The organism is Streptomyces albiflavescens, from assembly GCF_014645835.1.
GTDB classification, from domain to species: Bacteria; Actinomycetota; Actinomycetes; order Streptomycetales; family Streptomycetaceae; genus Streptomyces; species Streptomyces albiflavescens.
The window spans coordinates 1-57,671 of sequence record NZ_BMMM01000035.1 but is presented as its reverse complement, the minus strand read 5'-3'; the positions used below and the strand labels follow the sequence as shown (position 1 = coordinate 57,671).

At 68.8% G+C, this 57,671-nt stretch carries 44 protein-coding genes and 3 pseudogenes (1 of these 47 running past the window's edge); 27 read left to right on the top strand and 20 right to left on the bottom strand.

Annotated features, from left to right (window positions below; all coding sequences use genetic code 11):
• Nucleotides 1-2,299, bottom strand: the 5' portion of a protein-coding gene (locus IEY95_RS47905) for a SpoIIE family protein phosphatase (RefSeq protein WP_189192647.1). Its footprint begins 611 nt before the window's first position; the window shows 2,299 of its 2,910 coding nt (coding positions 1-2,299); the start codon lies at nt 2,297-2,299; the stop codon falls past the left edge of the window.
• A 790-nt stretch (nt 2,300-3,089) separates the two neighbouring features.
• Nucleotides 3,090-3,581, bottom strand: a complete 492-nt coding sequence (locus IEY95_RS47900) for a MarR family winged helix-turn-helix transcriptional regulator (protein ID WP_189192638.1) — start codon at nt 3,579-3,581, stop codon at nt 3,090-3,092.
• A 378-nt stretch (nt 3,582-3,959) separates the two neighbouring features.
• On the opposite strand from IEY95_RS47900, the gene IEY95_RS47895 reads away from it, so the two are divergent.
• Together IEY95_RS47895 and IEY95_RS47890 are read left to right on the top strand one after the other, a co-directional pair.
• On the top strand, nt 3,960-5,411 hold the full coding sequence (locus tag IEY95_RS47895; RefSeq protein ID WP_229703859.1) for a purple acid phosphatase family protein: 1,452 nt from the start codon (nt 3,960-3,962) through the stop codon (nt 5,409-5,411).
• Between the two features lie 312 nt (nt 5,412-5,723).
• Nucleotides 5,724-7,343 (top strand): phosphodiester glycosidase family protein, encoded by a 1,620-nt coding sequence (locus IEY95_RS47890; protein ID WP_189192636.1) that lies wholly within the window; start codon nt 5,724-5,726, stop codon nt 7,341-7,343.
• A gap of 269 nt (nt 7,344-7,612) precedes the next feature.
• Here the strand turns inward: IEY95_RS47890 and IEY95_RS47885 are convergent, their stop codons facing one another.
• The gene (locus IEY95_RS47885; protein ID WP_229703858.1) at nt 7,613-8,203 is read right to left on the bottom strand and encodes a hypothetical protein; all 591 of its coding nucleotides are present in this window, start codon (nt 8,201-8,203) and stop codon (nt 7,613-7,615) included.
• 273 nt (nt 8,204-8,476) lie between these two features.
• Here IEY95_RS47885 and IEY95_RS47880 point away from each other — a divergent pair, with 273 nt between their 5' ends.
• Complete coding sequence (locus IEY95_RS47880) at nt 8,477-8,641, top strand: hypothetical protein (protein ID WP_189192635.1); 165 nt, start codon at nt 8,477-8,479, stop codon at nt 8,639-8,641.
• Nucleotides 8,642-8,951: 310 nt separating this feature from the next.
• Here IEY95_RS47880 and IEY95_RS47875 read toward each other — a convergent pair whose 3' ends face one another.
• From IEY95_RS47875 to IEY95_RS47850, 6 genes are read right to left on the bottom strand one after another with little or no spacing between them, the layout of a single operon-like run.
• Nucleotides 8,952-10,382, bottom strand: coding sequence for an extracellular solute-binding protein (locus tag IEY95_RS47875; RefSeq protein ID WP_189192634.1), 1,431 nt, complete (start codon nt 10,380-10,382; stop codon nt 8,952-8,954).
• A gap of 13 nt (nt 10,383-10,395) precedes the next feature.
• Entirely contained in the window at nt 10,396-12,285 is a 1,890-nt protein-coding gene (locus IEY95_RS47870; protein ID WP_189192633.1) for a glycoside hydrolase family 125 protein, read from the bottom strand.
• Nucleotides 12,282-13,100: a carbon-nitrogen hydrolase family protein gene (locus tag IEY95_RS47865; protein WP_189192632.1), complete on the bottom strand. Its 819-nt coding sequence runs from the start codon at nt 13,098-13,100 to the stop codon at nt 12,282-12,284. The genes IEY95_RS47870 and IEY95_RS47865 overlap by 4 nt, the downstream gene beginning before the upstream one ends.
• Nucleotides 13,097-13,930 carry a carbohydrate ABC transporter permease gene (locus IEY95_RS47860; protein WP_189192631.1) on the bottom strand — a complete coding sequence of 278 codons (834 nt, stop codon included), beginning with the start codon at nt 13,928-13,930 and terminating at the stop codon, nt 13,097-13,099. Before IEY95_RS47860 ends, IEY95_RS47865 begins: the two co-directional genes overlap by 4 nt.
• On the bottom strand, nt 13,927-15,006 hold the full coding sequence (locus IEY95_RS47855) for a carbohydrate ABC transporter permease (protein ID WP_189192630.1): 1,080 nt from the start codon (nt 15,004-15,006) through the stop codon (nt 13,927-13,929). Before IEY95_RS47855 ends, IEY95_RS47860 begins: the two co-directional genes overlap by 4 nt.
• Nucleotides 15,007-15,013: 7 nt before the next feature.
• Nucleotides 15,014-16,315, bottom strand: coding sequence for an ABC transporter substrate-binding protein (locus IEY95_RS47850; protein ID WP_189192629.1), 1,302 nt, complete (start codon nt 16,313-16,315; stop codon nt 15,014-15,016).
• Between the two features lie 917 nt (nt 16,316-17,232).
• On the opposite strand from IEY95_RS47850, the gene IEY95_RS47845 reads away from it, so the two are divergent.
• The 6 genes from IEY95_RS47845 to IEY95_RS47820 all read left to right on the top strand — a co-directional run bounded on the left by IEY95_RS47845 (nt 17,233) and on the right by IEY95_RS47820 (nt 24,206).
• The gene (locus IEY95_RS47845; RefSeq protein WP_189192628.1) at nt 17,233-17,994 is read left to right on the top strand and encodes a DeoR/GlpR family DNA-binding transcription regulator; all 762 of its coding nucleotides are present in this window, start codon (nt 17,233-17,235) and stop codon (nt 17,992-17,994) included.
• A gap of 84 nt (nt 17,995-18,078) precedes the next feature.
• Nucleotides 18,079-19,434, top strand: a complete 1,356-nt coding sequence (locus IEY95_RS47840; RefSeq protein WP_189192627.1) for an ABC transporter substrate-binding protein — start codon at nt 18,079-18,081, stop codon at nt 19,432-19,434.
• 79 nt (nt 19,435-19,513) lie between these two features.
• The gene (locus tag IEY95_RS47835; RefSeq protein ID WP_189192626.1) at nt 19,514-20,473 is read left to right on the top strand and encodes a carbohydrate ABC transporter permease; all 960 of its coding nucleotides are present in this window, start codon (nt 19,514-19,516) and stop codon (nt 20,471-20,473) included.
• Nucleotides 20,470-21,357, top strand: a complete 888-nt coding sequence (locus IEY95_RS47830; protein WP_189192625.1) for a carbohydrate ABC transporter permease — start codon at nt 20,470-20,472, stop codon at nt 21,355-21,357. Before IEY95_RS47835 ends, IEY95_RS47830 begins: the two co-directional genes overlap by 4 nt.
• Nucleotides 21,354-22,343: a zinc-dependent alcohol dehydrogenase family protein gene (locus IEY95_RS47825; protein ID WP_189192624.1), complete on the top strand. Its 990-nt coding sequence runs from the start codon at nt 21,354-21,356 to the stop codon at nt 22,341-22,343. The genes IEY95_RS47830 and IEY95_RS47825 overlap by 4 nt, the downstream gene beginning before the upstream one ends.
• Nucleotides 22,344-22,967: 624 nt before the next feature.
• Nucleotides 22,968-24,206, top strand: coding sequence for a PP2C family protein-serine/threonine phosphatase (locus tag IEY95_RS47820; RefSeq protein ID WP_189192623.1), 1,239 nt, complete (start codon nt 22,968-22,970; stop codon nt 24,204-24,206).
• A gap of 438 nt (nt 24,207-24,644) precedes the next feature.
• Here IEY95_RS47820 and IEY95_RS47815 read toward each other — a convergent pair whose 3' ends face one another.
• Nucleotides 24,645-24,803: a hypothetical protein gene (locus tag IEY95_RS47815; protein ID WP_189192622.1), complete on the bottom strand. Its 159-nt coding sequence runs from the start codon at nt 24,801-24,803 to the stop codon at nt 24,645-24,647.
• 4 nt (nt 24,804-24,807) lie between these two features.
• On the opposite strand from IEY95_RS47815, the gene IEY95_RS47810 reads away from it, so the two are divergent.
• Entirely contained in the window at nt 24,808-25,128 is a 321-nt protein-coding gene (locus IEY95_RS47810; protein ID WP_189192621.1) for a hypothetical protein, read from the top strand.
• Between the two features lie 213 nt (nt 25,129-25,341).
• On the top strand, nt 25,342-25,506 hold the full coding sequence (locus tag IEY95_RS50985) for a hypothetical protein (RefSeq protein WP_189192620.1): 165 nt from the start codon (nt 25,342-25,344) through the stop codon (nt 25,504-25,506).
• A gap of 185 nt (nt 25,507-25,691) precedes the next feature.
• Here the strand turns inward: IEY95_RS50985 and IEY95_RS47800 are convergent, their stop codons facing one another.
• The gene (locus IEY95_RS47800) at nt 25,692-26,165 is read right to left on the bottom strand and encodes a MarR family winged helix-turn-helix transcriptional regulator (protein WP_268240561.1); all 474 of its coding nucleotides are present in this window, start codon (nt 26,163-26,165) and stop codon (nt 25,692-25,694) included.
• A 168-nt stretch (nt 26,166-26,333) separates the two neighbouring features.
• Between IEY95_RS47800 and IEY95_RS47795 the strand changes: the two are divergent.
• Nucleotides 26,334-27,131: pseudogene (locus tag IEY95_RS47795) on the top strand (carbon-nitrogen family hydrolase).
• A gap of 228 nt (nt 27,132-27,359) precedes the next feature.
• On the opposite strand, the gene IEY95_RS47790 reads toward IEY95_RS47795, so the two are convergent.
• Entirely contained in the window at nt 27,360-28,646 is a 1,287-nt protein-coding gene (locus tag IEY95_RS47790; RefSeq protein ID WP_189192619.1) for an ATP-binding protein, read from the bottom strand.
• 679 nt (nt 28,647-29,325) lie between these two features.
• On the opposite strand from IEY95_RS47790, the gene IEY95_RS47785 reads away from it, so the two are divergent.
• Both IEY95_RS47785 and IEY95_RS47780 read left to right on the top strand, forming a co-directional pair.
• The gene (locus IEY95_RS47785) at nt 29,326-31,299 is read left to right on the top strand and encodes a sensor histidine kinase (RefSeq protein WP_229703856.1); all 1,974 of its coding nucleotides are present in this window, start codon (nt 29,326-29,328) and stop codon (nt 31,297-31,299) included.
• A complete protein-coding gene (locus tag IEY95_RS47780; protein WP_189192617.1) occupies nt 31,296-31,715 on the top strand; it encodes a roadblock/LC7 domain-containing protein in 420 nt (139 codons plus the stop codon). Before IEY95_RS47785 ends, IEY95_RS47780 begins: the two co-directional genes overlap by 4 nt.
• Nucleotides 31,716-31,846: 131 nt before the next feature.
• On the opposite strand, the gene IEY95_RS47775 is transcribed toward IEY95_RS47780, so the two are convergent.
• Nucleotides 31,847-33,538 (bottom strand): acetolactate synthase large subunit, encoded by a 1,692-nt coding sequence (locus IEY95_RS47775; RefSeq protein WP_229703855.1) that lies wholly within the window; start codon nt 33,536-33,538, stop codon nt 31,847-31,849.
• A gap of 175 nt (nt 33,539-33,713) precedes the next feature.
• Here IEY95_RS47775 and IEY95_RS47770 point away from each other — a divergent pair, with 175 nt between their 5' ends.
• Both IEY95_RS47770 and IEY95_RS51165 read left to right on the top strand, forming a co-directional pair.
• On the top strand, nt 33,714-34,451 hold the full coding sequence (locus IEY95_RS47770) for a flavodoxin family protein (protein WP_189192616.1): 738 nt from the start codon (nt 33,714-33,716) through the stop codon (nt 34,449-34,451).
• Nucleotides 34,420-34,715: pseudogene (locus tag IEY95_RS51165) on the top strand (IS630 family transposase); the annotation flags it as partial. The gene IEY95_RS47770 and the pseudogene IEY95_RS51165, both read left to right, overlap by 32 nt.
• On the opposite strand, the gene IEY95_RS47765 reads toward IEY95_RS51165, so the two are convergent.
• The 5 genes from IEY95_RS47765 to IEY95_RS47745 all read right to left on the bottom strand — a co-directional run bounded on the left by IEY95_RS47765 (nt 34,709) and on the right by IEY95_RS47745 (nt 38,927).
• Complete coding sequence (locus IEY95_RS47765; RefSeq protein ID WP_189192615.1) at nt 34,709-35,209, bottom strand: hypothetical protein; 501 nt, start codon at nt 35,207-35,209, stop codon at nt 34,709-34,711. The pseudogene IEY95_RS51165 and the gene IEY95_RS47765 sit on opposite strands and share 7 nt — an antisense overlap.
• 225 nt (nt 35,210-35,434) lie before the next feature.
• Nucleotides 35,435-36,391: an MvdC/MvdD family ATP grasp protein gene (locus IEY95_RS47760; protein ID WP_189192614.1), complete on the bottom strand. Its 957-nt coding sequence runs from the start codon at nt 36,389-36,391 to the stop codon at nt 35,435-35,437.
• A gap of 14 nt (nt 36,392-36,405) precedes the next feature.
• The gene (gene tgmA, locus IEY95_RS47755; protein ID WP_189192613.1) at nt 36,406-36,597 is read right to left on the bottom strand and encodes a putative ATP-grasp-modified RiPP; all 192 of its coding nucleotides are present in this window, start codon (nt 36,595-36,597) and stop codon (nt 36,406-36,408) included.
• 338 nt (nt 36,598-36,935) lie between these two features.
• A complete protein-coding gene (locus IEY95_RS47750) occupies nt 36,936-37,274 on the bottom strand; it encodes a hypothetical protein (RefSeq protein ID WP_189192612.1) in 339 nt (112 codons plus the stop codon).
• A 339-nt stretch (nt 37,275-37,613) separates the two neighbouring features.
• Entirely contained in the window at nt 37,614-38,927 is a 1,314-nt protein-coding gene (locus IEY95_RS47745; RefSeq protein WP_189192611.1) for a vanadium-dependent haloperoxidase, read from the bottom strand.
• Between the two features lie 772 nt (nt 38,928-39,699).
• Here IEY95_RS47745 and IEY95_RS47740 point away from each other — a divergent pair.
• Entirely contained in the window at nt 39,700-40,917 is a 1,218-nt protein-coding gene (locus tag IEY95_RS47740) for a PP2C family protein-serine/threonine phosphatase (protein WP_373294695.1), read from the top strand.
• Between the two features lie 639 nt (nt 40,918-41,556).
• On the opposite strand, the gene IEY95_RS47735 is transcribed toward IEY95_RS47740, so the two are convergent.
• The gene (locus IEY95_RS47735) at nt 41,557-42,510 is read right to left on the bottom strand and encodes a thioredoxin family protein (RefSeq protein WP_189192609.1); all 954 of its coding nucleotides are present in this window, start codon (nt 42,508-42,510) and stop codon (nt 41,557-41,559) included.
• The gene (locus IEY95_RS47730) at nt 42,511-43,707 is read right to left on the bottom strand and encodes an epoxide hydrolase family protein (RefSeq protein ID WP_189192608.1); all 1,197 of its coding nucleotides are present in this window, start codon (nt 43,705-43,707) and stop codon (nt 42,511-42,513) included.
• A gap of 438 nt (nt 43,708-44,145) precedes the next feature.
• Between IEY95_RS47730 and IEY95_RS47725 the strand changes: the two genes are divergently transcribed.
• From IEY95_RS47725 to IEY95_RS47680, 10 genes and pseudogenes are all read left to right on the top strand, one after another.
• Entirely contained in the window at nt 44,146-46,980 is a 2,835-nt protein-coding gene (locus IEY95_RS47725) for an ATP-binding protein (RefSeq protein ID WP_189192607.1), read from the top strand.
• 363 nt (nt 46,981-47,343) lie between these two features.
• Nucleotides 47,344-47,568 carry a hypothetical protein gene (locus IEY95_RS47720; protein WP_229703853.1) on the top strand — a complete coding sequence of 75 codons (225 nt, stop codon included), beginning with the start codon at nt 47,344-47,346 and terminating at the stop codon, nt 47,566-47,568.
• 536 nt (nt 47,569-48,104) lie between these two features.
• Nucleotides 48,105-49,589, top strand: coding sequence for a sialidase family protein (locus IEY95_RS47715; protein WP_189192606.1), 1,485 nt, complete (start codon nt 48,105-48,107; stop codon nt 49,587-49,589).
• Between the two features lie 350 nt (nt 49,590-49,939).
• The gene (locus tag IEY95_RS47710) at nt 49,940-50,413 is read left to right on the top strand and encodes a hypothetical protein (protein ID WP_189192605.1); all 474 of its coding nucleotides are present in this window, start codon (nt 49,940-49,942) and stop codon (nt 50,411-50,413) included.
• Nucleotides 50,414-51,034: 621 nt separating this feature from the next.
• Nucleotides 51,035-51,976, top strand: coding sequence for an ABC transporter ATP-binding protein (locus IEY95_RS47705; RefSeq protein ID WP_189192604.1), 942 nt, complete (start codon nt 51,035-51,037; stop codon nt 51,974-51,976).
• Entirely contained in the window at nt 51,973-53,328 is a 1,356-nt protein-coding gene (locus IEY95_RS47700; protein ID WP_189192603.1) for an ABC-2 transporter permease family protein, read from the top strand. Before IEY95_RS47705 ends, IEY95_RS47700 begins: the two co-directional genes overlap by 4 nt.
• Before the next feature lie 4 nt (nt 53,329-53,332).
• Nucleotides 53,333-56,086 (top strand): bifunctional YncE/alkaline phosphatase family protein, encoded by a 2,754-nt coding sequence (locus IEY95_RS47695; protein ID WP_189192602.1) that lies wholly within the window; start codon nt 53,333-53,335, stop codon nt 56,084-56,086.
• A gap of 203 nt (nt 56,087-56,289) precedes the next feature.
• Nucleotides 56,290-56,805 carry a DNA-directed RNA polymerase subunit beta family protein gene (locus tag IEY95_RS47690; RefSeq protein WP_189192601.1) on the top strand — a complete coding sequence of 172 codons (516 nt, stop codon included), beginning with the start codon at nt 56,290-56,292 and terminating at the stop codon, nt 56,803-56,805.
• A 167-nt stretch (nt 56,806-56,972) separates the two neighbouring features.
• Nucleotides 56,973-57,074: pseudogene (locus IEY95_RS47685) on the top strand (winged helix-turn-helix transcriptional regulator); the annotation flags it as partial.
• A gap of 73 nt (nt 57,075-57,147) precedes the next feature.
• Nucleotides 57,148-57,609 carry a hypothetical protein gene (locus IEY95_RS47680; RefSeq protein ID WP_189192600.1) on the top strand — a complete coding sequence of 154 codons (462 nt, stop codon included), beginning with the start codon at nt 57,148-57,150 and terminating at the stop codon, nt 57,607-57,609.
• Nucleotides 57,610-57,671: the final 62 nt, after the last annotated feature.

The following is a 57,671-nucleotide window of genomic DNA, read 5'->3' as shown; positions in this document are numbered from 1 at the left end:
AGAGGGCGAGCAGGCTGTCGGCGGGCAGTAGGGTCTCGCGGGTTTCGAAGGGCGGTGCGGCCACTCCCAGTGGCGGGTCCGGGGTCATGGGCAGGAAGGTGACGGTGCCGTCGGGGTGGGCCACCGCCGGGGGCGGCTGACCGGCGCTGGCGTACGACAGAAGCCGGGTCACCGGGTCGTAGATGCCGTACAGGCACGTCACGAACGCATCGGTGCCCTGCTCGCCGACGATGTCGTTGAGATGGCCGAGGATTTCGTCGGGCGGCAGCTCCAGCTCCGAGAGGGTCCGGACGGCCGTGCGGAGCCTGCCCATGGTGGCGGCCTCGGCCATGCCGTGGCCCATGACGTCGCCGATCACGAGCGCCACCCGGGCCGCGGAGAGCGGGATCACGTCGTACCAGTCACCGCCGACGTCGGCTCCCTGCTTGGCCGACTGGTAGCGCGCCGCCGCCGTCACCTCGGGCAGCTTGGGCAGTGCCTGCGGCAGCAGGCTGCGCTGGAGAGTGCGAGCCCGGGTCGTCGCCTCGTCATAGAGCCCGGCCCGCTCCAAAGCCTGCGCGATCAGTCCGCTGAGCGCGGTCAGCAGCGTTCGTTCGTCATCGTCCAGCACCCGCGGTCGGCCGAAGCAGAGCACCGCCGCGCCGATCCCGCGCCCCGATACCGCCAGCGGCAGAAAGGCCCACGCCTGCTTGCCGCCCTCCCGGATCAGGATCTCGTTCCCCGGGTAACACTTCAGGAACTCCTCCGGGGAGGAGATGCAGAGGGGGGTGCGGGTGAGCAGGGCGTCCCCCACCGGGTTCGTGGTGTCCCGCACTGTCCACTGCCCGTCCAGCAGCCGGGTGAAGTGCTCCGAGTATCCCCGAGAGCCGACCACGGTCAGCCGGTCGCCGACCACGCCGAGCATGATGAGTCCGGTGGCTCCGAGGGGTGCCATCACGCCGTCGGCCACCGCCGTCATCACATCCTGGGCCGTGACAGCCTCGGCCAGCTCCCGCGTAATCCGCTGCACCAGGGCCGCCCGCTCCGCCGCCGCCCGCTCCGCCGCCGCCCGCTCCGCCTCCCGCAGATGCCGCTCGGTGGTGTCGGTGATGTAGAGCGTGAGGCCTTCCGGCACCGGCACCAGCCGCAGGTGGTACCAGGACGTCCCGTCCAGCCCCGGTACGTCGAATCCGGCCGGCTGGCCCTCGGCCACCGTGGCCCGGCACCGTTGCTCCAGCCCCGGTACGGCACGTACCGCAGGAATGTTCCAGAGCAGGGCTCCGGCCACATCTCCTGCGGCGCCGAGGAGCCGCTCGGCGGCCTGATTGAGAAATCCGATGCGCCAGTCCGTGTCCAGGGAGACGAAGCCGTCACTCATGTGTCGCAGGGCCCACCCCACCGACTCGGCGGCGGCATGCGTTTCGCTGCTGTCCCGGAGGGTGCCGATCACCTTCACCGGCGTCCCCTCTTCGTCCGTGATCGTGCGGGCACGGGCCTCGATCCAGAGGTATGTGCCGTCCTGGCGCCGGATCCGGTACTCGTTCTGGAAGCCGCCGCGCATCTGGATGCCCGTGTCGAAGCCGGCTACCGCCCCAGGCAGGTCGTCCGGGTGGATCAGCTCTGCCCACGCCTCGATACCGCCGCTCATCACCTCCGGATCGATGCCGGCCAGCACCTCCTCGACGGGCAGGTCGGAGGTCAGCTCACCGGTGCACAGGTCCCAGGTGTACGTGATGGAGGGCACCCGTTCCGCGTCCCACGGGGCGGCGGCCTCCCGCGGTCCTGGCCCGTTCTCCAGGGCGCGCAGCAGGGTGGGGGACGGATTGAGGATTGCGGACGACCTGAGCCTCCCGGACATCCATGCCGCCACCTCGTTCAGAAACGCGCGCTCCACCGCGCCGGGCTCGGCGCCCGGGGTGAAGAGGACGGAGAGCGCGCCGCGCCGCCAGCTACCGCTCGGAATGGGGACGGCCAGGTGACCGATGCCGGCGGGGAGTCGGGAAGGCCACAGGGCCGCGGGGTCCCGGCCCGGCACCGGGTCAGGCGGGGCCAGGTCGGGCTGCCAGGTGATGGTGTCGTTGCGGGCGGCCCTGCTGGGCGGCGCCGTGCCCCGTACCGGGATGATCAGCCAGGGCCGGGTCATCGACTCCGGCAGGCCGCTGTCGGCGACCAGGTACAGGATGCCGCTCATGCCACCGCCCGGGAGATGCACCATGCCGCCCAGGCCGTGCACCTCGGCTACCGCCTGCTGAAGCGCGGTCAGCAGCACCTCGACATCGCGCTGGTCCTCGTCCACGGCGTCGAGCAGCTGCAGCCGCATGCGGTGTCGCTCCAAGGGCCGCACGGTCTGTATGGTCCGCAGGCCCTGCGGTTGGTGCAGCGGATGGGGGACGTGGGGCATGGACGGGCCGGTGTTGCCTGCTTCGCCGTCTCTGGTATTCACCACTGAGGACTGTCGCCTCCGCTCACCGCTTGGGTACCCGCTGGGCCGCATGTGATCGGATGTGGACCTGTAGCGATCTACATCCAGCAGTCCATCCTAATCGGAATAACTTAGGCGATTTCATCCATCTTGGGGACCTTTCACATCCAATCAACCGTATGTAGCGTTGACTCACCCTTCGTTACCACTGAGGCCTTTCCGTCGACTCAGTACGGCCGCGTTACCGGTAGTTCGTTGAACCTGGCAGTGGAGATCAAGGCCGTGCCCCGTAGTGACCGCGTTGATCAGGGCTTGGAGCGGCACGCACGTGGCACGGCGCCTGAAACGGCGAAGGACCAGCCTGGGAGGGAAACCCTCCTGAGCCGGCCCTTTCTTCTGTGCCCCGGCAGGATTCCAACCTGCGACACCCGCTCCAGGAGCTCCATCCGCGGTGCCGCCCGGCCCTGCTCGGCGGGCTCTGGAGAGCCTTCTCGACTCCGAGGTTCCAGCGGAGGAGGAGGGCCTTGCTGTGATGCAAGGTGAGGGCGTCGAACTACGACGACAACTCGCGGCTGGCGGTCGGCCACACCACCACGGGAAGCGCGCGGGCCCTGCTGCTGACCGCGCTCTGTCTATTTCCACCGGAGGCCCCGGCTTTTGCGTGGGGTTGTTCTGACTTGACGCTGGGTCAGTGCATGTGGTGCTCAGAGGAAAGCAAGCGCCGCGCCACGGACTCGTTGAGTCGGTCGACGCAGGCCGCGAGGCCTTCGAGGTCTTCGCGGGACCAGTCCGACAGAGCCGCCGCCAACAGCCGTGAGCGGTGCGCGGCGGCTTGGGCGAGATGTCGGCGTCCTGCTTCGCTCAACTGCACCCTGCGTATCCGCCGATCCACGGGGTCCTGGACGCGAACCACGAGGTCGTCCGCGGCAAGCCGGTCCACTACGCGTACGGCGCGGGCGCGATCGGTCAGCAGCAGGGCGGCAACGTCGGACAGGGTCGGTGGGGGTGGCGAGCTGGCTTCGATGAACCGCAGCACGCGGTAGCCGGTCGCGGTGACCCCTGCTGGCAGTCCGTCCAGGAAGCGCTCCCGAACCAAGGGACCGTACAACCCGAACCGCCCGTGCCGCAGCTCCTGCAGCGCGGCATCTAGTCCGCGCACCGTATCCGCTCGCTCGTCCACCCCGCCAGCCTGCAGTCCGGCGCCGCGCGCCGCAATCCGTCCAAGGCCGCGGATAGTTGTCCGGGTTCTGCCTCCGGTCGTTTCCCGGTAGCGCCGATTGTCGCGATGTTCATGGCTTGCCGGTGTCGGACGGCGACAGGTGGGTGGGACGTTGCCTGCATGACGACGACATCAACAGGAAGTGGAAGAGGCGCCGGCATGGCGGCAGGTGAGTCCGGTGCGGGGATCGCGACCACCGGACCGGGGACGGATCAAGGCGTGAGCCGACGGAGGCTGCTCAGCGCGGCAGGTGCCGCAGCCGCCGGGGTAGGGGCTTTGGCGGCGGCGCAACCGGCTGCCGCCTCACCGGTGTTGTGGGTCCGCCCCGAGGGATCCGGTATGCCGCCGGTGAGCGGCCTCCACCTGCAGTTCGGTGCGGATGCCTCCCGTGAGGTCGTGGTGTCCTGGCAGACGCCGGTGCCGGTGCAGCGGCCACGCGTCCTGCTCGGCACGCCGGCCGGCGGCCTGGGCAACCACATCGCGGCTCAGACCTCGTACTACAAGGACGCGAAGTCCGGGCAAACGATCTACGCACACCACGCCAGGCTGAGTCGGCTGCGACCCGGCACCGAGTACGTGTACGCCGCCGTACACGACGGGGCGACGCCCGAACCGGGGTCGTTCCGGACAGGACCGAGCGGCAGGGCTCCGTTCACGTTCACCAGCTTCGGCGACCAGGGCACGCCGACGGTGGGCAAGCTGGACGGTCCCCTGCCGCCGAAGATCACCGCGAAGCTCACCTATCTCAACGACAATCTCGGCTCGCCCTACGCGGGCGATGTGACCACCGCTGTGGAAGGCGTCGCGCCGCTGTTCCACCTCATCAACGGCGACCTGTGCTACGCCAACCTGGCCGTCGACCGCATCCGTACATGGTCGGACTGGTTCGGCATGACGAGCCGGTCCGCCCGGTTCCGGCCGTGGATGCCGGCGGCCGGCAACCACGAGAACGAGCTGGGCAACGGGCCGATCGGATTCGCCGCCTATCAGACGTACTTCGCGCTGCCCGGCAACGACGGCGATCCGGAGACGAGCGGGCTGTGGTACTCGTTCACCGTCGGGTCCGTGCGGGTGGTCAGCCTGGCCAACGACGACGTTGCCTATCAGGACGGCGGCAATTCCTACATCCGGGGCTACTCCGGAGGCGCCCAGCGGCGGTGGCTGGAGGCGGAACTCGCACGCACCCGGGCGGACAGGGGCATCGATTGGATCGTCGTCGTCATGCACCAGGTCGTCATCTCCACGGCTGACCACCCGGGCAATGGCGCCGACCTCGGCATCCGTCAGGAATGGCTGCCGTTGTTCGATCAGTACGGTGTTGATGTGGTCGTCTGCGGTCACGAACACCACTACGAGCGATCACATCCGATCCGCGGCCACCAGTCCAACGACACGATGACACCTGATCCGGCGGCAACCCGCACCGACCTCGTCGACACCACCGCAGGAACCGTCCACATGGTCATCGGCGGAGGCGGCACCTCTATCCCGTCCATGGACGTGCTGTTCGACACCCCCCAGTGCAACGTCATCACCGGCGTCGGCCCTGTTGGAGCGGGCGGCAGGAAGACTCCCGTCTATGTGTCGGAACCGGCACCGTGGTCGGCGGTCCGCGACCGCGTCAACCCCTACGGCTTCGTCGCCTTCTCCGTCGACCCGGGCACCCGTGCCGGCGGACCCACGACGATGTCGGTGACCTATTACGCCGTCACCGGCCCGTATGGCCAGACCGAGCCCGTCGACACCTTCACGCTGCGCCGCACCCGCAACGACGGCCCAAACCCGCGCTGATCCAGCCCCTCACTCCCCCGTGGTCGTTGGCTTGCCCTCCGCCCCCGCGAGTCCGTGCTGCCATGTGCCACGCCCGCTGGGCGTCCCGCAGGAGCCTGGGGGCGTCAACAGCGCGACCCCGTTCGTGATCAAAGGCTTCGACACCCCTCCCTGCTCAGGGCCGAGGCCGCTGCCTGTTGTTTCCTGCCCCCTTTCCTGATCTTCACGTGCCGGAGCCACGGGAGTCGTAGCGGTTGTTTGGGATGGATCGCGCACACGGCCGCACGTCGTTGCCCCCACCGGCCATCATCGCGCCCCAGCTGTGAGGAAGCCATGGACCACAATGCCCTGGGCAAACCCGCCCGAGGTGTCGCCCGCGTGCGCGCGGGCCTCGGCCTCGCTGCCGTACTCGCCGTCGCCGTTCCCTCCCTGATGCCGACCACGGCGGAGGCCGACCCCGCGATCCCCGCGGCGACCACACAGTGGTCGACCGAGACCCTCGCACCCGGCGTAGAGGTGCGTACCGGAACCTTCCGGCACCCCGACGTCACGCACACCTGGACGGTCGCCGTTCAGTCACCGGGCGTCAGCCGGCTGACCGGTGCCGCGACCTGGTCCGAGGTCAACACCCGGAGCTGGGCCGATACCACGGCAGGGAAGCTGCGCGGAGCGGGTTTCGATCCGCGTGTAGAGAGCGTCCGGTGGCCCGGCTACTCCGACACCCCGCACGGGGTGATGGGGCTTCGGGTACGGGTCGGCTCCTTCTCCACCCAGGCCGCGGCCCAGTCCGCGGCGGCGGCGATCACCTCTGCAGGGTTCCACACCTCCGTCGCCTGGACCGGCTACGACATCCAGCAGCCTGCCGACCGGGAAAACGTGCATGTCGCGGTGATCGACCCCCGCGTCTTCAACGGCACCGTCGAGGGTACCCACGACGGCAATGTCGCACAGCGGAAGACCACCTCGTCGGTCGCCGCACGGCTCAACTCGCTGGTTGCCGTCAACGGTGGCTTCTTCGTGACCTCGGACGCCGACGGCGTCCAGGGCACCATGTCCGGTCTGGGCGCCTACAACGGCCAGTTGGGGTCGATGGCGGCCGGCTCGCGCGCTGCGCTGATCCTCGCTGACGGTGGCCGTCACATCCGTGTGGCTGATCTGACCACCACCGTCACCGCCCGGGCCGGAAACTCCTCGTACCAGATCCAGGGCATCAACCGGGTGCCGGGACTGGTGCGCGACTGCGGCCGTTCCGGCGCCTCACCCAGTGACCTGCCCTGGCAGGACGTCACCTGCCGACTGACCGACGACCTGGTCCAGTTCACCCCTGAGTTCGGTGCCGACTTGCCCACCGGGCCCGGTGTCCAGGCGGTGCTCAACGCGTCCGGCCGGGTGGTCTCGGTCGGTGCGCGCGGCGGGCGGGTACCAGCGGACGGGCGCATCCTGCAAGGCATCGGCGGTGCTGCCGACTGGCTGACCGCGAACGCCGAGCCCGGCAGTCGCATCCGTGTCGACGAGGTCATCCGTGACACCAGCGGCCGGCGCGTCGAACTCGACGGTGACGACTCCATCGTGAGTGCCGCCCCCACCCTCGTAAAGGACGGCCACATCGACATCGACGCGACCGCCGAGGGCGTGGTCGACCCACGAGACCTGTCCTTCGGATACGCCTGGGCCAGCGCCCGTCAGCCGCGCACCATGGCGGGTGTCGACGGGAAGGGCCGGCTGATCCTGGCCACGGTCGACGGGCGCCGGACCGGTGGCAGCGAGGGCTTCACCCTCTACGAGGCGGCCGAGTTCATGCGCTCGCTCGGTGCCGTGCAAGCGTTGAACCTCGATGGCGGCGGCTCCACCGCGATGGCCGTGCACGGCGCCCTCATCAACAACCCCTCGGACGCGACCGGTGAACGCGCGGTCGGGGACACAGTGCAGGTGCTTCCGCCGCACGCCAACTGACAAGGGCCACCACCTGTCTCCGTACCGCGCTCCGTTATCGCCGGGGCGCGGTACGGCTGTCCCGCGCTCCTGCACCTTCCGGGAGCAGCGGCAGGCTGCCGCGCTGGACCGACTGGTGGGACGAGGCAGACGTCGCACCCATGTTCTCCGATCCGATGGTGCGGCAGACAGTCATTGAGGAACAGCCCACCCTGCCACTGTCCTACTACGACCAGCACATCCCGGTGCCCGACGCCTGGGACGACCACCCATGTTCCTACCAGGAGGGCTCAGCCTGCCGCAGGGCCGATGAGTGATGTCCCGGTGTGCCCATCTCGTGGCGGTGTGAGGGCGAGTACCCCGGTGCCGCGTGTACGGGTTTCTGCGGTGAGGTCGCGCGGGCTGATGCTGAGTGCAGCGGCGATCTCAGGGGCCATGCCGTAGGTGGCCAGGCTCCACTCCTCTTCGTCTTCGTCGCTTTCAGTCGCCGCGTCCCAAGTGGGCGACAGCCCCAGTTGCTCACGTCGGGCCCGCTCAAACGGAAGTGGTTCACCCAAGGTCAGGTAATGATCCTCCCCCTCTCCGGTCTCGCAATAACGCCGCACAACGCTGCCCCGCTCAGCGATGAGCCAGGCCGAGCCGTCGCCCTGCGCACCGTAGTAGTAAGCCTGCGCCTGCCCGTAGCGCGCGCTGAGCTCTACGCACATACGCAGAACTTCGTCGCTGCGCCCGCCGTCGCACGGGTTGCACCAGCGACCGATGACCAGGGTCCACCCATCGAGTTCGGGGCTCACGTACACCCGGGGGCGCCCCTGAGGCTCCTTGCTGAATCCCCGATGGCTGTCCGCGTCGATCACCTCTTCGGCGACCTCGAATGTCACAAGGCTGGGCTGAGTCAGCCCCAGGGACGCAATGACCCCTGCCTGGTCCCCCGTCGGTACCGCCAACCAATGAAGCCAGCACGTCGTCAGGGGTCTGGGCCGGTCTGCCGCTGAGGTGTACACGAGCCCACGATGCCATGCCGAGGCTCGGTGACTGAGCTGAGGTCAAAGCCGCCGCCCGCCGGCAGGTCGCCGCCGCTTCGGAGCCTCCGACGTGATGCACAAGCCCGTGTTCAGCACTACGGTCTGCGCGGGAACACCCTTGGGGGCTCCGTGCACATCAGACAGGCGGCGTTCGCCGTCGTCTCCCTCTGCGCGCTCGCCATCGCCGGCTGCGGTTCGGGCGCGAGCGACAACTCCGGTGGGGCAACTGCCCTACCGCAAGCGGGTGTGTGCAGCCTGCCGCACACGCTCGTGGGTGAGGACTACGCTCACTGAGGTCGCCAAGGTCGCTTCGTAGAGGGCGCCGAGCAGGTCAACAAGAACGCTCCGCCCAGCCGACTCAGGTTCGACCGAGTGTGCACAGTTCGTGCCCCGCTTGTGACGGTGGCAAGTGTCGGTCTTCACAAGGGTGTTGACCTGGAAACCTTCCTCCGTCACCCGTGACGCTCCAGACGCACGGCGCGCTGGAGAGAGTGACCCCAGGCGGGGTCGCGGCGCCCGCACCTCTATGGGGGAGGTCTGCGGGCGCCGACATTCAGTGGCGGACGTCGGCGCCCGGGTCGCGTCAGGGCTGCGGTCTGCGCCCTCAGGCGACGGGCAGTCCCGTGATGGCGCTGATCATGTCTGCGGTGCGGGCGGCGGCGGCCTGGGGTTCCCGGCGCTCGAGAAGGACCGATTCCAGCAGTGCGTGCAGTTGCGCGGAGACGCGCGCGTACGGTGGTGTGGAGGGGCGCACGACGGCCTGCTGCAGCATGGTGCCCGTGGTTCGCACGAACGGTGACCGCTGGGCGGCCTCTTGGAGTGCGGTGCGGCGTGGCGCCAACTGCCAGGTGTCCTTGGACATGCGGGTCAGCGCCTCGGTGGAGGTGACGGTGCGCAGCAGGCGCATGCTCTGCTTGGGGGAGGCAGCCTGCCGGAAGATGCCGTAGACCATGCCGCCGGCGAGGGTGGCGGCGTGGCCGCGGGGGCCGGCGGGCATGGCGATGAATCCGAACTGGTCGAGCAGATGCTCGGTGGTGAGCGAGGCTGCGGCTGCCAGGGCCGGGGCGTCGTAGCTGCCTCCTATGGCCATGCTGGCCTGGCCTCGGGCGAGTTGGCGTATGGGCACATGGCGTTGGTAGCGCACCGACTCGGCGGGGACGACGCCGGCGTGGAGGAGTTCTCGAAGGAACGTCAGGCACTCCGTGGCCGCGGCTGTGTCGAGGGTGACGGCGTCGCGGCCGAGAACTCCTGCGCCGTTGGAGGCGAGCAGTGAGAGCAGGCAGTATGTGGCCGTTTCGCCGGCGAGGGAGCCACCGGGCAGTGTCAGTGGTATGGCAGTGCCGCGCTGGGCCAGGGCACGGCCGAGTGTGGCCAGTTCGTCCCAGGTCCGCGGTGGTTGGTGTCCGACGGCGGCGAGGTCGGAGCGCCGGTACCAGATGCCGGCGACGTCTGCTTCCGCCTGGACCGCTACGGGGCGGCCGTCGAATTTGTTGGCGGAGCGGAACGGCTCGACGAAGTCTTGTTCGTACTCGTCGTGGACCCAGCCGGCGTCGAGTTCCTCCAGCGGGGTGAGGAAGTCGGAGGCCGCGAACTCGTGCACCCATACGGAGTCCATGATCGCCAGGTCGGGGGCCCGGCCCTCGGCGACCGCGCGTACGAGCACTTGGCGCAGGTCCGACAGCCCCACCTGGACGACGTCGAGGGAGAGCTCCGGCGGCGCCGCTGCGCGCACGGTGGCTTCCCAGGAGCCCTCCGGGACAATGACCTTAAGGGTGCTTGCGGGGGTGTTGGGGGGTATCCAGCCGGGGTTGACGAAGGAACCGTGGCGACGTTGGCGCAGCACGATCCCTTCGTCGGCCATCTCCGTCAGGGCGCGGTTCACCGGGGTGCGGCTGATGTGGTGGATGGCGCAGAGTTCCTGCTCCGTGGGCAGCCGGTCACCGGGGCCGTACCGGCCGTCGATGATCTCCTGGATCAGCAGATTCTTCAGCTGAATGTAGACCGGCAGCGGCTGCTTGGGGTCGATCACCGTCACCCGTTCCTCGTTTTCATATGCGCCACCCGTTGTGCCCGCCACCGGTTATACCAAAGTGGAGGATTCCGAATACAGCAGCGGGCCAGGCGAACCAGTGGCGGGCCAGCCATTGTCCGCTGTCGGCGTGGTAGGTCTCCGGTAGCAGGCCGTCGGCGCCCGCGACCTGGCCGATGCGTTGCAGCACCGCCCTGGCGCGGGCGGTGTCCGTCATGGTCCGTGCGACGGCGAGTTCTTGTGCGTCGCCCAGTGTCCACGTCCCCGGAGTGTGTGCCGATCCCAGTCCCCCGTAGTGTCCGGCGACGTGGCCGGCGTTGTGCGGGGAGAACGCGAACCGCATGGTGGCGGTCCATTGCTTGTCGTCGGGCGCACAGAAACCCCAGGCGGGGGCCAGAGCCGTGGGAAGGTCGTTGGCGTCGTGGTAGAGCCGATGGCGGCCGCTGCCGTCGGTCTCGTAGGCCCACTGTGGACCGAACGGCCCCTCGCAAGTGAAGGCCCGGGTGATGGCGCCTGGCAGGTCCTGCGCGGTCTGCGCCAGCCGCAGCGTGTCGAGCCCCAACTCGGCAGAGAAGGGGGCCAGTTGCGAGGCCGTGTGCCAGTACAGGATCTGCGTGGACAGGGTGAAGGGCAGTTCGCTGGGGTCATCGGCGGGGTTCTCCGCTCCCGCCAGCAGACCGTCGTGGCCGTCTCGGGGCAGGCCCTGCCAGACCTCGGCGATCAGCTCGCCCCACTGTTGGGCCGCATCAGTGCCGCCGTTGCCCGGCCCGGTGGGCCACTGGCCCGTGACGCGCCGGTAGTCGGCGAGTTCGAGGAGGGGGTAGAGCTGTTGATCGGCCTGGACCGCCAGGTCCTTGGGCCGGCCGTCGGGCAGGTGGCTGCGCATCCAGGGTGCGCCCGGCGTGCGTCCCCTACCCCACAGCCACCGCAGATGGGCGGCCACCACATCCGTGACGCCGTGGTCGTCGGGCGCCGCGCACAGCAGGAGCAGCGCCTGGTAGTAGGCGTCGCGGGTCCAGCTCAGGGGGAGCAGCCTGTGGTCGGTGAGGATGGTGCGCTCCCCCTCGCCGACGTCGAGTGCGGTGCAGCCCAGTACATAGCGCACGGCTCCGGCCGCGATGTGCTCGAGGGTCCCGGGGGCATCGGTCTGGTTGATGCGAGGTGCGGCGGCGGTGGTGCGGAGATGATCGCCCGGCCACGGGGGCGGTGCCAGCGACACCGTGACTGTGATCTCGAGAGGTTTGCCGTCACCCGCGGTGATCGCCCACTGCGCGGCACCGTCGGCGTCGGGCATCCAGCGGCCGGCCGTCGCGTGCACCGCCACGCGGGCCGAGGTGGCCAGCACCGGTGCGCTGACGGTGAGTTCGCCGGGCGACACCTCCACGTCGCTGTCTACGGCGAGGGGCGCGGGCGGATTGACTTCCGTGATCTCTGCCAGCGCGCTGCGGTCCAGTCGGCCGCCGAACCGCAGCACCGCACGCACATCGGGGGTGGCCTCGATCACGTACCGCTGGACGAGTGCCGCTTGGTGGGGCAGGGCCCATGCCGTCGCCGAGCAGCTCCATCCGCGTCCGGTACGGCGCCAGACGGGCCGGCCTTCGCTGTCCAGGTCTGCGCGGCGCTCGGGCACCTGCTCGTCGGGCAGGTCCAGATGCAAGAACGCGAACCGCTCCTCGGTGAGCTGCTCCCGGTAGCGGCGCGCGGCCGCCGGGTCGCCGCGCTGTTCCTCGTCGAAGGGCGGCGCGGCCAACATCTCGACGAAGCCGTGAACCGGGTGCGGGGCGCCGAGGGACAGCCATGATCCGTCGCCGCCGAAGGAGCCGACGACAAGACCGTTGCCGAGGTCGAGGGGTTTGGGCAGGCCGGCGCTGAGCGCGCCCGCCGCCGTGGTCCGGGTCTGCGCGTTCATTTGTCACCCGCCGTCACGACACCGAGCCGGTTCACGGCGTCGGGACGGTACAGATCGGCCTGCCGCATGCCCAGCGCCGGCTCCTGGTCGCGTTCCCGGGTGATCAGGTCGAGGTCGAGCCGGGCGCGCAGCGCGGTCTCCTCCGCACCCGCCGAGGCCAGTACCTTCCCCGCGGGGTCGACGATCAGGGAGTGGCCGGTGAAGCCGTTGCCGGTGAGGTTGCAGGCGACGGCGAACATCTGGTTGTCCTGGGCGCGGGCCCTGGTACGCAGGGTGAGCAGGTATTCGTAGCCGATGGGCACGGCCGAGGGTATGACGAGCGTCTGGGTGCCGGCCAGGGCCAGGGTGGTGGCCAGTTCGGGGAAGGCGTGCTCGAAGCAGATGAGCGGCCCGATCCGGGCGGCCGGCGTGTCCACGGTGAGCAGGGCTTCTCCGGCGCTGAACCGGGTGAGCTCGGCGGGATAGAGGTGGGTCTTGCGGAACGGGTACACCGACCCATCGGGCAGGACGACGGCGGCGGTGTCGTAGAGGGCGTCGCCGTCGCGTTCGAGGATGCCCAGGACGATGGTTGTGCCGAGTTGTGCGGCCTCCTTCGCGACAGCGGACACGGTGGGCCCGTCGAGGGGTTCGGCGAGGTCCGCGCCGCGTTCGTCGAACATGTCCAGGTCGTAACCGGTGGTGACCAGTTCGGGTGTCACGACCAGGTCGCTGCCTGGGCCGTGTGCCCGCACGGCGGCGAGGAGGCGTTCCACGTTGCCCGCTACATTGCCCGGTTCGGCCGCCAGCTGCAGGGCGACGACATCCAGCACACTCATCCTTTGACTCCTCCGGCGAACAGCCCGCGTACGTAGAACCTGTTGAGGGCGATGAACAGCAGCAGCGGCGGCAGGACGACCATGATCGAGCCGGCCGACACCAGGTTCTCCTGCGCCAGATGCGGCGACTGGAGATTCGCCAGACCGACCGTGAGGGGCTGATGGTCACGGTCGAGCAGCGTGAGGCCGAGCAGGAGGTCGTTCCACACGAAGACGAAATCGATGATCGCGAACGACACGAGTCCCGGCAGGGCCAACGGCAGCACCACATATCTGAGTTGACCCAGGTGGGAGGCTCCGTCGAGCCGGGCCGCCTCGAGGAGTTCCTCCGGCACGTCCGCGAAGAACGCGGACATCATGAAGACCGCCCAGCCTGCTCCGAAGGCGGTGTGGACCAGGATGATGCCGAGGTACTGCGCGTTGCCCTGTGCCAGTCCCAGCAGGCGCAGCCACGGCAGCAGCGGGATCAGGATGATCTGGACCGGCACGATCATGGTCGTCAGCAGCAGGAAGTACGTCAGCCGCTTGAAGCGGAACTCCAGCCGGGCGAAGGCGTACGAGGCGAGCGCGCCGAGCAGGAGCGACACCGCCACCGATCCGAGCGTGATGACGAAGCTGGGCACGACGTAGGACGCCAGTCCCTGACTCCACGCATCCCGGTAGTTGGCGAACGTCAGCTGCGACAGGCCGCCGTGCCACCAGCCGTTGCGGGTCTGGCCGATCGGCAGCACCGAGATCGCGAGCGCGGTGACCATCGGCACCATCCACACCAGGCTGGCGGCCGTCAGCGAGCCGTAGAGCGCGGTGACGGTGAGCCGGTTCCTCCTCACCGTGACTCCTTCCTGGGGAGCATGGACTTCAGATAGGGGAAGCCGAGCAGGATCAGCACGGCGGACATCAGCACGGCGACGGCGGCGGCCTGTCCTGCCTGCGGCGAGGTGAGGAAGGCGAACGCCTCCTGCCAGGGCAGCAGCCCGAGGACCGTGGAGTCCGTGCCGGGGCCGCCCGAGGTCATCACGTAGACGATGTCGAACGTCCGCAGCGCGAAGATCACGCTGACCACGAAGACGATCCGCATGGGCTGCCGCAGGTGCGGCACGATGACATGGCGTACCACCTGCAGCGGCCCGCAGCCGTCGACGCGCGCGGAGTCGACGAGTTCCTGGGGCAACGAGGCCAGCCCCGCGCTGAAGGTGATGACGCCGTAACCGGCGAACGCCCAGGCCGCTGCGATGATCACGAAGACGTTGACCAGGCGGAGGTCGTAGAAGCCCAGATTCAGCGTGCCGGGGTCGGCGAGCCATTGGCCGGTCGTCTTCAGGTGCAGCGGGCCGACATCGAGCGTCCCCTGCATGTGCAGGGCCTTGAGGACCGCGTTGAGCACCCCGATGTGCGCGTCCGGGTTGTAGACGAAGGACCAGATGACGCCTGCCGCTGCCAGGGAGATCGTCATGGGCAGCACGAACACCGTGCGGAACACGACGGACCAGCGCCGCGCGTGCCAGATGGCCACCGCCATCACCAGGGAGATCCCCACCACCAGCAGCGGGAAGAGGACGAGCCACAGCAGCGAGTTGGCGCCGGCGTGCCAGAAGTCCGGATCGCTCAGCGTGCGGCGGTAGTTGGCCAGACCTGCGAACTGCCAGGTGGAGCGGTCGAACAGGTTCCACGGCCGCAGCAGGCCCCAGGTGAAGAAGCTGCTCAGCACGCTCTGCACAACCGGCCAGAGATAGAACAGGGCGAAGACGGCCATCAGCGGGGTCACAAACGCGTAGCCCGTGCGGCCGCCCCTCTTTCCCGCCCTGCGGGTGCCGCCCGGGGCAGTGGGTGTGCGGCCGCCGCCGCGGCGGTCACCGAAGGATCCGGGACCGCTCGCGAGCGGGGGCTTGTTGAGGGAAGTGGTCATCGCCGTCTCACTGGTGGGAGCGGGTGTCGATCTGCTTCATCTTCGAGATGAAGGCGTCCACGTCGCTGTCACGGACGAACTGCGAGAGCGCCTGCTCGTACTTGACCTGGATCTCCCCGCCGATCCAGTCGTCGAGGTCGTAACCCGCCCGCTGGGAGGGGTTCTTGGGCCACAGGGCGGCCGCGTTGCGGTCATTGACGTTGGGATACGCACTGGCCGGGACCTTGGCGTTCGGGGCGACGTACCCACCGATCTTCGCCCAGATCTCCTGGGCCTGAGGCGATGCGAGGTACTCCAGCAGCGCACGGGTGGCCGCCGGGTGCTTGGACGCCTTCGCGCCCATGAACAGGTCACCGCTCACGAACTGCGGCGCAGGGGCGCTGCCGTACGCAGGCATCTCGAAGAAGGACAGGTCCTTGCCCGGCACCAGGTTCGTGCCGCACTCCTGAGGGTCGACCAGGTTGATGAAGGCGCCCTGGTTCTCGAAGAGGAACTTGCCCGCGACCCGCCCGCAGGTGGCGTCCGTGAAACTGCTTGACAACGATGTCGAAGGGAAATACGAGCGGATCATGTTCGCGAAGACCCGGAAGGACTTGACGATCCGCGGATCGTCCCAGCCGATCTTGCCGCGGGCCAGATCGTTGAACGCGGTCGCCCCCGCCACCCGCAGAAGAATCGAATCGGTCCACTGGGTGAGCGGCCACTGGTCCTTGCCGCCCACCGCGAACGGTGTGACCCCCTTGGCCTTGGCCGCATTCAGCACCGAGGTGAACTGCGCCCACGTGTGCGGTACCGACAGGCCGAGCTTGGCCATCTGCTTGGGGTTGTACCAGATCAGGGCGTTGACGTTGCCCTTGAACAGGACGGCGTCAGTGTGTCCGTCCAAGCCCTGAGCCATGTCCCGCACCGACGGGGTGTACTCGCCGCCGGAGACCCACTTGTCCCAGGACGAGTCGAGATTCATCAGCAGCCCCTGCTGGGAGAACGTCCTGACAAGTCCGGGCAGCGCCACCGACACGTCCGGCGGCGAGCCCTGGGCGAACTGCTGGGTCAGCAGCGCCTGACCCTGCTCGAACGGAACTGTCTCGATCTGCACCTTGACCGACGGGTGCTTGGCCTCGAATCCCTTGATGACCTGCTTGAAGGCATCACCTTCACTGCCGGTCCAGTTGCTCAGCACCCGCAGCTTGCCCTCGATCTTGCCGCCGCTGCTCGGCGCACTGCCGCCCGATCCGGCGCATGCCGCCACTGTGCTCAGGAGCAGCGCCGTCGCCACCCCCGTCGTGACTCGCGCGTGCCTGCGGGTCATGAGTCTCACGATCTTGCCTCCGAGTCTTGGTGATCAGCGGGTGCCACCGTGCATCCATTTGTCATTGCTCAATGACTAATGTGTGCGGAGATTTTGAGGTCACGTCTTCACACCTGTCAAGACCCAAATTCCAGCTAAGGGGATACGCGCAGAAATGCCCTAATTGCGCCACTTCTCTGGCGGGGCGGCCGCTGATGACCAACGGCCGCGAGCACCGGCCCCCAAGGCCGCCCGGGCCGCCGAAGCGCGACGAACTGCAGGCCCGGCACCCCCAGCGCAGCCTCAGCACACCCCCAGCGCACCGGCAGCAACGACGGCGACCATCGGCTCCATGGGCGGTGGGCCCACCTGATCTCGGTTGCCGCCATGAGGCCGACGGCGGGTGCGGCCGGCCGCCCTCAACAAGCGCGGGGCGACAGCTTCCACGCGGACTGACGCAGCACCGGCCCGATCCGGCACGCCGAAACCTGCTGAGCGCCCGACCGCGGCGTCACCGGCCCGGACGACGGCACAGAGTTCCGAGCGGCGTCATGGCGGCCCAGAGCCTCGGCAGGCATTCACCTCATGCTCCGGACTGCGACCGAAAATCGAGAAAGCAATTCCGCAGGTAGTTGGACTTTCAGCGCGGGACCCCGGCCGACTGTCCGAATCCCGTCGGGAAAACGGGCAGCGAACGGGCACACGTCGGTCGCCGAGCGGGCAACAATCTTCCGCGCTGCGGAGCCCTCCACGGCATCATCCAGGGCCTGCGCACTCCAGAAAACGGGCACATTCGGTCGTGAACTGCTCTACGACGAACCTGGTCAGTATGGGCAATCCCCTTGTAGAAATTTGGCCATCGAAGTCCGAACGGGCCGGGCTCCGGGAAACAGCCGGCGCGGGCGCAACGCGCAGAGCCGTGAAATGGAGGTGTCGCCGTGGACGCCGATGAACGAAGACGCGGAATTCTGGAAACGGCACGCCGTTCCGGATCCGTGGACGTCGGAACTCTCGCTGCCGACCTCGGGGTCTCCAAGGAAACCGTGAGGCGCGATCTGAACCTATTGGAGAGGCACGGGCTGGTCCGGCGTATTCACGGCGGTGCCCATCCCGTGGAGAGCGCGGGCTTCGAGACCACGCTCGCCTTCCGTACCACCGTGCACGTCCCCGAGAAATCCCGGATCGCGGTCGCTGCGGCCGAACTGCTCGGGGATGCCGAGACCGTCTTCATCGACGAGGGCTACACCCCGCAGCTCATCGCCGCCGCACTCCCCCGCGACCGGCCACTGACCGTGGTCACCTCCTCGCTGGCCACCGCCGGGGACCTGGCTTCCGCCGAGAACATCACCGTGCTGCTGCTCGGCGGCCGGGTGCGCGGCGGGACCCTGGCCACGGTCGACCACTGGGCGACCCGCATGCTGTCCGGCTTCGTCATCGACCTGGCATACGTCGGCGCGAACGGCATCTCCCGTGAGCACGGACTCACCACCCCCGATCCCGCGGTCAGCGAGGTCAAGGCACAGGTCCTCAAGGCCGCCAGGCGCCGGGTCTTCTCCGGGGTCCATACGAAGTTCGGTGCCGCGAGCTTCTGCCGCTTCGCAGACGTCACGGAGTTCGAGGCGATCGTCACCGACGCCGGGCTGCCCGCCTCCGAAGCACACCGCTACTCGCTGCTGGGTCCCGAGGTCATCCGGGTCTGAGCCGCGGTTCATTTCCCTGTCCCACCCCCGCAGGTCCGGGGGCTTGGTTCCCCACGCCCTCGAAACTTCCCCCTGGAGTCACTCATGCGCACACGAAGAATGATCCATGTCCTCACCACGGCCACGGCCGCGGGCTCGCTGCTGGTCGCCTGTAGCGGGGCCGGCGGCTCATCAAGTTCTGGTGGCGGCGGCAAGTCCGTCAATGTGCTGATGGTCGGCAATCCGCAGATGGAGGACATCGCGAAGCTGACGAAGAGCACGTTCACGAAGGACACGGGCATCAAGGTGAACTTCACGATCCTTCCCGAGAACGAGCTGCGCGACAAGGTCACCCAGGACATCGCCACCCAGGCCGGCCAGTACGACGTCGCCACCATCGGCGCCTACGAGGTACCGATCTGGACCAAGAACGGCTGGCTGCACGAACTGGGCTCCTACGCCGACAAGGACACGAGCTTCGACAAGGCTGATCTGCTCAAGCCGATGGTGCAGTCGCTGTCCGGCTCCGACGGCAAGCTCTATGCCCTTCCGTTCTACGGCGAGTCGTCCTTCCTCATGTACAACAAGGACGTCATGAAGGCGAAGGGCATCACGGTGCCCGAGCACCCGACCTGGCAGCAGATCGCCGACATCGCGGCCAAGGTCGACGGCGCCGAGCCCGGTATGCGGGGCATCTGCCTGCGCGGTCTGGCCGGCTGGGGCGAACTCGGGGCGCCGCTGACGTCCGTGGTCAACACCTTCGGCGGCACCTGGTTCACCAAGGACTGGAAGGCCCAGGTCAACAGCCCGGCGTTCAAGAAGGCGACGAACTTCTACGTCGACCTGGTCAGGAAGCACGGGGAGGCGGGAGCGGCGCAGGCCGGCTTCACCGAGTGCCTGAACGCCATGAGCCAGAAGAAGGTCGCGATGTGGTACGACGCGACCAGCGCGGCCGGGTCGCTGGAGGACTCCAGCTCCAGCAAGATCGCCGGGCATGTGGGCTACGCCTACGCACCCACTGTCGAGACCAAGAGCAGTGGCTGGCTGTGGAGTTGGGCGTGGGCCATGCCCAAGACCACCAAGAACGCCGACGCCGCCTCGAAGTTCATGCTGTGGGCCTCCAGCAAGAAGTACGAGAAGCTGGTCGGTGAGAAGCTCGGCTGGGCGCGCGTCCCGGCCGGCAAGCGGGCCAGCACGTACGGGATCCCGCAGTACCAGAAGGCCGCTGGGGCGTTCGGTGACCTCACGCTGAAGTCCATCGAGGGAGCCGACCCGGCCAACCCGGGCGTCCAGCCCAGGCCGACCGTGGGCATCCAGTACGTGGCCATCCCCGAGTTCCAGGACCTGGGAACCAAGGTCACCCAGGAGATCTCCGCCACCATCGCCGGCAAGACCAGCGTGGACAAGGCCCTGAACGACGGCCAGAAGCTCGCCGAGGACGTCGCGAAGAACTACCAGTGACCGTCACCGCCCGGCCGGCCCCCGCGCCGGCCGGGCGCCGCTTCCCCACCCCCCGCCGGCACCGGCAGAGGAACCATCCATGACCACGCTCACCGCTCCCCCCGAGACAGCACCACCGCCCAGCCGACCGCGCACGTCCAACCGCGTCAGCAGATGGAAGCGCCGCATCCCGCTGCTGCCGGCGCTCGTCTTCACCATCGCCGTCACTCAACTGCCCTTCGTGGCCACGCTCGTGATCTCCACCTTCCAGTGGAACATCCTCAAGCCGGGCGACCGGCACTTCGTCGGCCTGTCCAACTTCGAGTTCGTCTTCACCGACGAGCGGCTGCGCAACGCGGTCCTCAACACCGTCGTCCTCACCGCATCCGTGGTCCTCATCAGCGTGGTCCTCGGCCTCGGTCTGGCGATGCTGCTCGACCGCCGGTTCGTCGGCCGCGGCCTGGCGCGGACCATGCTCATCGCACCGTTCCTCGTTATGCCGGTCGCGGCGGCGCTGCTGTGGAAGCACGCCATCTACAACCCCGACTACGGCCTGCTCAACGGCACCCTCAACGCCGTATACCGGCTCTTCGGCGCCTCCAACGGCCCCACAATCGACTGGGTTTCCTCTTACCCCATGCCCGCCGTCGTGGCCTCACTGGTCTGGCAGTGGACCCCGTTCATGATGCTGATCCTCCTGGCCGGTCTGCAGGCACAGCCCGGTGACGTCCTGGAGGCGGCGAAGGTCGACGGGGCGTCGGCCATGGCGACCTTCCGCCACATCACCCTGCCGCACCTGCGCCAGTACATCGAGCTGGGCGTCCTGCTCGGCACGATCTACGTCGTGCAGACCTTCGACGCCGTCTACACCATCACCCAGGGCGGCCCCGGCTCCCAGACGACCAACCTGCCCTACGAGATCTACCTGACCATGTTCCGCAAGTACGAGTACGGCCAGGCGGCCGCCGCCGGAGTGGTCGTCGTGCTCGGCTCGATCGTGATCGCGACCTTCGCGCTGCGCACCATCGCGTCGCTGTTCCGCGAGGAGGTATCCCGATGACCGCTCACGCTGCGGTCGCCGCGCCCGGCACGAGGCTCAAGAAGCTCCTGCGCCGCCACGACGACCACGCAGGTACGCCCCGACTGTCACCCGGGTGGACCTTCGTCGCCTGGCTCGCCACCCTGGCGTTCTTCGCGCCGGTGGCCTGGATGGTACTCACCTCCTTCCACCAGGAGGCGGACGCGGCGACCAACCCGCCCAGCCTGCTGGCGCCGCTCACCTACGACCAGTACAAACTGCTGTTCAGCCGGGACATCACCCCGTTCCTGCTCAACTCGGCCATGGCCAGCGTCATTTCGACGCTGCTGGTGCTCGCCCTCGCTGTGCCGACGGCCTACGCGCTGTCCATCAAGCCGGTCCGGAAGTGGACCGACGTGATGTTCTTCTTCCTGTCCACCAAGTTCCTGCCGGCCATCGCGGCCCTGCTGCCGGTGTATCTGATCGTCAAGGACGCCGGGATGCTGGACAACGTGTGGACCCTGATCGTCCTCTACACCGCCATGAACCTGCCGATCGCGGTGTGGATGATGCGCTCGTTCCTCGCCGAGGTGCCCAAGGAGATCCTGGAGGCAGCCGAGGTCGACGGCGCCGGACTGCCCACCGTGCTGCTGCGCATCGTCGCGCCGGTCGCCATGCCCGGTCTCGCGGCCACCTCGCTGATCTGCTTCATCTTCAGCTGGAACGAGTTCATGTTCGCCGTCAACCTCACCGCGACCCAGGCGTCGACCGCCCCGGTCTTCCTCGTCGGCTTCATCACCAGCGAGGGCCTCTTCCTCGCCCGGCTCTGCGCCGCCGCCACGTTGGTCTCCCTGCCGGTTCTCATCGCCGGTTTCGCCGCCCAGGACAAACTGGTCCGCGGCCTGTCCCTAGGAGCAGTCAAGTGAAAGCCGCTGTCATCGAAGCCCCCGGAAAGGTCACCGTCACCACGGTGCCCGACCCCACGCCCGGGCCGCGCGAGGTCGTGGTCGACGTGGCGGCCTGCGGGCTGTGCGGGACCGATCTGCACATCCTCCAGGGCGAGTTCGCACCGACCCTGCCGATCGTCCCGGGCCACGAGTTCGCCGGCGAGGTCGTGGGCCTCGGCAGCGAGGTCACCGAACTCGCCATCGGCGACCGGGTCGCCGTGGACCCCTCGCTCTACTGCAACGAGTGCCGCTACTGCCGGGTGGGACGCAACAACCTCTGCGACCGGTGGCAGGCGATCGGCGTGACTGTGGCGGGTGGCGCCGCCGAATACGCCGTGGCGCCCGTCGCCAACTGCGTACGCCTGCCGGACCACGTGGACGTCCAGGACGCGGCCCTGATCGAACCGCTGTCCTGCGCCGTACGCGGCTACGACGTACTCAGCAGCAGGATCGGCTCCCACGTGCTGATCTACGGGAGCGGCACGATGGGTCTGATGATGCTGGAACTGGCCAAGCGCACCGGCGCCGCCTCGGTGGACGTCGTCGACATCAACCCGGAACGGCTGGCGACGGCTGAGGAACTGGGCTGCTCCCAGGCGGCGCTCTCGGCCGACGAGTTGGGGCGGCCGACCGGTTGGGACGTGGTCGTCGACGCGACCGGCAACGCCGCCGCCATCCAGGACGGCCTGGACCGGGTCGCCAAGGCCGGGACCTTTCTGCAGTTCGGGGTATCCGACTACGCGACGACAGCCACCATCTCGCCGTACCGCATCTACAACCACGAAATCACCATCACCGGCTCCATGGCAGTGCTGCACAGCTACGAGCGCGCGGCGGAAGTGTTCGCCACCGGGGTGCTCGATCCGCAGGTGTTCATCAGCCACCGACTGCCGCTGACGGAGTACCCGCAAGCACTCGACCAGTTCGCAGCCGGCCAAGGACGCAAGATCGTCGTACTGCCCTGACATTCAAAGGCCTAGCGGCGGGCCGGGCGTCCACGGTCCATCTCATTCTGGCCCCGGCCGGCCGTCGTCGCAGGACACGCAACGGTCAGAGGTGTTCGCACGGCAACCGTCGCCAGGTCCACCACCTGCTCCTCGTCCGCGAGCAGGGTCAGTACCGCAGGCAGGTCGGCACCTGCCTCTGGCTTCGCAGGGATCCTGCGGCCCTGACCATCACCGATCGCCGGACCTTGCCGAGCTCCCAGCGGACCGACTACCGCGAGTAACCAGTGTCGGCTGGGTTCCTCCGTGCGCACTCCGGCCTACGGGGCGGCGCGGCCGGCCGCTCCATCGGGGGGCGCGGTCGCGGTCGCGCACAGCAAGGCGCAGGACGCGGCCCTGCTGCGGTCCTCCCGTCTGCTGCTGGTTCGCCGGGGAGAGGGGCGGCGACCGCCCCGGCGCCTGCCCCGCCCGCACCTGCTGCTCGTCCGGGAGGTCGCCAAGCAGGCGTGCTTGACCTGCGCAGATACAGGCGAAGCGGTGACCCTGCACCGGCTTCTGGATGCCGTGGGGCGAGCACGGACGCTGGATCGCTCGTAGAGTGGAAGTGCAGGCGGTCGCGCTCGCAAGCTCTACGGAGAGCGCGTAGTGACAACGGACATCGACTTCACGGCGTTCTTCGACGCCACTCCAAGCCCGTACCTGGTGCTGGACACGGACCTGGTGGTTCGCTACGTCAATCCGGCATACCTGCTGACCACCGGGCGGACCAGGGACGAGCTGATCGAGAAGTACTTCTTCGACGTCCTGCCGGAGAACCCAGGCACCCCCGAAGGCACACAACGGAACCTGAAGGCGTCACTGCTCCAGGTCCTGGACACCGGGCAACCGGACACCCTGGTGCTGCAGCGGTACGACATCCCCGCGCCCAACCAGCCGGGCAGGTTCGAGGAGCGATGGTGGTCCGAGGTCCACACCCCGATTCTCGGGCCTGACGGCAGGGTGAAGTGGATCGTTCAACGGGCCGAGGACGTTACCGCCTTTGTCCACTCAGGCCAGGCTCGCGAGCTCACCGGTGAGTTCAGCGAGCGGGAGAAGGGCATGGCAGCCGAGCTGTACGTGCGGGCCCGCGAGGTGCACCAGCTGAACCAGGAACTGCGCGAGGCCCATGCCCGTGAACAGCAGGTCGCCGTCACCCTGCAGGAAGCCATGCTCTACATCCCCGACCTCGACCGGCACAACGACAACATCGCTGTGCGCTACCTGCCTGCCACCACGTCGCTGAACGTATGCGGCGACTGGTACGACGTCGTCGACCTGCCACCCGACCGATACGCCGCGGCGGTCGGAGATGTCGTCGGCCACGGCCTGCACGCCGCGGCCGTCATGGGCATGCTCCGCAGCGCCCTGAGCGCAGTCATCCGCGCCACTCCCAGTCCTGCCCAGGCTCTGGAGGTCCTCGGTCTGTACGCCCGCTCCCTTGAAGGCGCGACGGCCGCAACCGCGGTCAAGGTACTCATCGACACCCGCAGCATGCTGATCATCTACAGCAACGCCGGGCACCCACCACCCGTCCTGCTCCACTCCGACGGGACCTGCGAAATGCTGGACCAGGCGACTGATCCGCCGCTCGGCGCCCGCCCGCACCATGTCCCCCGCCCCCAGGCCGGCCTGTCCTACGCCCCGGGGGACACCCTCGTGCTGTACACCGACGGCCTCATCGAGCGCCGCGACGAGGACATCGACGCCAGCCTGGCACGTCTGACCACAGCCCTGGCCGAGGACAGCACCCTCGCCCCTGGCCAGCTGGCCGACGCGCTGCTGACCCGCCTCGGCGTCGCTGGTGGCGCCCCTGACGACATCGCCCTCATCGTCATCCGCCTATAACTCCGAGCGGCCTCTCGACCGGCGGTGTCAGGGCGCGGCGCCATGGTCTCGGTACAGGCAGTAACAGCCCGCCAGGAGGGCGAAGTTCATGGTCATGGCGCCCACCGACGAAGGCGCACCAGCACACGCAATGACCGTTCCGGTGCTCGCCGAGCCGTGCTCCCTGCGCTGCGCATGGGCACAGCCTCATGGTCCGGGCGTGCTGCAGTTCACACGGCACGCGGCCTCAACAGCGGAACAAGCAGGGGTAGTTCACCGTTCATCCATACGTGGCTGCGGAGGGGACAGTGTCCCCGGGCCTCGCCCATAGCCCATGGGGACGATCGTCCGGCTGAAGCCCCATGGAGCCTTCCGCCGCGAGGCGACCGCCCTCCGCACGCCACCGCACACGGCCCCGGCTGGTCTCCCCCCGTCCAGCCGGGGCCTTCGTGTGTGCCGTTACCGGGCGAGGGTGACCGTGATCGGGACGTCCGGGCAGCGGCTGAGGTTCTCCCAGAGCGCTGCTTGTTCGGTCGGGTCGATGGCGAGCTGGTACCTCGTCTTGTCGGCGACCCAGTCGGTGACGTACTGGCAGCGGTAGCCCTTGGACAGGGGCAACCAGGTGCCGGAGTCCTGGTCGGCCTTGGACCGGTTGGAAGCGGGCGGGTTCGCGGATTCCCGGACCGGTCTGCTGACGAACCCCCGCCTCGAGGCGCTGAAGGAGCTCCTTGCGGCCGAGGCGCAGCGCAACGGTGTCACCCTCGACGCCGCGCTCCGCGAGGCCTGGCGGCCCGACGCCCTCGTACAGCACGGCGACCGAGTGATGCTGACGGAGGCCAAGCGGTACCGCGGAGCGGACGGGAGCCAGCCGCACGAGCCGGCCGGCACCCAGCCCTCCGACGGCGGCGGATGCCGGGCGAGGAGGCCGCACAAACGGCGGTGACGGCGAGCTCGGGGAAGAAGATCTCGGAGGCGGTGTCAGTCGTCGTCCGACCGGCCTGCCGCGACCCCGCCCGCCGACGGTGCGGGCGAGCACGGCAGTTCGGCACGAGGCGACGGTTGCGACGGTCCGTGGGCGGCCGTCGGCGCGCATCGTGCCCGGACGGGCCGGGGGTCAGCGCGGCGGCGGCAACGCCGGACCAGCGGGTGCAGCAGAGTGCCCGCCGGTGAAGTACGGATCCTGCAGCGGCCGCATCACCCGCTGAAGGTCGTGGAGAATCCGCTCGGCCTCGCCACGCACCTGCGCAGGAATGTCACCGCGCTCCGCAACGAGGCGCTGATAGATCGGGACATCCTGGAACACGGACACGCGCCCTTCTGATCGGCCGCCTCACACCCGACGCGGAGGCAGCGTCCTAGTCTACGGCCCGGTTGTAGCACTGCGGCGCCCAGGTGATGGCTCGACAATTCAGCGGCGGTCGAGACCCTTTCCGCCTGCTGGGTGAATTCTGGGCGCGACGCCCTGAAGGTCCCCCGTTCCGCACCCCGGTGAGGACGGGGAAAGGCTCAGTTTTTCGGGGCCGCGGCCTTGTTCGGGTCGATGGCCCCCTCGTCCGGGTCAGTTAACTTGTTCGGGTCGGTGTTTGTCAGCGACTGGCCCAACGAGCCGAGCAGAGCCTCCAGTTGCCGCTGCTCCGCGGGTGGGAGCCCGGCGAGCATGTCCCACTCGCCCGCGGCACGGGCGTCGGCCACCCTTCGTGCCAGATCCTGGCCGGCCGCCGTGAGGCGCAGGCGAACGATCCGTCGGTCCCGCTCGTCGCGTTCGCGTTCGATCAGGCCGGACTCCGCGAGACGGTCCGCCTGCATCGTGAGGCCGCCCTGGCTGAGCGGTACGGCGGCCGCGATCTCGCCCACTGTCTGCCGATAGGGCGGCCCGGCCCGGCGCAGCGCGGCGAGTAAGTGGTGCGACTCGGTCCGACCGCGTGCCGGTCGGCAGGCGCGCGGGGGCCCGAACTTCCGGGTGGCGCTGTCGGCTGGTATCCGTCGGAGAACCGTGCGGTACAGCAGTGCGCGGTGCCGTCAGACCGCGGCCCCGAGGGGCGCCGGGCGCTTTCCTCCCACGGGACGCGAGATGCACATGTTGTTTCCTACGCTGATAAAGAACGGGTTCCCTTGGACCGTGCCGAAACGGTCTCGGAGGTGACAGCCATGCGTGCCTCGCTGATACAGCTGTCCGTGGACTCGTCGGACTCCGCCGACGAGCGCCGTCACAGGGCAGCTTCGCTGGTCCGCGGCAGCACGGGCGACGATCTGGTGGTCCTGCCGGAGCTGTGGACGGCCGGTGCCTGGTCGTACGACCGCTGGGGGCGCGATGCCGAAGGGGTCGATGGCCCCACTGCCGAGGTCATGTCCGCCGCTGCCCGGGAGGCCGGGGCGTGGCTCCATGCCGGATCGATCGTCGAGCGGGACGGGGACGGGACGTTGTACAACACCGCTCTCCTTTTCGACCGGGCCGGCGAGCTGCACGGCAGCTATCGCAAGATCCACCGATATGGCTTCGACACCGGCGAGGCGACCATGATGGGCGGCGGCGCCGACATCGTGACCGTGCCCACCGACTTCGGTGTGATCGGCCTCGCCATCTGCTACGACCTCCGTTTTCCCGAACTCTTCCGGGGCCTGCTCGATGCGGGCGCGGAGCTGATCGTGGTGCCCGCCGCATGGCCCGCGGCCCGTCTCAGCCATTAGCAGCTCCTCACTCGCACAAGGGCCCTGGAGGAGCAGGTCTTCCTCCTGGCCTGTTGCGCGGCAGGTGCCCATGGCGGTGTGCAGCAGGCAGGACACAGCACGGTTATCGACCCCTGGGGAACCGTCCTGGGCGAGGCCCGCACCGCAGAGGAGACGGTGACGGTGGATTTCGACATGACCCAAGTTGCCCGGATCCGCTCCGAACTCCCTGTCCTGCGCGATCGTGTGCTTGCCATCGAGGCCCCCGGAGGGCGGTGAACCCGGCGGCAGGCCGTGGGCGGGGCCGGCCGATGAGCGCCGGCGCGTGCGCCCAAGCCCCTTCCAGGGGCTCCGGCCCTTGCCCCGTCACCCTGTGCGCCAGGGGCTGCTGGTGGCAGAGGTCGGCGGCCATGTTTCTCCGGCGCGGCCCGATGACCTGGCCCAATCACCGAGGAATGCCGACTGACGCCTGTGGCTGTTGACGTCGGCCAAGCGGCGGGATCGCTTTCAGAGCCGACTGTACTTCTCGATGTCCTCGGTGAATTCCTCGATCGCCCGTGCGGTGAGCGTTGGCCGGGTGTCGGCGATGGCGGTCATGTAGTCCTCGGTGGTGGCCGGTCGGCCTTGGCGTTGCGTGACTTCGCGTTCGAAGGCCGCCTGGGCGCCCTTGCGGGCAGCGAACTCGATGTCGGCCGGGGTGAACAGCTCGCTCGCCCCGACCAGCCGGGTGAGGTCCACCGAGTCGGCGGCGGCCCTCAGGTAGCGGGCCCAGATCGCTGCACGGGCGGTCGGGTCAGGGGGGCCGATGGGGATGACGTAGTCGAACCGTCCGGGTCGCAGAAAGGCCGCGTCGAGAGAGCGTACCGAGTTGGTGGCACAGGCCAGGAGCCGCGCATCGTGCTCGCGGAAGACGGGGATGAGTTTGAGCAACTCGTTGGTCACCCCGTGCCCGGGATCGACCGCCTTCCCGGATCGCGCGCCGGCGATCTCCTCGACCTCGTCGATGAAGAGCACGACCGAGTCCAGTTCCGCCAGTTCCGCGAAGGCGTCCCGCAGTGCCGTGGCCAGCCCCTCACTCGTGTCGGCGGCGAGCCGGGACGGGAAGAGCTCCACGAACGGCCAGTCGAGCCGCGAGGCGACTGCTTTGGCGAAACTGGTCTTTCCGGTGCCGGGTGGGCCGAACAGGATGACCGCCTTGGGCGGGACGACACCGTACTGGTCGGCCAGCGTCGGCTCCGTCAGCGGGAGCACGACACGACGTTCGACGACCTGCTTCTCCCGCTCCATGCCCGCCATGGCGTCCCAGAGCCCCGCGGGCAGGATGCGGCCGCCCAGCGCCGCGAGAACGTCGGCGTTGGCGGTACCCGGCGGTTCGAGCTTCTCGTAGTAGGTCAGGTCGCCGCGGAACTGGTAGCCGGAGTTCTCCAGAGCCTTCGTCCCGGCGACGCCCGCGGGCATCAGCGCGCTGATGTGGCGCACGCCCAGTGCCCGCAGGCGCCGCTCCAGCTCAGTGAGCAAAGCACTGCCGATCCCCCGCTCGCGCCATCGGGAGGCGAGCGCCACCAGGAGAATCCACCCTCGCCTGCCCTGCGCCTGAGCCACAGCCATTCCGACGATCTCGTCGCCGACCACGGCGACCACAGCCGCCTGACCGGCCTTGGCCGCGGCCATCACCTCGGAGACCGGAAACACCGGGTCCTCGTCGGCCTGGCGGCTCTGGTCCCAGATCTGGATCGCCTGGTCAAGGTCGTCGTCGTGATAGTCGCGCAGATGCCATGCGGGCACCGCCACCACCTCTCCCGGCCCGGGAGTCCCATTGTCCCCCGCTGGAGCGCGGGCAACGAATCGTCCAGCGCGGGAGGCGGGCGCTCCACGGCGTAGAGAGGCATTACTGCACGTCAGGCGCACACCGCGGCACCGAGACGGCCTGTGATGCTCACCTTGGCTGAACGATCAACCGCAGCTCCCACCCAGTACACCTGCACATCCCCAGCTCAGGGCCTTCGCCACTGCGCAGAAGGACCGGTCCTCGCCAGTAGATGTCGCTCGTGGATGTCAGCTGGGGCGGCGTTTCTTGCGCTTCTCAGCCTGGCTTCTTCCTTCATGCGCTGGGCCACGCCGTACGCCGACCACGGCCCCTGGTGTGCTGGGCTGCGGGCGGTGCCTGACGTCACCTAACTCTGCCCCCGACCGCACGTCTTGTCCTCCGCGGTCACAGTCCCTCGGCCCGACGTGTGAGGGCGGCGCAACTGAATCTCCCGCGCGGCCTAACAGGTCGGAAACCGGCCGCCGCCGCGGTCGGACTAGTTTCGTGATTATGAGGGTGTGCACGCCAGTACGGTCGGTACTCAGCCGGCTCGGCGCAATCGGCAAGAGCGGTTTAGGCAGGGGCAGTTCAGGGCGCCGCCGCAGTGGAAGCCTGACGTCTCCGGGCCGTCGGCCGATGCCCGGCTGGCGCAGCATCAGGGGCCGTGTGGCGGTGGTCATCACGGTCCCGATCTGCCTGCTGCTGGCGGTGGCCGGCCTCGCCGTGTACGGGCGCGCCGAGGCGCTCGGTGACGCCCGGACGACCCGTTCCGAGGTTGGCCTCAGCCTGCGCATCCAGGCTTTGGTGCACCAGCTGCAACGCGAACGCGGCCTCACCAATGGCTTGTTGGGAGGTGAGGGGGAGTTCCGCTCACCGCTCACCGCTACGCGCAAGCGCGTTGACACAGCGCTGCGCGGAATGCGCCCCGAAAGCGCCGTCGAGGATGTCATCCAGCGGCACCTGCAGCGTCTTGCCGACATCCGGGCCGCTGCCGACAAGGGCAGCGCGGATCGGGCCGCGACCCTGACCTTCTACACCACCGCCGTCGACGCCCTCAACGCCGTCGACCCGGTAGCGGAAACCACGACTGGCACCGACCGTCAACTGCATGACGATCTGGCGGCGTTGCGAGAACTGGCCGCGGCCAAGGAATCAGTCGCACTCGAACGCGGCCTCCTCAACGGCGTGTTCGCCAAAGGTGGCTTCCACGACCGCGAGTACCTCACCTTCACCGAGGTACGTGCCACGCGCCTCGCCGCCCTCGCCCGCTATAGGCAGACCGCCACCGCACCCCAGCGCGCGGCCGTGAAGAACGCCTTCGCCACCGAGGACGCCGAACGCGCCACCGCCTACGAGAACCGGGCGGAAGACGCCGCCGACGGCTCCGCGATGCGCGCCGACGCCCGCTCCTGGTGGGATGCGATGACCGTACTCGTCGACGACCTGTACGCCGTCCAGCAGTCAGTCGGTGACGACGCAAGGGACCGGGCCGACCGGCTCAGCCACGACGCCGAGACCGGCCTCGCCGCCTATCTCGTCGCGGGAGCGCTCATGGCCGCCCTCGTCGCGGGCCTCGCCGCTTTCGCCTCCCGTTCCCTCACGCGCCCCCTCGGCGCGCTCACCGCAGCCGCCCACGACGTGGCACGGCACCGGCTGCCCGCAACCGTCGCCCGTATCCAGCAGTCCCCACCCGACCACGTGGAGCTCCTCCCACCGGCTGACGCGCCGGACAACCCCGATGCACGGCTGCTGGGCGGCGCGGCGGAGATCGCCGAGGTCGCAGCGTCCCTGCACCAGGTGGAACACACCGCCCTCCACCTGGCCACCCAGCAGGCCAGCCTGCGCCGTAACACCACTGAATCGCTCGCCAATCTCGGCCGCCGCAACCAGAACCTCGTGCGCCGTCAGCTCAGCCTCATCACCCGCCTGGAACGTCAGGAACTTGACCCGGACGCCCTCGCCGAGCTCTTCGAGCTCGACCACCTCGCCACCCGGATGCGGCGCAACGCCGAAAGCCTTCTGGTCCTGGCCGGGCAGAATCCACCGCGGCCCACGGCAGCACCCGCCGACGGCCTGGAAGTCGTCCAGTCCGCCGTCGCCGAGGTGGAGCACTACCGACGGGTCCTGATCGCGACCGTGGAGCCGGTGCGGGTGCGCGGGCACGCCGTCGCCGATGTCGCCCACCTCCTTGCCGAACTCATCGAGAACGGGCTGACGTTCTCGCCACCGACCGAACCGGTCGAGGTGCACGGCTGGCACGACGCCGAGGACCACGCGTACTGCATCGCTGTCGTCGACCACGGCATCGGCATGTCCGAAGCCGACAAGGAACGGGCCAACGCCCGCCTCTCCGGCACAGGCGAGGAGGCTCTCCTCGCCGCGCCCACCCGGGTCCTCGGCCACCTCGTCGTCGGCCGGCTCGCCCACCGCCTCGGTGACGGCACCCAAGTCCACCTCTTCGACACCACCGGTGGCGGACTGTCCGCACTCCTGGCCCTCCCCGGGCGCCTGCTCGCCCCCGTGGAGGGCCCCTCCACCTCACCCCCGCCCGTCAGGCCCGCTGTCTCCTCCCTGCTCAACGGCTTCCGAGCAGGCGTCGCCCGTGCCGAGGCCCAAAGCAAACAAGGAGCGTCATCGTGACCACCGCTGTCCAGAATTTCGGGTGGCTCATCTCGGAGTTCGTACGCACTGCCGACGGCGTCACCGATGCCGTCGCCGTCTCCTCCGACGGCCTCCTCATGGCCGCCTCGGACAGCCTCGGCCGAGATCGCGCCGATCACCTCGCCGCCGTCGTCTCCGGCATCACCAGCCTCTCCCAGAATGCGGCGACGACGCACGGCTTCCACGGCATGAAGCTCGTCATGATCGAAATGCTCGGGGGCTTCCTCATGGTCGGTCGCATCCGCGACGGCAGCTGCCTCGGCGTCCTCGCCGCCGAGGGCTGCGACGTCGGCCTGGTCGGCTATGAAATGGCCGTCCTCGCCGACCGTGCCGGCGAACTGCTCACCCCACAGTTGGTACGCGAACTCAACGCCGCTCCCCTGGCCGCGGGATAGCGGCGGCGCGCCCGGGCTGCCCGCGTCTCAGGAAGCGAAGCCAACAGGTGCTCGGCCTGGGGATGAAGCAGACGGCTGCCGGACGCCATGAGGGACAGAGACCGCACATTTCGGATCCTGGGCCCGTCAGGTCAGAACGGGCCGTGGAGACTGCCCAGTCTGTCGGTCAGGCGCAGATTCTCGGAGTAGTCGACGGGGCAGGCGATCACGGAGACAGTGTCGTCGTCGAGGGCACGGCGCAGCACAGGCAGAAGCTGGTCGGCCGCCTCGATCCTGTAGCCGCGTGCGCCGAAGCTCTCGGCGTAGGCGACCAGGTCCGGGTTGGTGAACCGGGTGTGGCTGTGGCGACCCAGTTCGAGTTCCATCTTCCAGGTGATCAGGCCGTACTCCTGGTCCACCAGGACGAGGACGACCAGCGGGACGCGCTCACGGATCGCGGTCTCCAGTTCCTGGGAGTTCATCAGGAACGAGCCGTCGCCCATCATCGCCAGGACTCGCCGGTCCGGCCGGGCCAGCTTGGCGGCGATGCCGCCCGGCAGTGAGAACCCCATGGTGGACAGGCCGTTGGAGACCAGGCAAGTGTCCGGCTCGTAAGTGGGGTAGAGGCGGGCCATCCACATCTTTCCGGCGCCGGTGTCGGCGAGCACGATGTCGTGGCGGTCCAGCGCACTGCGCACATCGGTCACGACGCGCTGCGGCGCCAGGGGGAACGCGTCGTTGTCGCGTCCATACCGCAGTTCTTCGTCGAGCAGGGTGCGGATCTTCTCGCTGCTTCCCGAGTCGTAGGTGAGTCCTTCGGGCAGTGCCGCCGCGAGGGCGTCCAGCGCCTGAGCGGGGTCACCTCTGACGCCCACCGCGACCGGGTAGTGGGCGTCCACCTCGGCGGGGAAACGGTGTAGGTGCAAGATCCGCTTGTCGCCGTTCGGGTTGATCTTGACCGGGTCGAACTCCTGGATCTCGTAGCCCACGCAGATCAGTACGTCGGCCGCGTCGAAGCCGAAGTTGCCGTAGTCGTGGCGCATGAAGCCGACCGCGCCGAGAGCGTTCGGATGATCGTCGGGGAAGACGCCCTTGCCGTGGAACGTGGTCGCGACCGGGATGTTCAGCCGCTCGGCGAACCGCACCAGGGCGGCCGAGGCCCCGGCTCTGGCGGCACCGTGGCCCGCCAGCACCACAGGGTGCCGCGCGGCGGCGAGCACCTCGACGGCCCGCGCGACCTGGGAGGGCGACGGTGCGTCGGGGCGCACGACGTCGACCTGCAGGGGTGCCGGCGGCTCGGCGGGTCGTTGCGCTTCGATGTCCTCCGGCACCGCCAGGAACACGGCGCCGGGGCGCTCGCTCTGCGCGGTCTTGAACGCCTTGCGCGTCATCTCCGGCACCGCGTCCGGACACGCGATCTGGGCCGCCCACTGGGTGACGGGGGCGAACATCGACACCAGGTCGATGACTTGGTGCGACTCCTTGTGGATGCGGCGCAGCGACCCCTGTGCGGCCAGGGCCACCATCGGCGCGCTGTTGGTCATGGCGTCCGCGGTGCCGAGCAGCAGATTGATCGCGCCAGGCCCCAGCGTGGCCGAGCACACTCCGGCCCGGCCGGTCAGCCGCCCGTAGATCTCCGCCATGAACGAGGCAGCCTGCTCGTGTCGCACCAGGATGTACCGGATCCCGGAGCCGTTCAGAGCGTCGACGAAGCGGATGTTCTCCTCACCGGGAATCCCGAAGACGTACTCCACGCCCTCGGCCCGCAGGCAGCGCACCAAGAGGTGCGCGACGTCCTCCTCTGCTGCCGTGTTCCGCGACTCGGCCACGCCCTCGGTACTCATGAGACGAACGTAGGCATGCCCGCCTGCCCCGGCCACTCGTCGGCCGCCGACCGGGGCGCGGACGCCGGGGCCATTCGGAGGCGTTGTGGTGGCGGCTGCTGAGGTCGGCCCGCACGCTGGGCGAAGTCGACGAGTCGCCGTGCACAGTGCGGTGGCAGAGCTCTGGGAGGACCGTGTGACCGCTACGTCGCCCAACACCGACGCACCGCCGGCCAGGTACGACGACCTGCGGGCCCTGGTGATCAACTGCACCCTCAAACGCTCCCCGGAGACAAGCAACACCCAGGGCCTGATCGACCGGAGTACCACCATCCTGGACTCCCAGGGAGTGCACATCGATGTCATACGGGCCGTGGACCACGACATCGCCACCGGCGTGTGGCCAGACATGAGAGAGCACGGCTGGGAGACGGACGCCTGGCCGGACCTGTATCAGCAGGTCATGGCGGCCGACATCCTCGTCCTGGCCGGCCCGATCTGGCTGGGCGACAACAGCTCCGTGATGAAGCAGGTGATCGAGCGCCTCTACGCCTGCTCCAGCCTGCTCAACGAGGCGGGCCAGTACGCCTATTACGGCCGTGTCGGCGGCTGTCTGATCACCGGCAACGAGGACGGCGTCAAGCACTGCGCCATGAACGTGCTCTACAGCCTGCAGCACCTGGGGTACACCATCCCGCCCCAGGCGGACGCCGGTTGGATTGGCGAGGCGGGCCCGGGCCCGTCGTATCTCGATCCCGGCTCGGGCGGTCCGGAGAACGACTTCACCAACCGCAACACCACCTTCATGACCTGGAATCTGCTGCATCTGGCCCGGGCGTTGAAGGACCTGGGTGGCATTCCCGCCTACGGCAACCAACGCATCGCCTGGGACGCCGGCTGCCGCCGGGACTACGAAAACCCCGAACACCGGTAGCGAGATGTCAAAGGCGGACCGCGGGCGGCCGCCGGGTTCGGCACCATCCAGCGGATCCCGAGGCCGGAGACCGGCCGAGCTCTGCTGTGCAACAGGCCAGGCCTGCCCGCCCGTCCGTGCTACCGGCTGCGCCGGCACACCGGCCGCAAGGGCGAGCGCCGCTCGCTCGGCGAGAGTGACTGCATCCACCTGCTCGACGGCGCCCACCACCTGCTCAGGGCCCCGCTGATCGTGGTGTGGGACCGGCTGAGCACGGGTCAGTCTCCCGTCATTCCCCAGAAGACCCACTCCACCTGGTTCCCCTGAGGGTCGTAAACCGGGGCGCAACAGCCGGACCCGCGGAACATGGGAGGAAGATCCGATGCCGAGGTCTTGTACACACGTTCAATGAGATCGCGTGTCGGCTTCTCCTCGCCGAAGTACTCAAGTACTTCGTGAGGCACGACCATTCTCACGGTGCCGTCCTCCTCGTCATCGACGTCGTCCGTCTCGATCACGCGGTCCACATCGATGACCGAATGCGTGCCCCCCTCCTCTTCCAGAATTCCGCTCTCCATCAGATCAGCGAGTGTGTCCAGCGCCGGTTCCTGATGACGCCAGGACTGCTGGAACACCCGCTCGCGGAGCTGGTCCAGTGCGGCCTGGGCGTTACCACCCTCATCGGTGAAATAAATCCACCTGGACGCTCCCACAAGTACTCCATTCGTTGCACAGGCACAGCCAACGCGGGTCACATGACAGCACAGGACCGTCGGCACCGGGGTCTCCTACCCGATCGGTGTCGCGAAGGCGGACGGGTGATCGCCGGCATGACCCGGCGCCCACTTCGGTCCACCGCTTCCCGCTGCTCCTGCTCCTCACCCTCGTGGCGCTCATGATTACGGGCGTCGGAGCCTCGATGTGCTGCTTCGTCGAGTGAACGTCACCGAGGGGGCCTCGCTGCGGGTAGCGAACGCGGCGCGTCGGCTCGCCGCGGGGCCGCCTCACCAGTGGCTCCCGGGAACACGGCGATCGGGCTTGCGCTGTGACAGCCACAGAGCGACCGCCTCCGAGATCGGCTGCCCGGTCTCCAGTTCGACGAAGCCGAACTGGCCACCCTGATTGCACTCCAGGAACCACCAGATGCCCTCCTCGTCCTCGGCGAAGTCGAAGGCGGCGTACGCCAGTCCGGCAAGGGCGACGTAGTCATGCACCGACTTTCCGACGCGTTCGGGCACCGGGACCACCTCCCAGGCGTGCCCGGTGTCGCCGTAGCGCCCGTCGACCTGGCCGGGCTCGGCCGTCTTCCGCGCGGCGAACATCTGGACGCCGACACAGGTCAGACGAATGTCGGCCCGCTTGTGTATGTACCGCTGCAGCAGCGCAGGGCCGGCCGCGACGGCAGAGAAGTCCGCGTCGGGGCCGATCAGAGTGGTGGGCAGGGCCATCGGGGGGTCACCGGGCGGCGGTCCCGACGCGGACTTCACCACCACGTCCCGGTGCTCCTCGGCGAACTGCTGTGCCAGGCGCGGGGCGGTGGTGAAGACGGTCGGTGGTACGGCGAAGCCGCTCAGGTGAGCGACCCTCAACTGCCATGGTTTCAGGCGGGCCAGGTCGGCGCTGCGCGGATGGTTCATCCATCGCGTGGAGGCGGAGTGGAGCATGCCGAACAGCGCTTGACGGGTCTCGGCGGTCAGCCACGGTGAGGGGCGTGCCGCGTGCCCGGCCGGTTCGCCTGGCCTGCGCACCCACACGGAGCGCAGGCCTCCCATGCTGAGCACATGCCCGTTCACCGACAGGTGGCCGTCGAAGTCGCCGTGCGCGTAGTCGGCGGACAACACGGCCTTTCCCGGCACGTCGGCTGGGTCCAGCCGCATCACGGGTGTCCCCATCCCGTGCAGCTTGGCCACCACGATGTCGGCGGTCACGTCCTCTTCGGACGTGAGGATCAGTACGGTCATTTGGTTACGGGTCGTCAGTCGTCGAAGTGGGTCTGGGAACCGGCGGTGGATGTCGTCGTGCCGACCGCCAGGAGAAGGTCCGGGTCACTGACGGCCGGGCGGCCGTCGGGAAGGACGTTCAACTGACGCGACTCGTCGAAGTTGTACGGCGTCACCACGGCAGGAAGCCTTCTGGGAAAGGCGTAGTTGAGGGTGAACGGTCGCACTCGGAACCTCCGCGATCAGACGGCGCCTTGCGCGAATATCGCGTGAGGAAACCGTCACTGTCTGTCGTATGAGGGTGAAGTTCGCAACGTTGCAGGTCACATCATTCGCAACGTCTGCATCAACTGCACCAGTTGTATGCACCTTCCCCACGAATCACACATCGGATTGAGCATCACAAGTGTCACAGGGGTGCTCGGGGTGACGGCCTCCTTACTCTCAGGAGGTCTTCGCGGTCCCTTTCCTGCAGAAAACAATGGTCGTGCGGCCGACGTCGGGCTCGGGGCGACTTGGTGCGGCTGATGCGCAAAGGTCTGTGAGACCGGCTTGGCCTGGGTCATCAAGCCGCGTTCACAGCCCCCTGTCGGTGTCCTCTGGCGAAGGCATCGGTGCGGCTACGCGATGTCAGCCGTCGAACCGGATCCACTCGACCTCGGTATCGGCCAAGAGCGCCGAGGTGGGTGGCGCCGGCCCAGGCGCTGAAGCTGTTGTAGTCGGCGCCCATCGCAGCCTCGTACAGGGAGAACTGGATGAGGAAGCCGCTGAGTGGTTCCTGCTCGGCGATCGGGGGTTCGTCGTACTCAAGGAACCAGACCGTCGGATCGGCTTCGAGGCCGTCAAGCGTCCACAACAGCGACCAGAAGAACCCTCCCTGGTCTTCCTCGCCGAAGATGAGCATCTCTCCATTCGGGTCGGTCAACTTGGAAGCGGGGAGGATCCGGTTCTGCACACCGAGGGAACCCGGGCGGTGCCTGGGTCATCAAGGCGCGTTCACAGCCTTTTCCCTGGAGTGCCCCCGCTGAGCTGCCGGGCGCGCTGCTCCAGTTCGAGTCGTAGTCCCCAAGCAGCCACTCCGGGCCGCCCGAGTCGCACTTGCCGTGGAGGACGCACGCCCCGTCCCCGCTCGGTCTCTGTCAGAAGTGGCCGACCCCTGCCAGGGAAAGGTCTACCCGTGATCCAGTGCTCAAGGCAGGATGTGAAACCCGGCTCGACGCCGGGTCCCCTTCGGCTCTGTGGTTCAGTCGCTGTCGTCGCCGCACTGCGGCTCGGCGAGCCTGTCCTGCCGAGCCGTTCGTGTCGGCGGGGACGGCTGGGTGCGGTCCTTGGCGACCGGCTGGAAGTAGTGGTCCAGCGCCCAGGCGGCCACGTGGGTGCCGGCCCGGCAGCCGGCTACGTCCGCCGTGCGGGAGTGGACGCCGCCCCACACACGGGCGTCGATGACATCCCGGTTGAGGTCGTCGACGGACCCGTAGAACCGCGTGGTGCCGGTGACCTCGGAGGGGACGTAGAGGTCGATGTGCGAGGTGCCGAGGACGCCGGTCAGGGCGCGTGCCACGGCAGCGGTGACGGTCGTATGGCCGGCGATGTAGTCCGGGTGTGGTGGGGTGATGAGCAGCGGCTCCCAGGCCGGGTCCGCCGTCGTCGCGGGGTTGCCGTCGGTGTCGGCGAGGCGGATGGCGGTGATCGGCCGCCAGGAGCCGTAGTGGAGCTTGGCGTCCCATGCGGTGACGACGGCGTCGGTCGCCGACGCGTTCACCGCGGCGAACAGCCGGGCCGTCTCGGCGATGCCGAGCCGGTGCCGGGCGGCGTGGTCTCGTACGGCTGTCTGGACCTGTGCGACCAGGTTGCCGCTGAAGAAGAGGGCGGTCTCGGTCTGCTGCGCGCTCCTGCCCGAGCCGGTCTTCGCGCCCATGGCCTTCAGCTCCTGAAAATCCTCGGCGTAAGCGGTCGAGGAGAGGGCGGGTGGTCCGCCGGGGCGGAACTGCTGTGGGGAGGCGAGCAGGAGCGGGCGGAGCCTGGCGAGCCAGGTGTCGATGAAGGGCTGGAACGCGGGCGGGGTGGGCCGCCAGACCCCCGGTGCCGGGGAAGCGGTGAAAGGAACGTCCGCGAACCGGCCGTCCCCTTCCCGGAGTTCGATGATGCGGGCGGCAGCGCGCCTTCCGTAGTCCACGCCCCGGTCTCTGGCCTGACCGGCCGGAAGAGCGGCGAGCGAGTCCGCGTAGGCGGTGTCGAGCCGCTCCTTGAACGCGGGGAAGCAGGTGAGCAGCACGTCGTGGGCCGCAGTGGCGGCGGCCGCCGCGGAGGATGCCTTGGCCGGACCGCGCTCGCGCCATTTGTACAGGGCGTAGCCGCCTTCGATCCCCACCACGGCGTTGTACACGGCGACGGAGACGAACCCTTCCCAGATCGCTACCTGCCCGGAGGGGCGGGGGCCAAGGCTGGTCTTGATCGTGTCGGTGGCGATGGCGTTCCACTCGCGGACCACGGCTGCCGGGTCCGCCGCGGTCCGGGTGTCCGCGTCGGGGGGACTTGCCTCGGCGGTGAGCGTCACGAGGGCGATGGCCGCGACGGCGCAGATGAATGCTCGGGCACGTGAACGCGGAGGAGCGGGAAGAGGAGGCTCTTGATGCACAGCGTGCTCCCTAGAGTTGAGTGCCCAAGGCTTAGCAACGGTCCACTGGGTGAGCAAGACAACTCGCCGCGAACCGGGCAGGCCTAGGGCGCCCTCGAACGCCCCACCGCCCGCTCCGGGGAAATCACCGCCGGACGGACTCTGCACCCACCCCGGGCCCCGGCGAACCGCGCCGCAAGGGGCAGGGTCGCGAACCTGCTCGCCCGCCTCGACACCGAACACGACCAGGTGCTCCCGTTCGCCTTCGACTGGCGGGTGCCCTTCGACACCACAACAGCGAACAGGCCATCCGGATGGCCAACGTCCAGCAGAAGGCCGCCTGGCACCATCCGGTCAAGCGATCATTTCGATGGCGGCCACGAGTACGAATCGGTCGGCAGCCTCTGTCAATCCGTCGAAGGCCACGCAGATCGCGGCTTTGTCAGGCGCAGTAGGAGGAAGGGCCCGCACTGTGCCTTCGGGTGTCCGGTGGTTCACATGAGAGAGTCCCAGTTGGCCCTCGCGGAGGATTCGGACCGGATTGTGGCGGTAGATCGGTGATCTTGATACCGGGCCGGCTGATCACACGGCCGGCGCATGAGGTGGGCCTGGTCGAGCTCAGCCGACCGCTCTGGCCGCCGCTCTCGCCCTCGTTACGGGCTTGCCTGACGTGAGAAAGGACGGGGTCGGTGTGAGACTGGGCACGGAAGGGGTGATCCCCGTGTCGGTCCCGCCACACGCGACCTCCGGTCCCGACACCGCCATCGACGAGAATCGGCTGGAACAGCTGATCATCGAGGCGCAGACGGCCCTGCCGGTCGAACTGCCCGCCCTGGCGAACCGGTGCGCCTCATCCCTCGGCCTGGACACCGCGCTGATCTACCTCGTCGACCTGCAACAACGGCTGCTCATCCCACTCGACGAGGCTTTGGAGCCGCTGCCGGTGGACCTCTCGTCGGCCGGCTGGGCGTACCGCACGGTCTCCCCGCGGCTGGCCGAGGCCGACGACGGCTTGATCCTCTGGATGCCTCTGGTCGACGGTGCGGAGCGGCTGGGCGTGCTGGCGGTGCGGACCGCCTCGCTCGACAGGATACGGATGCGCCGCACCCGGATGCTGGCCCACCTCCTCGCCATGCTGATCACCTCCAAACGCGCCTACAGCGACTGGCTCGCCGCCCGTACCCGCACCGCGACCATGCAGTTGCCCGCCGAGATGCTGCGGGCCTTCCTGCCACCCCGCACCATCGGCAGCACCAGGTGCGTCTCGACCGCGATGATGGAACCGGCGTACGACATCGCCGGCGACGCCTTCGACCACTCGGTGGTCAAGAACATCCTGCACACCATGATCCTCGACGCCATGGGTCACGATCTGACCGCCGGCCTGACCACGTCGGTCGCCATGGCGGCGGCGCGCAACGCCCGCCGCGGCGGTGGCCACCTGGCCGACGTCGTCGGCTCCGTCGACCGGGCGCTCGCCCAGTGGTTGCCCGACCAGTTCTGCACCGGCGTGCTGTGTCGGCTCGATGCCGAGACCGGGGTGCTGCGCTGGGTCAATTGCGGTCACCCCCCACCGCTGCTGATCCGTGCCGAGCGGGTGCTCGCCGGAGCGCTGGACAGCCCCCCACAGCCGCCGATCGGCCTGGCCGGCCCACTCGCCCCAGCAGCCCGGCAGGTCCACGAGACGACCCTGGAACCGGGCGATTGCGTCCTGCTCTACACCGACGGTGTCGTGGAGGCTCGCGACGCGGACGGTTCGGAGTTCGGCCTCGACCGGTTCACTGACTTCATCATCCGCTCCAACGCCGCCGGACAGCGCCCGGCCGAGGTGCTGCGGCTGCTCATCCACGCCATCCTCGATTACCAGCGCAACCAACTGCGGGACGACCTGACCATCCTGCTCTTCGAATGGCGCCCGCAGCACCGATGACGCGGTATTGCGCCAAGCCTCGCAGTGCCCGTACGCCGCCTTCGTCCGGGTCGGGTACTCGGCTGGCTTCCCCTCCCCTGGTGTCCGGGCCGGGAAGCCGAGGCGAAGTCAATGCGTCGCTGTGCGACGGCCTCTGACGTGGAAGCGCTGTTGGCCAACAACATCAAGCGAGATGGTGAGGCATCCACGCCTCAACCGACTTTGTCTTTGCACAGGTCAGGGCACCGTACGGGGGCAAGATCGGATGACAGGGGACAGCAGCCAGCGCTGCACCGGGCCGCACTGTCCAAACAGTCGCCATTCCCAGCGTCGACCCCGCCGTATGCGCCAGTCGCAGAAAGGGTTGTGAGCGAGGCTTGACCTGGGTCATCAAGCCGCGCTCAGGGCCTTGTCCACGGGCGCCACGCGGTGCTGAGATTTGGCAGCAACCCACCGGGCGGGGTCGCGCCGCTGCCGTGAAAGGCGGTTCACCGATGAGCTCATCGTCAGCGAACTTCTCGGCAACGCGGTCCGCTACGGCGCTCCGCTCCTGCAACTACGTCTGATCCTCGACCGGATGCTGACCTGCGAGGTCAGCGACGGCGCGACCAGCGCTCCACAGGTGAAACATGCCCGCACCATCGACGAGCCGTCTGTTGGCTACCCGAACGTGAACGCGTACGCCTCGGCGCCGGACTCGAGGAACGTGATCTGCATGGTCCGCTCGCGGACCGTGTCGTGCTCGCGCACGAGTTGGTAGAGACGGCCGTCCCGGAGCAGGCCGTTGCCGTCCTCGTCGACGTCCACGCCGTGCGACCGGCCCGGCGCCTCGCCGTCCACGAGCACGCGGAACGCAATCGGATCGTGCGTCCCCCGGGACAGCACGAGGTGAGCGTCGCGCGCATGAAACCTGCAGGCGATGCTCCCGCCGGCCTGGTTGAGCACGACGTGCTCACGCCCGATCGTCCACTGGCCGACGAGGGCCCAGTGATGGGAGCGCAGGCGCTCCAGGGGCGCGTAGACCCGGCGTTCGTCGAACGCGGCGCCGTCCGGTGACGCGAAGTGCTCGCTGCGCTCGTAGCCGAGATACGTCTCGGGTGTACGCAGGTGGTCCCAGTCGGCCGCCGCCTCCACTCCGAACCCTTCGACGCGTACGAGCTTGCGCTCGACACCGAGCAGCCGCTGGATGACGCGCTCCGATTGCTCGTAGCGTCCCTCGCCGAAGTGGTGGCCGCGGATGATGCCGTCCGCGTCGACGAAGTAGAGCGCCGGCCAGTAGTGGTTGTCGAAGGCGCTCCAGACTCCGTAGTCGTTGTCGATCACAACCGGGTAGTCGATCCCTCGCTCCGTCATCGCGTGCCGCACGCGGTCGATCTCGTGCTCGAACGAGAACTCCGGCGTATGGCCTCCGATGACGACCAACCCGTCGTTTCGGTAGGCCTGCGACCACGCACGGATGTACGGCTGCGCGCGCAGCCAGTTGATGCACGTCAGCGTCCAGAAGTCCACGAGGACGACGTGGCCGCGCAGCTCGGGGCGGCCGAGCGGCTCGGAGTTGAGCCACTCGGCCGCCCCGCCGAGCGAGGGCATGTGCCGTCGGTCGAGCGCGGTCATCTAGCGAAGTGACCGGAGGCCCACGCGAATCTCCTCAACGAGCAGCTCCGGCTGCTCCCACGCGGCGAAGTGGCCGCCCTTGGGGGTCTTGTTGTAGTGGACGAGGTTGGGGTAGGCCTGCTCCGCCCAGCTCTTCGGGGCCTGGTACATCTCGTCGGGGAAGACGCTCACGGCGACCGGCAGGGAGACGCCCTTGACGCCGAAGAAGGAGGTCGTGTTCTCCGCGTAGAGGCGAGCCGCGGAGATCGCCGTGTTCGTCAACCAGAAGAGCGTGATGTTGTCCAGGACATCGTCTCGGGTGAGGCCTTCGGTGACACCGGCGAAGGACCGGGAGATCATGGCCAGGCTGGCCGCGTCGTGGTCGAGCAGGAACGCCGCCAGGCCGACGGGGGAATCCGCCAGCCCCGTCAGCGACTGCGGACGCGACCCCATCTGGTAGGCGAAGTAGACGTGCCGGTAAGCGAAGTCCAGCTGATCGACCGCCGCCTTCTCCTCGTCGGAGAGCGACAGGCCCGCAGGCAGCGGGTTGCCCGCGATGAGCGCAGCGTCGATGGCGGGCGGAACCACGCCGGCCATGTTGGTGTGGATGCCGACCAGGCCCTCGGGCTCCTGCACACCCATGAAGTCGGCGATGATCGCGCCCCAGTCGCCGCCCTGTGCCACGTACTTCGTGTAGCCCAGGCGCTTCATCAGCTCTCCCCAGGCGCGTGCGATGCGCTCGGGACCCCAGCCGGTCGTGGTGGGCTTGCCCGAGAACCCGTAGCCGGGCATCGACGGGATCACCAGGTGGAAGGCGTCCGACGCGCTTCCACCGTGGGCGGTGGGGTTGGTGAGCGGCTCGATGATCTTCAGCTGCTCGATGATCGAGCCGGGCCATCCGTGCGTCACGATCAGCGGCAGAGCATCCTCATGCTTCGAACGAACGTGAATGAAGTGGATGTCCAGGCCGTCGATCTCGGTGATGAAATGCGGCAGGGCCTTCAGCTTCGCCTCGACCTTGCGCCAGTCGTACTCCGACGCCCAGTAACGCGCAAGCTCCTTCATCGTCTCCAGCTGCGTGCCCTGCGACTGGTCCGCAACGGTCTCCTTCTCGGGCCACCGCGCCGCCTCAATGCGCGCGCGCAGATCCTTGAGTTCCGCCTCGGGGAACTCGAACGTGAACGGCCGGATCGCTGTCTCTTGGGGTGTTGCAGACATGTGTGGGGGTCTCCTTGTCATCGTCAGCGGCTCTGTGTCGCTGACTCCTCCACGGTGGCATCGCCGTGCGTACCTCGCCCCCGTGGAAACCCCGGGGTCGGACCCGTGGCTGAACCCGGGGGCATTGCGTTCGCGCCGGAAACAACGGCGGAGGGTCGTCGGCGGGCCGAGCGGTGATCGGAGCGCACCAAGCTCCGTGCGGGCCTGGACCTGCATAGCCGCCGAAAGCACCTAAAGCGCACTAAAGTGACAAGGCAGGCGTCAAGTGGTGTCTGAAGGCAGCACGCCTGGTCGGCCGGGGTCGCTCCGGTCGGCCGTGAGCCCTGCGAGGTCGAGTCGTGCGTGAGGCTCGCACCGGAAAGCCAACTGGCTCGACCTGATCAAAATGACCGTATTGGCCGCGCAATGCACCAAGCAGCGGACCAGGGAGATCGATCCATGGGCGTGCCCGCCAGCGAAACGCAGGTCGCACTGCGGGGCCGGGGCCAGGAGCTCGCCGCGCTGGAGCGGGTACTGGCCACAGCGCGGGCGGGCAGCAGCGCGGTCCTGGTCCTTCGCGGTGAGGCAGGGATCGGCAAGACCGCATTGCTGGACTACGCAGTCGGCCGGGCCGTCGGATTTCGTACCGCTGGCGTCGCAGGCATCGAGTCGGAGATGGAGCTTCCGTTCGCGGGCATTCACCAGCTCTGCGCGCCCATGCTGGGTCGGCTTCATGAGCTGCCTGGACCGCAGCGCGATGCGTTGTCCGTCGCGTTTGGACTGCAGGAGGGCGAGGCGCCCCGTCGGTTCCTGGTAGGCCTGGCTGTGCTCAGTCTGCTGGTCGGCGCCGCCGAGGATCAGCCGCTTGCCTGCCTCGTCGATGATGCACAGTGGCTCGATGACGGGTCCCTGCAGGTGCTGGCGTTTGTCGCCAGGAGATTGATGGCCGAACCGGTGGCTTTGATCTTCGCGCTGCGGGATCCCGATGACGATCGTGAGCTGGCAGGTCTGCCTGAGCTGATCGTCGGGGGCCTCAGCGGGCCCGACGCGCGTGCCCTGCTGGCTTCGGCCGTCCGCGTGCCGCTCGACCCGCTCGTACGGGACCGGATCGTGGCCGAGGCGCACGGCAACCCGTTGGCCTTGCTGCAGGTGACGCACGCGCTCGCCCCTGCTGAGCTGGCGGGCGGCTTCGGGCTCCCCGGCAGACGCTCCGTGGCGAGCTGTATCGAGACCGCCTTCCACCAGCAGTTCCGATCGCTTCCGCAGGACAGCCGGCGGCTTCTGCTGACCGCCGCGGCCGAGCCGACCGGAGACGTGGATCTGTTGTGGCGGGCCGCCGATCTGCAGGAGATACCGGCGGACGCCGCAGCGTCGGCCGAGGCGGCAGGACTCGTCGAGTTCGGCACCAGGGCGCGGTTCCGTCACCCCCTGGTGCGCTCGGCCGTCTACCAGAGGACATCCGCGCCGGACCGCCGGGCGGCGCACCGAGCACTGGCGGAAGCCACCGATCCCCGCCTTGATCCTGATCGCAGAGCGTGGCATCGCGCTCATGCCGCCACCCAGCCCGACGAGAGCGTCGCCGTCGACCTGGAGCGCTCGGCCGGCAGGGCACAAGGCCGGGGAGGAGCCGCCGCGGCAGCCTCGTTTCTGCGGAGGGCGGCGGAGCTGACGCCCGATCCCGCGGACCGCATCACCCGTGCACTGGCCGCCGCCCAGGCCGAGATCGACGCCGGCGGGGCCGACCATGCTCACAACCTGCTGGCGGCCGCGGAGGCCGGCCCGCTCGACAACCTGCAGCGCGCCCGGCTGGAGCGGCTGCGAGCCCGGCTGGTGTTCTCCCAGCTGCGCGGCAGCGACGCGCCCCGGCTTCTGCTCGACGCGGCACACCAGCTGGCGCCTCTCGACACCGCCCTGGCCCGTGACACCCTGCTGGAGGCGGTGGGCGCGGCGATCTTCGCCGGCCGCCTGAGCGCGGGACCCGGGCAGCGCGAGGTGGCCGAGGCCGCCCGTGCCGGACCGCCACCGTCGACGCCTCCGCGGATGGTCGACGTCCTGCTGGACAGCATGGCCGACCTGATCATCGACGGCCACGCCGCCAGCGTCGACGCTCTCAGGCGTGCCCTGCGCGCCGTCCGGCAGGAGCAGAGATCCGGCGTGACGGATGCGGACAGGCGCTGGCTGTGGCTGGCGTTCCGGGTGACACCCGAGCCTCTCGCCGCGGAGCTGTGGGACGACGACGCGTGGCATGAGCTGGCGACCGGCGCCGTCGGAATCGCCCGCGAAGCGGGTGCGCTCGCCGTCCTCCCGATGGCACTGACCTACCAGGCGTACTGCCACGTGCACGCCGGCGAATTCGACACGGCGGCGGCTCTGATCGACGAGGCGACGGCGATCTCGGAGGCGGCGGGCGGCGTACCCATGATGTACACGTCCCTGGTACTCGCCGCCTGGCGAGGACAGGAATCCCAGGCACGGGACCTCATCGAGACCACCATCGAAGAGGTGAGCGCCCGGGGGGAGGGGCGTGTTCTCAGCCTGGCCGAGTACGCGACCGCACTGCTGTACAACGGCCTCGGCCGCTACGAGGACGCCCTGGCAGCCGCGACGCGCGCATGCCAATACGAGGACCTGGGCTTTTTCGGCTGGGCACTGGTCGAACTGATCGAGGCGGCCGCCCGCAGCGGACAGCCGGCGGCCGCCGCGTCGGCGCTGGACGAGCTCACCGAACGCACCCACACCAGCGGAACAGAGTGGGCGCTGGGCATGGAGGCCTGCTCACGTGCGCTTCTGAGCGACGGCGAAGCTGCCGATGCGCTCTACCGGGAGGCGATCGAGCATCTCGGACGCTGCCGGGTCGCCGTCCAGCTGTTCCGCGCCCGTCTGTTGTACGGCGAGTGGCTGCGTCGTCAGAACCGCCGTCAGGAAAGCCGTGCTCAACTGCGCTCCGCCTACGAGGCGTTCAGCCGGGTCGGAGCCGACGCCTTTGCCGAGCGGGCCCGCAGAGAGCTTTTGGCGACCGGAGAAACCGTACGCAAGCGGACGGTCGGCGCCGTCGCCGAACTCACCGGCCAGGAGGCACAGATCGCCGGCCTGGCCAGAGACGGGCGGACCAACTCCGAGATCGCCGCCCAGCTGTTCATCAGCCCACGCACGGTGGAGTGGCACCTCGGCAACGTATTCACCAAGCTCGGAGTCAGCTCTCGCAGACACCTCCGCTCAGTGCTCTCTCCTCCGCAACCGGCGACGACGACGGTGTATCCAGCAGCGGACGCCCCCGAGTCCTCAGCTCGCTGAGCACCGCGTTGATCGCCTCATGAACGCAGCGGGTCGTACCGAAAGCCGCCCATCCTGTGAGCAGCAGAAACCCGCCGCTCACGGTCAGGGATTGCAGCCTTGCCCGACGATCCGTGTCTATGCCGCGTGGCACGTATGTCGGCAGCTCCGCTGACCGCGCAGCACCGGCACCCGAGGGCCTGAGGAAGCTGCTGCCTTTCCGGGCGTGATCGCCAGGTTTCCGCTGGTTGGGGATGAGAGGGGTGCTGCGGTGGCAGTGGTGGCCTGTCGGGTCGTCGTTTCCCGGGAGGTCGCGAATGCCGTCGGTGGTCGGACTGCTGGAACAGCACGAGCTCGCCGCTCGCCGTCGAGTCGACGAACTTCGTGAGGAGGCCGATCGCATTCAGGCCGAGCTCGCCGCAGCCGAGCAGGGATGGCAGGGAGCGCGCACCGGCCGCAGCGCGCGCCCGCGGACACCTGGGCAATCAGCGGCTCAACCAGCGCTGGAAGACCTTCATCGCCCGCCACAAGCGGCCGGTGGTCGCGAACGTGGCCATCGCCCGCGAGCTGGCCGGCTGGTGCTGGTCGCTGGCCACCCTGCCCGACTGAGACGGGCCCACAGACCGGCCGGCCGGTGACCTGGTGGCGGCAGCGTGAGGAGCGACCCGCGACGGCACTATGAGCAGCGGTGACAGCCGCCACGCTCGATCTCTAGACCTGCGGAAACGCTCCCGCCGAACAGCCCGTCCTGCGGTAACCAACCCGCGTATATCAGCATCGACCACGCGTCGAGACCGACACGCGCGCCACCAGGCACCGACCGGCCCCAGGCACACAAGCGGCGCCCGAGACCCGTATCCCGGACGCCGCTGAAGGCTGCCCCTTGACAGATCGGCCCCACATATCAGTGCCGCGACAGGCAACGTTCGCCACGGCCCGCGCATCATCCGATGCGCGGGCCGTCCGGGGTCCCCCGCGGCGGCGGGGAGGACTCCGTCGTCCGGCCCATCAAGGGCACCGGCCACGACGCCGAAAAGGATCGAGCGGAGTCGTCTTCCCCTGCGTTCCGGTATGACTCTGCGCCCCACGCAGCCCCGATGCAGGCGGTGCCTGATGCGGCCGCCGAGGCCCAGAGGAGATCCTTGATGCGCGTCCGCCCGTCCCTGACCGCCGTCGCCGCCGCTGCGCTTGTGCTCACCACGGTCACCGGAGCGGCTCCTGCCGCGGCCGACCGCGGCTCCGGCGGCCGGCCACTGGACAAGGTGTCCTTCGGTGACCCCTACGCGGACTGCACCATCGGCGCGAGGTCGCCCGACAGCGTCGTCTATCCGGGCACCGAGGTCGAGCCGTACCTCTCCGTCGATCCGCGCAACCCCAAACGCGTGGTCACCGTGTTCCAGCAGGACCGCTGGTCCGACGGCGCTGCCCGTGGGCTGGTGGCCAGTTGGACCAGGGACGGCCACGCTTTCCACGAGAGCACGCTGCCCTTCAGCTCCTGCGCCCCGGGCGGCGCGGACTACGAGCGGGCCTCCGACCCGTGGGTGAGCACCGGACCGGACGGCACCGTCTATGCCAGTGGAGAGGGCGTCGACTTCACCAAGAGCACGCGCAGCGCTCTGTTGACGGTCACGTCCCGCGACGGCGGCCGCACCTGGGAGAACCTCACCACCACGCACGTCGACGAGCAGCCGTTCTTCAACGACAAGCCCTCGATCACCGCCGACCCGACCCGCAAGGGCACCGCCTACCAGGTCTGGGACCGCCTCGACAACGACCCTCCCGGCCCGAACGGCTTCGACGGCCCGGGCTACATCTCCCTCACCCGCGACGGCGGCCGTACGTGGAGCGAGGCCCGGCCGTTCGTCGACACCAGTGCCGTGCCCAACTCGCAGACCATCGGCCATGTGATCGTTGTCGACCGGCACAGCGGCACCCTGTACGACTTCTTCGACTGGATCACATACTCCGAGGACCTGAACACCGTCATCGACGCCCACTACGCCGTGGTGACCTCGACCGACGCCGGTGAGACCTGGAGCGCTCCGGTCACCGTGGCCCGCGACACGGCCGTACCGGAGGTCGATCCGAACGACCCCGCCAAGTTGCTGCGTGCCGCGGCCACCCTGCCCAGCCCGGCCATCGATCCGAAGAGCGGCACGCTGTATGTGGCCTACGAAGGCTCGGACTTCTCCGGCGGCGCGTACAACTCCGTCCAGCTGGTGCGCTCCACCGACGGCGGACACACCTGGAGCAGGACACCGAAGCGGATCAGCCCGAAGGGCGTGCCGGCGTTCTCCCCGTCGATCGCCGTCGACGGGCGGGGCACGGTCGCGCTCACCTACTACGACCTGCGGTTCCTCAAGCCGGGCAACACCACCACCCTGCCCACCGCCTACCAGCTTGCCACTCTGCCGCACGGTGAGACGCGGTTGCTGTCCGAGCGCCGGATCTCGCCGGTCTTCGACTGGCTGCAGGCGCCGTACGCCGGGGGCTACTTCCTCGGCGACTACCAGGGCCTGACGGTCGCCGGCCAGGGGGTACGGGCCGTGCTGACACGGGCCAACTCCGGTACTCCGCAGAACCGCACGGATGCCTACAGCGGTAGCTTCCGTACCCCGGTGACGAGGTGACGCTGCCGCAGCTCCTACGACGCAGCCGGCATGCCACCACCGACACCGCCTGAATCCCCCCTGCACCGACGGGACATGCCTTGGGCAGTCGCCCCGGCGCGGTTGCGTAACGCCCGGCTACGGGGGTCGGGTTCAGGCGAGCTGGAGGCCGGCTCCGGCTGCTTTCCGCGTTGCTCTTCGCGCGTGTCGGACACCGCGCCGGAGGGGTGAGGCAGACGGGGACTCCGCAAGGCCAGGCCCAGGGTGACAGACCTCTCGGCGGAGCCCGGACCGAGAGCAGCGTGAGAGAGGCCGGTGTGATGATTCGGGCGCATTTGCCTCAACCTGCTACCTGGAAAGGGAGATTCTGCATGCAGTCCTCACGTCTGCGTCAACGCCTCGCCGCTACTGCCCTGGTGGTCCTTGCGGTCGGTGCGGGGGCCGTGGCCACGGCTGCTCCGGCCATGGCCGGAGACGGCTCCACCATCTTCGGCAAGGACAACACCGTGGCCATAGGCAACGTCGCGCTTGCCCCGGACAAGGCCATCGCGGTCGACGTCACGTACTCCTGCGATCCGGTCGGGGACAAGCTGGCCGTGGATGTCATGTGGCGATTGGCCGACGAGCGGGACTCGAATGTCCGCAGTCCCAGAGGGGTGGCCACGGTCCAGCACTCCGCGCTGACCTGCGACGCGAACAAGCATGATGTGCGGGTTACGGTGCCCGTGCTGCTGCCGAAGGACAGCCTGCCGTTCGGCAAGGGCGACCCTGCGCAGGTCACGACGCAGTTGAGCAATCTGGAAGGCGCTCCGTACGCCAAGACAGTGAAGGTCTCAACGCTCTGACAGCGGGCGGGAGTCGTGGCCGACGATGGTTCGGCTCCTGGGCGCCCGCCGGTACCGGCCGGTCTGGGATTCCGGGTCAGAGGACGTGATCACCGGCCACGGTGTGGGCGGGGCGGTGCGTGTCGGCGGGCAGAAGCCCCGGAGTGGTCCGGCTCGGGGGCTTGCCGGTAGCGGCGGCGATGCTGGCCCCGCACGCTCTGCCTCCCGCGCGGCGCACCGCACGAGAGGCGCGAGGGCGGCGCGGTCTGCTGTGCGTCTGCGGGCCGATTTCGCGGTAGGTATGCACGCGCGGCTGGACATCAGGGGTGTCGCCGATCCGGGGCCGCCTTGGGCGCTGTTGCAGTGCCTGCGGCGCGCCGCGGGCGCGCTTCGTACCGGTGGCGCGCTTCGTACCGGTGGCGCACCGAATTGCGCCACGGTAGTTCGTACGGACTCGGTGCCTTTGAGGACGGTACTTCGCACGGACTCGGTGGTTGCCCAAGTCTGGCTCGATGCTGGCTACTTTGCGCACACGGATTTGCCGACGCTTTGACGATCCGTTCCACGCACGTTCAACCAGCCGTCTGTGCCTGCGTTGTGTGCCGTCCCTAAGGTCCCTGAAGGTTTCCAAGGAAGGGACTCATGGACCAACTCCGCGCGATCCGGGCTCGAGGGATCACCAAGTGTTTCGGCAACGTGGTCGCACTCGACGGCATCGATCTGGATGTGACGCAGGGGCAGATCCACGGCTTGGTCGGGCCGAACGGCGCCGGCAAGACGACCTTGCTCGGCCTCCTGCTGGGCCTGGCTGCTGCCGACAGCGGCCGCCTCGAGATCCTGGGTACGCCGGTCGGTCGGGCCCTGGCCGCTCCCGACGGTGTCGCCGGCTTCGTGGACGGGCCCGGTCTCTACCCCTCGCTCACCGCCCGGCAGAACCTCGCCGCGCTGGCCGCTCTGCGCGGCCGCGACACGCGGACAGCGGGGATCGACGACGTGCTCGACCAGGTCGGACTCACCGATGTCGCCGACGACCGGGCCCGCGGCTTTTCCCTCGGCATGCGTCAGCGGCTCGGACTCGCCGCCGCGCTGCTCACCCAGCCCCGGCTGCTCGTGCTCGACGAACCCTCCAACGGCCTTGACCCGGCGGGCAAAAAGCACGTACACGGTGTTCTCACCCGGCTCGCGGCGGACGGGACCAGCGTCGTGCTCTCCAGCCACCGCATGGACGACCTCCAGGCACTGTGCTCCGAGGTCACCATCATCGCCACCGGACGGGTCGTCTTCTCCGGCCCGCTGAGCAAGCTGGCTGCCGAAAACCGTGAACTCGACTACCGGCTGCTGACCTCAGACCCGCAGGCCGCCCGTCGGCTGGCTGCCGACACGGCCGGCATCCGCATCGTCGACGACGCCGGGACACAGCACGACGCCGAGGTGCTCGTCGTGCGCGCGCTGGTGCCCGCCCTCGACGACCTGGTGGTGCAACTCGTGCGTGCGGGCGTCGCGTTGCGCGAGCTCGCACCCGTGGTGTCGCCGCTGGAGGCCGCGTTCCTCGCCCTGACCGAGCAACAGGAGGCCGGCCGATGACCGCGACCGTCACCGTCGACAACGTTGCCGCCGCCCGCCCCGTCTCGGTTCCGCGCGGCTACCGCTTCGAGCTGGTCAAGCTGGTCTCGCAATGGCGGATCCGCTTGCTGGTCCTGGCCTGCTGGATCGCGCCGGCGCTCTTCGTCGCCGCGGTGAGCCGACAGAGCACGCTCCCCTCCGACACCCTCTTCGGCCGCTGGATGCATGCCACGGGGTGGGCCGGACCGCTGGTGATGCTCGGTTTCGCGGGCACCTGGGCGCTCCCGCTGCTGACCTCGGTGGTCGCCGGTGACGTGTTCGCCTGTGAGGACCGGCTCGGCACCTGGCGCCACCTGCTCGTGGCCGTCCGCTCGCCTCGGCGGATCTTCGTGGCCAAGGCACTGGCCAGCCTCACCGTCATCCTGCTGCTCGTGGCCGGGCTGGCCTGTTCCAGCACGGCCGGCGGGGTCGTGGCGGTCGGCGACCAGCCGCTGGTCGGCCTCGACGGCCACCTGCTGGCGCCGGCGGACGCCGCGGTCAAGGTCCTGCTCGCCTGGGTCTGCGTCCTCGCGCCGACCCTGGCCCTCGCCGGGATCGGACTGCTCGGGTCCGTCACGCTGGGGCGCTCCCCGATGGGACTGCTACTGCCCGCGCTCGTGGCGCTCGCGATGCAGCTCGCCCAGATGATGCCGCTGCCCGCCGCCGTGCGCCTCGCCCTGCCCAGCTACGCCTTCATCGCCTGGAACGGTCTGTTCACCAGCCCGGCACAGCTCGGCCCGCTCCTGATCGGCATCGTGGTCAGCCTGTTGTGGGCCGTGACCGCGACAGTGCTGGCCTACGTACTTTTCGTGCGGCGTGACTTCACCAACCTGACCTACGACGGTGCGGGGCGCCGCGCGGTCACCGCCGGAGTCCTGCCGCTGGCCGGGCTGGTCGCCGTGACGGTCGGGGTCGTCGCCACGACGACCGGGGCCACGGGCTCCGGAATCGAGCAGGACAAAGTGCAGCGCTCGCTCGCCACGGCATTCGCCCACCTCTACCGGCTGCAGACCCAGCAGCTCAACCGCCCCGCCGTCACCGAAACGCAACTGAAGGCCACGGCGACGTGCGACAAGGGCAGCGTCAGGGTCGCCGCCGAGGGGCCGGGCAACGACTGGCGGTGCGTCGTCTCCTGGCATCTGCCCGGCGTCGAGGCCACAGGGAGGGCCATCTACCAGCTCGACGTCACCCCAGACGGTCGTTTCATGGCCGATGGCGACGGACCGAAGGAAGTGAACGGCTACTTCCTGGTCCGCACCCCGGCCGGGGACGCACCGAACCCGCTGTGGCAGTTCGACGGCAACGTCGAACTGCTCGCCGCCTCGAAGGGATAACTCAATGCAGGTAACACGCCGCCGGCGTGTCGGGAAGAACCGTTCCGGCCTTCTCAGCAGACGCATCCAGGGCCGAATCCCCCTGGTGACCGCAGGCACCACCGCTCTCGCCCTCGTCGCCGCCGGTGCCGCTTTCGCCCAGACACACCAGTTCGGCACCGACCAGGTCGGCCAGATCACCGATCAGGGCCAGGTCATCTCCAGCGACCAGTACATCGCCCCGTACGGCGACCGCCTCGTCGTCAACAACGGCAAGATCATGTCGTCCACGGTCAGCCCGGACGGCGCCCACCTCGCGGCCTCGGTCACCGACGGCGGGGCGGCGCTGGCCATCGTGGACCTGAACAACTGGAAGGTGCAGCAGCTCGTCAGCAACGCCGCGTCGTCGAGCCCGCGCATCAGCAGCAACAGCGTGGGCCAGGAAGGCCCCACCTACTCCCCCGACGGCTCGCAGCTGTGGCTGGGCCAGACCGACGGCTACACCAAGTTCACCGTGAACCCGGACGGCAGCGTCGCCAACCCGACGTCCGTCAACATCCCGGCGGACGGGGCCAAGCACGCGCTGGTGGGCGAGCCGGTGTTCTCCCCCGACGGCTCCACCGTCTACTCCGCGGTCAACGGCCAGAACCGGGTCGTCGCCCTCAACGCGGCGACCGGGGCCATCCAGCAGAGCTGGGCCGTGGGCAACGCGCCGCGCGACATGGTCAAGGTCGGCGACAAGCTCTACGTCAGCAACGAGGGCGGGCGTCCGGCGAAGGCCGGCGACACCACCATCAACTCCTACGGCACCCAGGTGCCGGCCGACCCGAAGACCGCCGCCACCACCACCGGCACGGTCAGCGTCATCGACCTGGCAAACCCGGCTGCCGCTGTCACGAGCATCGACGTCGGTCTGCACCCGACCGCCCTGTACGCGAAGAAGGGGGCGCTGTTCGTCACCAACACCGCCACCAACGACGTGTCGGTCATCAACACCGCCAGCAACAAGGTCGTGCAGACCATCGCCACGCAGCCGTGGCCGGAGGCGTCGGTGGGCTACGAGCCCGACGCGGTGACGCTCACCGACGACGGTCACCTGCTGGTGACGCTCGGCCGCGCCAACGCTGTCGCCGTCTACCGGTACAAGAGCGCGCAGGAGCCGGTCAGTTACGTCGGCCTGCTCCCCACGGACTACTTCCCCGCGGAGATCGCAGCCGTCGGCAAGCAGGTCGTGGTCTCCAACACCCGTGGTATCGACGCCCGCCGCCCCACCAGCAGCGCCGGGCACGGCACCCACGACACGACCTCCAGCGTGCAGCGGTTCACGCTGCCGGACGACAGCGTCATCAGGTCCCAGACGGCCAAGGTCTTCAAGCAGAACGGCTGGACCAGCGGCTCGGTCGAGCTGTCCCAGGGCAAGAGCGAGACGAAGCCGGTGGCGGTCCCGCAGCGGCTCGGCGACCCCTCGACGATCAAGCACGTCTTCCTGATCGTCAAGGAGAACCGGACCTACGACCAGGTCTTCGGTGACGTCCCCCAGGGCAACGGCGACCCGTCGCTGACGCAGTTCGGCGAGAACGTGACGCCGAACCAGCACGCGCTGGCGAAGCAGTTCGGGCTGTACGACAACACCTACGACATCGGTACGAACTCCGCCGAGGGCCACAACTGGCTGATGCAGGCCGACGACCCGGAGTACACCGAGTCCTCGGCCGGCGAGTACGCGCGCAGCTACGACACCGAGGACGATGCGCTGGGCCACCAGCGGACCGGCTTCATCTGGACCGGCGCGCAGGCCGCGGGCAAGTCCGTGCGCGACTTCGGCGAGTTCCAGCAGTTTTTGACCAAGCCGTCGGATGCGAGCTGGCAGAACCTGTACTGCGACTCCAAGAACATGGAGTCGACCGGGCAGGACACCGCCTACACCCTGAACTCGTCCTCGCCGATCCCCTCGCTCAACGACGTGTCGGTGCACGGCTTTGCGAAGTTCGACACCAGCGTCCCGGACATCTACCGGGAGCAGATCTGGAAGCGTGACTTCGAGAAGAACGGGCCGGCGAACCTGAACATGTTCTGGCTCTCCAGCGACCACACCGGTGGCCCGGCGAACGCGGCCGCCCAGGTCGCCGACAACGACCTCGCCACCGGCAGGATCGTTGACGAGATCTCGCACAGCAAGTACTGGAAGGACTCGGCGATCTTCGTTGTCGAGGACGACTCCCAGGCCGGCCTCGACCACGTCGACGGCCACCGTGCCCCGATCCAGATCATCAGCCCCTGGGCCCAGCACTCCACCGTCGACAGCCACTACTACTCGCAGATCACGATGATACGGACCATCGAGCAGATCCTCGGGATCCACCCGATGAACCAGAAGGACAGCGCGGCCAGCCCGATGCGCGGGGCGTTCACCCAGCACCCCAACTACACGCCGTTCACGGCGCTGCCCAACCGGACCTCGCTGACCGATGGCCTCAAGACCCCGCCCTCCTGCGGGGTGGACACGCCGGCGCCGCAGGACCCCACCGCGGCGGCAGTGCCGTCGGCCAAGGTGCCTGCGGACAAGCAGGCACTCGCGGCGAAGTGGGATGCCTGGAAGTCCAAGCAGCGGCTGACCGGCCCGAACGCCGTGCCCGACTTCGCGAACCCCGCGCAGATGAACCACTTCACGTGGTATCAGACGCACGGCTGGACGAAGCCCTACCCCGGCGAGAACAAGATCTACGCACCGCAGGACGTGCCGGGCGCCTACATCCCGTCGTCGGAGTCCGACGGCTGACAACCGGCTGATCCCCTCAAGAGGCCCCTGGCCGGCGTCACCGCCGGCCAGGGGCCTCTTCTGTTGCGCCCGCGGGAACTGACGGCCCAGCTGCGCGACCATGGAGGCTCCCGCAGTGCGCGTTCCCCGGATGCCGGAGATTGGCATGACCAGTTCACGATTGATTCACCGGGAGTTCGCAGGCTCCCTCGATTCTCGCGATCATGACATCTCGAAGAGCCTCGCTGAGGCTGGCCCTGTCCACGGGACTCGCCACCTTCATGCTGACCATCGCCGGCACTCTGTCACCCGCCTCCGCGGCGACGACCGACTGGATGTACAACAACGACTTCGGGCAGCCCTGTCTCACCTCGTCGACCGCGAGCAGCAACATCTGGGTGCAGTACAGCTGTTCGGGAAACGGCGGTACGCTCTGGCACTGGGGCTCGGAGTCGAACCAGTGGCAGGGACACACGATGCGCCGACTGGTGAGCAACGCCAACGGTGACTGCCTCACGACGGACGTCGGAGCTGAAACGAACGACGTCTACGCGGCCCCCTGCGGAGGCGGCCGCTCCGGACAGTTCTGGACCGCCGACAACGACCACATCCAGAACCAGAACGGGAATTACCTCCGCACCTCGGACAGCGGTGACGGCGTCTACACCAGCCCCTACAGCGTGGTGGACAAGTACGGCATCAACTCCACCCGGTTCGTCTGGTGGGGTTTTCACCTCTGACACGTCCGGCTCCGGTGACGGCCTCTGGGACCGTGAAGCCCGGCTTCTGAATGGCCGTTGAGCTCGCACCGGCTCCTGGCCAGGGCCGCGAGACCGCCTCGACAGTCAATCGCGGGCAGAGCCCCGGCTCTGTCCGCGGTGTCGTGAGCTGAACGCCGCACGGGCGGGGTCCGCGTCGGTTCCGCGAACTGCAGCGCGCCACCGACGGCATCTCCCAGAGCATGCTCACCCTCACCGTGCGCAGGCTGGAGCGCGACGGCCTCGTGCTGTTGCTGGCGACGGGATAGGTTCGCCGGGTCGGTGGAGGAGGAGCGACCCCTGGCGGGCACGGGGAGGCGGGCGATGAGCGACAACTACCTGACGGTGATTCCGACCGATCCGTACTGGCGGCCCAGTAAGGATGCGGCGGATCGTGCCGCGGCCGTGCTGTCCAGGATGCTTCCCGACGACGACGCCCGCCGTGGCCTGGAAGCCACGTGGCACGACAGCGTCGAGGTGGTCTTCTGCGGCGCCAACCTCGAGAAGATCTCCTGCCCGCACTGCGGTGCGCAGTTCACACCCGGCTGGTGGGGGGAGGCCGTCTCGGAGCGCTACAGCGAAGGCTTTTCAACGCTCATGGTGACCGTTCCCTGTTGTCACGCCCAGACGTCGCTCAACGAGCTGGTGTACGACTGGCCGATGGGGTTCGCGCAGTTCAGAATCGAGGTCCTGTATCCGAACCGGGCATGGCTGACCGACGAGGAACTGGCCTCCCTCACGGACGCGCTCGGACATCCCCTACGGCAGATCCTCATCCACATCTAGTAGGACTCCGTTAGGTTGCTCTGGTTCTTGGGTTTGGGCTGGTGGTGGATGTTCGGGGCAGG

Bases quoted from the DNA above. Each gene is read 5' to 3' on its own strand.
- IEY95_RS47695 (WP_189192602.1), top strand. From the start codon at position 53,333: ATGCAGGTAACACGCCGCCGGCGTGTCGGGAAGAACCGTTCCGGCCTT.
- IEY95_RS47725 (WP_189192607.1), top strand. From the start codon at position 44,146: ATGGGCGTGCCCGCCAGCGAAACGCAGGTCGCACTGCGGGGCCGGGGC.
- IEY95_RS47895 (WP_229703859.1), top strand. From the start codon at position 3,960: ATGCCGCCGGTGAGCGGCCTCCACCTGCAGTTCGGTGCGGATGCCTCC.
- IEY95_RS47855 (WP_189192630.1), bottom strand. From the start codon at position 15,006: ATGACCACTTCCCTCAACAAGCCCCCGCTCGCGAGCGGTCCCGGATCC.
- IEY95_RS47775 (WP_229703855.1), bottom strand. From the start codon at position 33,538: ATGAGTACCGAGGGCGTGGCCGAGTCGCGGAACACGGCAGCAGAGGAG.
- IEY95_RS47750 (WP_189192612.1), bottom strand. From the start codon at position 37,274: ATGCTCATCTTCGGCGAGGAAGACCAGGGAGGGTTCTTCTGGTCGCTG.
- IEY95_RS47700 (WP_189192603.1), top strand. From the start codon at position 51,973: ATGACCGCGACCGTCACCGTCGACAACGTTGCCGCCGCCCGCCCCGTC.
- IEY95_RS47705 (WP_189192604.1), top strand. From the start codon at position 51,035: ATGGACCAACTCCGCGCGATCCGGGCTCGAGGGATCACCAAGTGTTTC.
- IEY95_RS47865 (WP_189192632.1), bottom strand. From the start codon at position 13,100: ATGAGTGTGCTGGATGTCGTCGCCCTGCAGCTGGCGGCCGAACCGGGC.
- IEY95_RS47730 (WP_189192608.1), bottom strand. From the start codon at position 43,707: ATGTCTGCAACACCCCAAGAGACAGCGATCCGGCCGTTCACGTTCGAG.
- IEY95_RS47890 (WP_189192636.1), top strand. From the start codon at position 5,724: ATGGACCACAATGCCCTGGGCAAACCCGCCCGAGGTGTCGCCCGCGTG.
- IEY95_RS47830 (WP_189192625.1), top strand. From the start codon at position 20,470: ATGACCGCTCACGCTGCGGTCGCCGCGCCCGGCACGAGGCTCAAGAAG.
- IEY95_RS47735 (WP_189192609.1), bottom strand. From the start codon at position 42,510: ATGACCGCGCTCGACCGACGGCACATGCCCTCGCTCGGCGGGGCGGCC.
- IEY95_RS47715 (WP_189192606.1), top strand. From the start codon at position 48,105: ATGCGCGTCCGCCCGTCCCTGACCGCCGTCGCCGCCGCTGCGCTTGTG.
- IEY95_RS47850 (WP_189192629.1), bottom strand. From the start codon at position 16,315: ATGACCCGCAGGCACGCGCGAGTCACGACGGGGGTGGCGACGGCGCTG.
- IEY95_RS47710 (WP_189192605.1), top strand. From the start codon at position 49,940: ATGCAGTCCTCACGTCTGCGTCAACGCCTCGCCGCTACTGCCCTGGTG.
- IEY95_RS47840 (WP_189192627.1), top strand. From the start codon at position 18,079: ATGCGCACACGAAGAATGATCCATGTCCTCACCACGGCCACGGCCGCG.
- IEY95_RS47870 (WP_189192633.1), bottom strand. From the start codon at position 12,285: ATGAACGCGCAGACCCGGACCACGGCGGCGGGCGCGCTCAGCGCCGGC.
- IEY95_RS47835 (WP_189192626.1), top strand. From the start codon at position 19,514: ATGACCACGCTCACCGCTCCCCCCGAGACAGCACCACCGCCCAGCCGA.
- IEY95_RS47760 (WP_189192614.1), bottom strand. From the start codon at position 36,391: ATGACCGTACTGATCCTCACGTCCGAAGAGGACGTGACCGCCGACATC.
- IEY95_RS47680 (WP_189192600.1), top strand. From the start codon at position 57,148: ATGAGCGACAACTACCTGACGGTGATTCCGACCGATCCGTACTGGCGG.
- IEY95_RS47690 (WP_189192601.1), top strand. From the start codon at position 56,290: ATGACATCTCGAAGAGCCTCGCTGAGGCTGGCCCTGTCCACGGGACTC.